The organism is Neptunicoccus cionae (assembly GCF_014643735.1).
GTDB classification, from domain to species: domain Bacteria; phylum Pseudomonadota; class Alphaproteobacteria; order Rhodobacterales; family Rhodobacteraceae; genus Amylibacter; species Amylibacter cionae.
On record NZ_BMKA01000008.1, the window covers coordinates 56,169 to 109,931 of the forward strand.

A 53,763-nucleotide genomic window follows, 5' to 3' on the forward strand; every position below is an offset into this window, starting at 1 on the left:
GTTCGCAAACACTGCGCAGCCGTTGGTCGGGCCACGGGATAAACGGGCGAACAGTCATGGTGTTTCCTTTTGATAATCAAGCACAAGCCGCCCTTCGAGATGATCGGCTTCATGCTGAATCACGACGGCGGCGTCGCCTTCAAACTCTTGTTGGTGCCACGCACCGCTCACGTCTTGCCACGCGAACCTGATCTGCGCAGGGCGCGTCACCTCTATCGGCGTATCAGGGATGGACAGACATTGCTCGGCCACTGTGCGGCTGTCTGTGCCAATTGGCGTTACAAGCGGGTTAACGCATACATATGGTTTCTCTGCTCCGGCCTTCCAATCTGCATCAAATACAAATATCCGCCGAAGATCACCCACCTGTGGCGCGGCCAGCCCACGCCCTTGTGCGCCGTACATGGTGTGCAGCATATCTTGTGCCAGCCGTGCCAGCGCATCGTCAAAAACCTCTACCGCAGAACACACCTGCCGCAACACGGGATCAGGATGCATTACGATCGGTAAAAGCTTCATCCGCGCGCCCGCTCTTTTTTCAGCTTCAGCATTTTCTTGGTGATCATCGAACGCTTCAGCCCGCTGAGGTAATCAATAAACAGCTTGCCGTTCAGATGGTCCAACTCGTGCTGCGCGCAGGTCGCCCAAAGCCCGTCGAACTCCCGCTCCTGCTGCTCGCCCTCTATGTTCAGGAACTGCAACACCGCACGGGCGGGGCGTTCCACATCTTCGTACATCTCGGGGATGGACAGGCAGCCCTCGTTATAGACGCTGGTTTCGTCACTGGTCCAGACCACCGCCGGATTGATCAGCACCATCGGCTCGGACTCTTCGTCCTTTCCGGTGCAATCCATCACGAACAGCCGGTGGAGCGACCCCACCTGCGGCGCGGCGAGTCCGACGCCAGGGGCATCATACATGGTTTCCAGCATATCGCGGGCCAGCGCCTGCACCTCTGGCGTGACCGCCTCGACAGCGGGGCAGACCTTCTTGAGGAGCGGATCGGGGTGTATCAGGATTTCTTTTACAGACATGCCCGCCATTTAGGATAATCCCCGCGTCCATGCAAGCGCCTGCAAAAACCGCTTGCACCCGCGCGCCCAAATCGTAGCATTCGTCAAACGCCAATACAGGATGACCGAATACATGAGCTTTGACGATATTATCGACCGCACCGGCACCAAATGCGCGAAATGGGATGCTGTGGAATCCATTTACGGGGTCTCCCCAAACGACGGCCTGCCCATGTGGGTGGCGGATATGGATTTCCGCTCGCCTGACTGCATCATAAAGGCTGCTCAGAAGCTGGTGGACCACGGGGTGTTCGGCTATCAGTCCGATTACTCCGACTATCACAACGCAATCATCTGGTGGATGAAGAATCGCCACGGCTGGGACGTAAAGGCGGAAGAAATCTTCACGACCTTCGGGCTCGTGAATGCTGTGGGCATGTGTCTGCTCGCCTACACCCAACCGGAAGACGAGATCGTTCTCTTCACCCCTGTCTATCACGCCTTTGCCAAGGTCATTAAAAACGCAGGCCGCAAGGTGAAGGAATGCCAGCTGGTAGAACAGAACGGTTCTTACGAAATGGACTTCGCCGCCTATGAAGCCCAGATGACCGGCGCGGAAACGATGCTGATCCTGTGCTCCCCCCACAACCCGAGCGGCCGTGTCTGGAGCAAGGAAGACCTGCAAAACATCGCAGATTTTGCCAAGCGTCACGATTTGCTGATCGTATCCGACGAGATCCACAATGACATCGTCTATCCGGGTCACACCCACCTGCCGATGCCCGTGGCCGTGCCAGACTGCATCGAGCGCCTGATCATGCTGACGGCCCCGTCCAAAACATTCAATGTTGCGGGCAACCATGCAGGCAACGTCATCATCCACGATCCCGAACTGCGGGCAAAATTCTCCGCAGCTATGATGGGGCTCGGCGTATCTCCCACCATCTTTGGCACCGCAATGACAACCGCCGCCTATTCCCCCGAAGGGGCTGCATGGGTGGACAAACTTGTCGCTTATCTCGAAGAAAACGCCCGTGTTTTTGACGAAGGCATCAACAGCATTCCGGGCCTGACTTCAATGCCGCTGCAAGGCACCTACCTCGCATGGGTCGATTTCGCCAATACCGGCATGGACATGGCCGAAGTGAAAGACCGCGTCCACAAGTCAGCCAAAATCGCCCCGAATGACGGCATTACCTTTGGCTCAGGTGGTGAAACCTTCCTGCGCTTCAATCTCGGCACCCCGCGCGCCAATGTAGAAGAAGCCATATCCCGCATGAAAGAGGCTTTCGCCGATTTGCAATAACACCGGCTCCGGCTCTTTTTGGTAGAAATATCCACTCCTGCGCTGCGGCTGGACGCTTTACTCACAAAGCGCATGCAAATGCCGCAGCGCAGCACTTGCGGGGCATCGCGCAATAATCTACCAATCAGCCAACCGGAATCGAAACATCATTACCCAAAGGATGCAACCTCATGAGCTTTAAAGTCCAACCAGCCCCACCAGCCCGCCCGAACCGCTGCCAGCTTTTCGCACCGGGCTCCCGTCCTGCGATCTTTGAAAAGGCGGCCGCTTCGGATGCGGATGTGATCAATCTGGATCTGGAAGACAGCGTTTCTCCAGCAGATAAGGCAGAGGCGCGCAAGAATGTGATCGAGGCGATCAACACGATTGACTGGGGCAACAAAACCCTCTCCATTCGCATTAACGGTTTGGATACTGAATTCTGGTACAAGGACGTTGTAGACATCCTTGAAAACGCTGGCGACCGGATTGACCAGATCATGATCCCCAAGGTCGGCAACGCGGGGGACATCTACGCCGTTGACGCATTGGTAACATCCGTTGAAATGGCTAAGGGCCGCAAGAAACCGATCCAGTTCGAAGTGATCATCGAAACTGCTGCCGGTCTTGCCCACGTAGAAGAAATCGCAGCTGCATCGCCCCGTATGGCCGCAATGTCATTGGGCGCTGCGGATTACGCGGCTTCTATGGGGATGCAAACCACAGGAATTGGTGGCACGCAGGAAAACTATTATATGGTGGAAAACGCCAACGGCGATGCGTCTCGCGCAACCCATCTCGGCGATCCATGGCATGCTGTCACCGTGGCCATCGTCTCCGCTTGCCGTACCCACGGCCTGCTGCCGGTAGACGGCCCCTTCGGTGACTTCTCCGACGAGGAAGGCTTCAACGCACAGGCCCGCCGGTCCGCAACGCTCGGCATGGTCGGTAAATGGGCAATCCACCCCAAGCAGGTTGCCCTCGCCAATGCAGTTTTCACCCCCTCCGAAGCCCAGATCACCGAGGCCCGCGAAATCCTCGTCGCGATGGAAGAAGCGGAAAAATCCGGCCAGGGCGCCGCCGTCTACAAAGGCCGGCTGGTCGACCTTGCCTCTATCCGTCAGGCACAAGTCATCGTAAAACAAGCTGAAATGATCGGCTAACTCACATGCAGGCGGGGCACTCCCCCGCCTGCTTCGAAAGGACAGACCATGACGGACGGCCCCAACGCAGACCAAGCGGACTTCTGGACGGACGGGGCCGGACTGGACTGGATCACCTATGAGGCGCAACTGGATGCGCTGTTTGCGGGGGCGAACCGGGCTCTGTTGCAGACAGCCACACCACAAGCCGGACAAGCCGTGCTTGACATCGGATGCGGCACCGGCGCCACCACGCGGGATTTCGCAACGGTGGTCGGCCCAAGCGGTCAGGTGCAGGGCCTTGATATCTCAACCACAATGCTCGCACAGGCTGAAAAATCCGCCACTGCGCAGGGGCTACAAAATGTAACCTTCACACGCGCGGACGCCCAGACAACCCCGCTGCCCGAAAACCGGTACGATCACGTCATCTCGCGGTTCGGGGTGATGTTTTTCGAAAATCCAGTGGCTGCCTTTGAAAATCTCCGCAAAAGCCTCAAAGATGGCGGCCAACTTACTATGGCCTGCTGGGGACCGTTCAAGGAAAACCCCTGGTTCACCCTGCCCCGCCGCGTCGCAACCGACTTGCTCTGCAACCCGCCCCCGATGGATCCACGCGATCCCGGCCCCTTCGCCTTTGCTGATACTGATTATGTTTTCAGCATCCTGACTGATGCCGGTTTCGCCTCTCAGACCGTTACGACACAAGATATCCCCCTCACCCTGCAAGGCTCCTCCGCCGACGCCGCAGAACTGTCCTCCTACATCGGCCCCGCCAACAGCGTCATCCGCGCACAAGGCGGCACAGCCCAAGACAAAGCCGAAATCGTAAGAGCCACCAGAATCAAATTAGAAGAATACGCAGACAACGGCACCATAACCGTTCCCGCAAAAATCCACATATACACAGCTCAGAAACACAACTGACGCTGGTTTCAATGTTCCCCAAATACTCCCGTCGGAGGTAAAACATCCTTCGTATCAGCGGACCAAAGTGGATTTGGCTGGGTTCGCCCCTGCGCCGATTGATACAACACTCTGTGTCAGATCGGTTCTTTCTTAAGATGCGCGACCAATTCATTCACAATCGCGGGCGGCGTCTGATCTATTTTTACGCGCGTTCCCGTCTCGTCGGATTCCAGTGGTTCGAGTGCCGCAAACTGACTGTCTAACAGCTTTGTCGGCATAAAATGGTCCCGCCGCCCCCCCAATCGATCCGCTATAACAGTTTGGGTTCCGTCAAGGTGCAAGAACGCGACCGGCCGAGTTGCCGTGTCACGGATGGTATCGCGGTAGCTGCGTTTCAGCGCGGAGCACGCGATCACCAAGGCTCCGTCAGTTTGGGCAAAGGCACGTCCGACGGTTTCGAGCCAGGGCGTGCGATCTGCGTCGGTCAACGCAATGCCCGCCGCCATTTTTGAAATGTTATCCTGAGGATGCAGATCATCGGCATCCACAAAACGCGCATCAATCTGCGCGGCAAGCGTTGTGCCGATAGACGACTTCCCACAGCCAGACACCCCCATGATCACAAAGCAATCTATCATCGCACTGCCACGGCGCGGCCAACTGCCTGTGGAGACCCGTTTATCAAGGCTCGCTTTCCAGTCAAATCGAATACTTTCAGGCGCATGACGTGGCTCCTTGGGTGATGAGATTGCAAACGATTGCTTGAGTTTTGTTATCGATAACAAGTGCTGTCAATGCAAGATACAGTCTGCAACTTTTCCCTGACGCCGATGGATTGCGGCTGTTCAGTTGTTCGCCCGCCCCTTGCCGGTTCGCCCCCCTTGCTGTGGCACCCGCAGCGAATGGACACGACACGCCCTTGGTGCAGACCAGAGCGGTAAAACACTGGAGAAATTACCGTTTCCGCCTGTCTAGAAGGGAAGCAGTCCGATTAATGACGCGCAGAGATCAGCGGCAGCACCCCATTGCAATTCTGCGCCAGCGCAGCCATATAATGCCAATCTAAAAACAACGCTGACGCGGGTGACAATGCAAAACTACCTTGAGTTTGAAAAGCCTCTGGCCGAGATTGAAGGCAAAGCCGAAGAACTGCGTGCTATGGCGCGCCAGAACCCTGAAATGGACGTGGAAAAAGAGGCTCAGGCGCTCGACAAAAAGGCGCAGGATTTGCTGGTGGATCTTTACCAAAAGCTTACTCCTTGGCGCAAATGTCAGGTGGCCCGCCATCCCGACCGACCCCAGTGCAGCGATTATATCGAGGCTATTTTCACGGAATACACGCCACTCGCCGGTGATCGCAACTTTGCTGATGACTATGCGGTGATGGGCGGCCTCGCCCGCCTCAACGACAAACCTGTGATGGTGATCGGCCATGAAAAAGGCAAAGACACCAAATCCCGCATCCACCACAATTTCGGCATGGCCCGGCCCGAAGGCTATCGCAAGGCGATCCGGCTGATGGATATGGCCAACCGCTTCGGCCTGCCGGTAATTACGCTGGTGGACACGCAGGGTGCCTATCCCGGTAAGGGTGCCGAAGAGCGAGGCCAGTCCGAAGCAATCGCGCGTTCGACGGAAAAGTGTCTCTCGCTAGGTGTGCCGCTGATTTCTGTAATCATCGGTGAAGGCGGCTCCGGCGGTGCGGTGGCATTTGCGACGGCTGACAAGCTCGCCATGCTGGAGCATTCGGTTTATTCTGTGATCTCCCCCGAGGGCTGTGCCTCTATCCTTTGGAAAGATGCCGGTAAAATGCGCGAAGCCGCAGAGGCGCTGCGTCTGACAGCGCAGGACCTTAAGGAACTGGGCATCGCAGATGAGGTAATTCCCGAACCCATCGGCGGTGCGCAACGCAATACCGAAGACACAATTAACAATGTGAAATCAGCTTTGGGCGAAATGCTCGGTCAGCTTGAAAAGAAAAAGCCGGATGCACTGCGCAAAGGTCGTCGCAAGAAATATCTGGACATGGGATCAAAGTCGCTGGTCTAAGCGGCGATTGACCGGATAACGGCGGGGTTCATCCCCGCCGGATCACACCTGTCACCGCCGCTGCGCCCAGCGCGGTAATCACCCAACCGGTGATTTTGGCGACCCAACGGATCCACCAGCCGTGCCACCCCCAAGGGCTGCGCGAAGTGGACGGCCCCCAAGCATCCTCCTGCCCGAGATTAACAATCGGCACCAGTAAATCGGCCGCATAGGCATAGGGCTGGAAGGTTTCGTAATCTTGACCCGCTCGTCCCCGTGCTGCCCAGAAGGCACCGGGATTGTCGGGATGGTCCTGTGTCGCAGAAACCCAGCCTGCAGAGATCAGGATAGGGGCGGCGGCGGGCGTCATATCCCCTGCCTCCCATGTTTTCTGGAAGTAGAACCCCAGCCCAAGGATCAACAGCACCGCCCACAGCACCACGCGTGACGGGCGGTAGCCATAGGCGATCAGGAACCACCCCAACCCGTCCCGCACTGTCATGGCAAGCCGCATACCACCGGTCGCCACTGACCTATTGGCTGCCCGTTGCAGGCGCTCCTTTTCGATCAGCACCTTTTCGGCATCTTCGCGGTGGCCGATCCGCTCCAGCACCCGCGCAAGGTGTTCGTAGGGTTGGGCGCGAAAGTCTATCCCCTCAGGGCGTCGCGCCAGCCATTCCAGACGGATTTCTACGGAAATGTCCGTGTGCTGGGCAAAGTCCTGATATTCAAACCCGTCGAGCCGGACCGCATGGCCCCCGCCAACGCCGCCCGGTTCGTCATTCAACCGGCGGGTTTGTGCGCCGGAGAAATTGATGATCCCGCCGGAAATCTGGTTCTGCTTGAAATAGAGCACGCCGCGAATTTCACAGCGGGTCAGGGATAAAGCGATCGAATTACTGCCCTCTGCGCCGTCCGCAATAGCTTTCCCGCCGTCATCCGCTGCTGAAATCGCTACGTTACGGCAATAAAAATCCTCTTCGATGTCGCCGTTGGACAGGATGATCGCACCATTGCTGTGCAGCTCGGTCTCATCCGTGTCGAAGGGATAATCGCCAAGATAAACCGAGCCCCCCACCCGAATAGAGTTGGCGAATAGGGCAGCCCGCCCGCCCCCGTCAATCTGCGCGTCGCAGATTTGCAGGTCTCCGGTGATTTTAGCCCCCGGCAAGGCAATCTCTCCGGTGCACACAAAACTGCTACGCAGATAAATCGAACCGTCAAACACTGCGTTGTCCGCTGCAATCCCCGGACACTGACAGCCGGAAAGAAACACACCACGCATCCGCGCGTTCACAAACACCAGCGTTTTGTCGATCACACAGCGCGACAGGCTTAGGTCATTGGCGCAATCCACGCCCTGAAAATCCAGCGTGCCGGTGATCCGCGCGCCGCGAATCCGGATGCCTTTGGCATGAGGCACCGCCGCAGGGTCCAGCTCCAGCAGGATCAGCCGGATCAGTCCGGCGCGGATTTCCACGTCTTCAGCCTCGGCCGCAGGACGCTCTCCGTCACCGATAATGACCCGCGCTCCAGTCTCGGCCTGTTCGACCAATCGTCGCTCTGCCACAAGGAGGGGTTCAAATTCGCGTAAACTCTGCATATGAAACAGCTAACACGCGCTTTACTCTTAAGGAAACCCTGCCCATGTCCGATCCAGTTCTTTATGCCATTGGTGACATTCACGGCGATCTGGACCAGATGCTGATGATCCACGACCGGATTGCCCAAGACATCACGGCTAACGCTGTCGGACCCCACGAGGTGATCCACATCGGGGATCTGGTGGACCGTCGTTTTAACAGCCGTCAGGTGATTGACCATCTGATCAACGGGCAGCAGGACGGCAAGCCTTGGGTGGTTCTGAAAGGCAACCACGACCGGATGATGACGCTGTTTCTGGATAACATGGAACAAGACCCGGTCCTGCGCAAAGATCTGACGTGGCTGCATCCCCGTCTGGGCGGGCTGACCACACTGGAAAGCTATGGCATCAGCGGGTTTGATCACACGCAAGAAAAGGAAATTCTGGCCGAGGCCCGCGCCAAAGTGCCCGCCGCCCACCGCGATTATCTCCGCGATCTGCCAGCCTCTCACGATACCCCCCGCGCATTTTTCGCCCATGCAGGGATTGAACCAAACACCCCCCTGCCCGACCAGATCGAAGATCACCTGATTTGGATTCGCGCGCCGTTTCACGATCACACCCGCCCTTACGAAAAGCTGGTGGTACACGGCCACACGCCAGTGGATATCGTCACCCATTACGGCAACCGCCTGAACATTGATACAGGGGCCGCCTATGGGCGCAAGCTGTCAGCTGTGGTGCTGGACGACAGTGGAGTGTGGGAGCTAACCGAACACGGCCGCGCCGAGGTTCACCGCGAAGGATGAAGCTGCACGGCACGCAGCGCTGTTCTTGAAATAAAACGCCCGCCGGATGTGTGATCCGGCGGGCGTTTATGGTTTAACCAGCTTGCTTGGCCAGTTCAAAGGCGCGGGTGAGGACGGCGCGGTCGCCGACCACATTGCTCAGCAGCAGCACCAGACGCGCGTTGAGCGCATAGCTCTCTGCCTCGCTCAGCCCTTCATGGGCCGCCAGCAGTTCGGCATAAAACCCGTCTGCATCGTCAATATTCGCCGTAAAGAGTTTTTCCACGGGCTTATCCCCCCATCGCAGTGTTCAAGGCCGCCGTAACATCGGCAGCAGTCGGATTAACCCAGCGGGCCGCGATCACCTGATCCGGCCGGATCAGATAAACCGCCTGTTCCGCTGCGCCCAGATAACGCTCGGTGATCAGATCGTCCGGTGCCACTATCACATCCACCAGATCAAGATTCAGTCCCTCGGGTTTGAAGTCCGTGTTCACCGTAAACAACTGGAAGCGACCGCCGATCCGGTCAATCAGCCAGCCCTGATCCGTCGGCGCATCCGCCAGCGTCGCCCCAACACGGGTCCGTTGCGGCAGGATTGCATCATCCGCACCATTCAGGGACGATCCGTCATAAACGCAAGGCAGCGACAAACGGCCCGAGTTCACCAGCGGGCGCATCGCATCGGTGTGTTCCACCAGATCCAGAACGCTTTCGCGGAACAGTTTGGCGATTTCCGTCTTCGGCGTCATGAAATCAGTTGTGCGGCTGGAGTTCAGGATATTCTCATCCGCCCCGTGCTTGCGCTCTTCCTGATAAGTGTCGAGCAACCGTTCTCCGGCCTCACCCTTAATCACAGCGGCGAGCTTCCAGCCCAGATTGTCCACGTCCTGAATGCCGCCGTTGCACCCGCGCGCCCCAAACGGCGAAACCTGATGGGCGCTGTCTCCGGCAAAGAAGACGCGGCCGTGACGGTATTCATCCATGCTCATGCATTGGAAGGTGTAGACGCTGACCCATTCAGGTTCAAACTCTACGCCCTCGCCCAGCATCGCCTGCACTTTGGGCATGTAATATTCCGGCTGCACGACAGCTTTGCGGTCGATGTCCCAGCCAAGCTGGAAGTCTATGCGCCAGATGTCGTCGGGCTGTTTGTGCAGCAGCACTGACTGCCCCCGATTGAACGGCGGATCGAACCAGAACCAGCGCTCGGTCGGGAAGTCCGCAGTCATTTTCACATCGCAAATCAGGAAGTTGTCTTCAAATACGCGGCCTGTGAAATCATGGCCAAGCATACTGCGAACCGCAGAACGCGCACCGTCGCAGGCCACCAGATAGTCCGCTTCAATCTTGTAGGGGCCTTCCGGCGTGTCAATTTCCAGTGCAACGTGGTCGTCATAGGACTCCGTTGAAAGCACACGGTTCTTGCCGCGAATTTCAATCGGCGCGCCTTCGGCCTGTGCAGCGCGGATGCGTTCGACCAGAAACTTCTCAAAATAGGGTTGTTGCAGGTTGATGAAGGCGGGGCGTTTATGACCCTCTTCCGGCAGCAGGTTGAAATCGTAGATCTGCCGTTCATCACGGAAGACGCGGCCCACGTTCCACACGACGCCCAGATCCACCATCGGATCGGCGGCCCCCATGCGGTCACAAATTTCCAGCGTGCGCTTGGCAAAGCAAATGGCGCGACTGCCCACGCCCACCCCGTCGTGGTCATCCAGAACCACGCAAGGCACGTCTTTCAGCCCCAGTTCCAGCGCCATTCCCATGCCAACCGGACCACCGCCCACAATCACCACAGGGTGGCGTGCAGGGCTGTCCGCATCCTGATCCGCAGACCGTGCATAAGGGTACAGCGTGAACGCTGTTTCATATCTTACATCAACCATGGGTCACTCCCAAAAGGGCGCGGCACTGGGCACGCGCCCGTCCTCCAGATAAAAATCGTCCAGTTGCGGCGGATCAATACCCGCCGCACTTAGCATGCAATGCACCTGCCCGCGGTGATGCACCTGATGCTGCACCAGATGCAGGACCAACCAGTCGAGCCGCTCCTCCCGCGGACCGTCAGGCCGTTCTGTCACCCGCGTTGCGTGCAGATCGTCCGCGTTCATCCCCTTGGCAAATGCGATAAATCGCGCATCCGCTTTGGCCTGCGCCTGTTCCAGCGGTGGCAGGGTCGCATAATCTTCACGCGCATAGACCGCGCGTCCCTTGCCACCCTGTTCCAAAGCATCAAGGTAAAACAAATCCACCTCGTAAATATGGTTAAGCGTACGCCCCACAGACCCAAAAAATCCCGGACGCGCCGCCCAGAGCGCAGGCTCGGACAGCGCAGAACAAGCGCTGTACAGCACATTGTTCGCCCAGGCGTTGTTCTGCGCCATTTTCACGAAATGCTCTGTCACCCGCGGGGCACCAGAATGAAGGGTTGGGCCAGTACCACCAGCATCAACAGGATTGTCACCCAGATCAGCTGGCGCCGCTCTGTCGCGACTGACGGATCACTGAAGAACCCGCCAAAGGCGCGAAAGATGTGGCCCATCCAGACAGAAAAACCACCACCCGTGCGATCATGGGCCCGCATGGACTGGCGCGTCAGGCGCCCCAGCATGCGGAACATCAAGAAGACCCAAACGGCAAAAACGATGCCCATTAAAGTCAGTATTGCAATGTTGAGTGGTGGCATATCGTCCTCCTGTGATTAACCTTGCAGCGCGTCCCACATGTCCAGATCGCGTTGTGCGGTCCAGATACGCGGATGCGCGATGCCACGGGCCTCGTCATAGGCACGGGCAACGTTGAAGGGCAGGCAATGCTCGTAGATGGCATAGTCCTTGAACTTCGGATCACAGACCTCGCGGCACGCATCCCAAGCGTCTTTCAACGTGCCATTGCGCGCCGCAACCTGTGCAACCGGCTTATAGGTGCTGTTGACGAAATCGCGGGTCAGCTCAATCGCCTCATCCACGGCTTCACGGCCCACAAGCGCGTCACCGCGACCCGGTGCAATGGATTGCGGGTCATAGGCTTTTACGTTGTCGAGCGTATTGCCCCAATCGCCAAAGTAGCCGTCACCGCAATAACAGGCAGAGTGTTTTTCAACGATGTCGCCTGTGAACATAACCTGCTCGTCCGGCACCCAGATCACACTGTCACCCGCTGTATGGGCGCGACCGATCTGTTTGATCTCAACTTTACGGTTGCCCAGATACACAGTCATGGAATCGCTGAAAGTGGTGGTCGGATAGGTCAGGCCCGGAATGCTCTCATGGCCTTCAAACAGGCGCGGGAAACGTTGAAATTCGGAATCCCAATCTTCCTGACCCCGTTCCATGACCATACCACGAGCCACGTCGGACATGATGATCTGATCCGCGTTAAACGCCGAAGCACCCAGCACACGCACCGCATGATAGTGTGTCAGAACAACGTGGGAGATCGGCTTGTCGGTAATCTCACGCACTTTTTCGATGACCATATTGGCCAGACGCGGTGTTGCCTGCGCCTCTACGATCATGACGGAATCATCACCAATAATCACACCGGAGTTCGGATCACCCTCAGCGGTGAACGCCCAAAGGTCCTTGCCCACTTCGGTGAAGCTGATCTTCTTTTCTGCCGTATCGCCTTGCGATGCGAATGCCTTAGCCATTGTCTTGTCCTTACGTGTTCTGTCCTGAAACCTTACGGCTTCAATGTTCCTAAAATACTCAAACCGGCGCCCGTTCAGGGCGCCGCACTGCCTTACGGGAATTTCACCGCTGGCAGGATTTTTCCGGCACACTCGCCAAAGCCGATAGTGAACCCGTCACCCTTGGCCGCGCCGCGCAGAGTGACCGTGTCACCATCTTCAAGGAAGGTGCGGGTTTCGCCGCCATCCAACGTGATCGGATTTGCACCCGCCCATGTGATCTCCAGCAAAGCGCCACGCTGATGTTTTTCCACACCCGAAATCGTACCAGAGCCGAGCAGATCACCCGCGCCCATTTCACAACCGCTGCTGGCGTGGTGGGCCAGTTGCTGTGCGGAGGAGTAATACATCTCGTTGTAGTTGGTCCGCGAAATGATGGTCTCGTCCTTGGCTTCAGGGGCCAGTGCCACTTCCAGATCAATGTTATAGAGCATCGGGCCGGGTTCTTGCAGATAAGGCAGCAACTCGAACTCGCGCTCTGGCGTGTTACAGCGGAACGGCTCCAGCGCCTCTTTGGTCACAACCCAAGGGCTGATCGTGGTGGCAAAAACCTTGGCCTGAAACGGGCCGAGCGGTTGGTATTCCCACGCCTGAATGTCCCGTGCGGACCAGTCGTTCAGCAGCACATAGCCAAAGATCATCTCGTCGGCTTCGGCCACGCTGACAGGTTGGCCCATCTTGTTACCGGACCCAACAACCGCGCCCATTTCCAGCTCAATATCCAGTCGCTTACACGGACCAAAGGACGGCACAGTATCGTTCGGGCCTTTCAACTGGCCGTTCGGACGGTGGAAATCTGTGCCCGACACAACCACGGTGCTGGCGCGGCCGTTATAGCCGATCGGGATGTGCAGCCAGTTCGGTGGCAGGGCATTTTCCTTACCACGGAACATCTCGCCCACGTTCTGGGCGTGGTTCCGGCCCGCATAAAAGTCGGTGTATTCGCCAACAACGAATGGCATCCCCATGTCCACGTCGCTTTGAGCGATCATGGCGGCGTTGCGCAGGTCTTCGTTGCCGGACAGCGCATCATCGCCGCCCTCAGCCAGCAGGTCCATCAAACGCGCCCGAACGGTTTTCCATGCGTCGGTGCCAAGATCCATGAATTCGTTCAGGAACGGTACGTCAAACACAGGGTCTTCGTCGCCTGCATTGATAACGCCTTCGCCTTCCAGCACGCCCAGATCAACGATCATATCGCCAATGGCCACACAGGGGCTGCCCACGCCGTCTTCATCCAGATACACGCCGTAAGGCAGGTTGTTCAGGGGAAACTGGCTCTCGGCGGAGTTCGCAGACTCCACCCAACTTTTCTTCAAACCCAAGGTTCTCTTCCTTCTTTTGCGCGACCCGAGAAGGGCCGCTTGTTCAGTCTTGCGAGGCGCCGTCCGTGTCAGAGCCGCCCTTCGCATCGTTTCTTGATCGCTGCTGCATCCAGCCGATGCACCAGACAACACCTGCCACAAGGCACAGCAGACCGGCGGCGCCGATCAGGCCTTGCAGGTGCAGGCTCAATCTTTCAAGCCGGGCGTGCCATCAAACTTCTTCTCCAGCCCGTCCCAGCAATCCACATAATCGTCCTGCAAAGGCGCTTCATCCGCGGCAAAGCGGGTCAGCTGCTGGGGGAAGCGGGTTTCAAACATGAACGACATGGTGTTCGTCAGTTTCACCGGATCCCAGCTTTCTTTGGTCGCATGCTCAAAGGCATTGTTATCCGGCCCGTGGGGCAACATGCAATTATGTAGACTGATCCCGCCGGGGATAAACCCTTTAGGTTTCGCGTCATAGACACCGTACACATTGCCCATTAGCTCGGACATGATGTTCTTGTGATACCACGGCGGGCGGAAGGTGTTCTCATTGGCCAGCCAGCGCTCGGGGAAGATCACAAAGTCGATATTCGCAGTTCCTTCTTCAGCAGTCGGCGCGGTCAAAACGGTAAAGATCGAAGGATCGGGGTGATCAAAGCTGATCGAGCCGATGGTCGCAAAGGTGCGCAGATCGTATTTGTAAGGCGCGTAATTGCCGTGCCATGCGACCACATCCAAAGGCGAATGGCCGATTTCGCAGGTGTGGAACTGGCCGCACCATTTCACCGTCACGCGGCAGGGTGTTTCCTTTTCCTCAAACGCGGCGACCGGCGTTTTGAAGTCGCGCGGATTGGCAAGGCAGTTCGCGCCGATTGGCCCGCGATTTGGCAGGGTAAACTTCGCGCCGTAGTTTTCACAAACAAAGCCCCGTGCCTGACCATCGGGCAGTGACACTTTGAACACCATGCCGCGTGGCAGCACGCAGATTTCCAGCGGCTCCAAGTCAATGATACCAAATTCGGTGAAAATTTTCAGTCGGCCATCTTGCGGGACAACCAGCAGTTCAGAGTCGGCGGAGTAGAAATAATCATCCTCCATATCCGTGTTCGCCAGATAGACATGGCTCGCCATGCCGACCTGCGTGCCAACATCGCCCGCCGTGGTCATGGACCGCATACCGGTCACAAAGGTCAGTTTTTCATCTGTAAATGGCACCGGATCCCAGCGGTACTGACCCAAAGAGATCACGTCGTCGATCACATGAGGCGCGGTTTTCCAGTAAGGCATATCCACCTTTTTGAACCGGCTGACGTGTTTCACGCTCGGGCGGATGCGGTACATCCACGACCGTTCCAGCGTGGCATGGGGCGCCGTAAAGGGCGAGCCGCTCAGCTGTTCGGCGTAAAGTCCGTATTCCACCCGCTGGGGGCTGTTGCGTCCAACAGGAATCGCACCGGGCAGCGCCTCGGTTTCAAAATCATTGCCAAAGCCGGGCATATACCCTTCGGTCACACCGATATTCGATGCGGCCTGAACAAAACCCTGCGGCTGTGTCTGCTTGTTCATATCAACTCTCCCATGGGCGGATTCGGTTAGGCGCATTCTATCGTTGCAAATGCAACGATGTCAATTCCCGAGTTGAACCTCGGCCTTCGCGGTTGCTGGAACCTCCAGAACAATCCAGTCCCATGTAACCCCCGCAGCTGTGTTCTGCGGCTGGATCGACGCTGTGTGTTTGTGACAAATCGTGGACAGCCCAATGCAATGAGCCTTCGACAACAGCAGATCCGCGCGCCCGCCATAGCTTGGCCGCGTAATGGGCGCCGGACCGTTGCGAACCGAGATCACCAACCGCGCGGCGGGCGCAGCCAAAGACCACAGCGATAAAAGTGCTGCTTCCCGCTCCGTCAGTTTAAGGTGGTGCCAAACGCCGTTCAGGATCAGCACATCAAATTGCACGCCTGACTGCCGCAGTTCTGCCAGTTCCGGCAGTTTGTCCCCGCTCCATGTTAGATCCAGACCGCCGTGCAGCACCTGCCCTGCCCGTCGGAACCCTGCCACCGGCTCGACCGCAGTCACGCGGTATCCCGCCTGCGCAAACCACGCGGCGTCCCGACCGGTCCCTGCCCCCACGTCGAGCACACGGCAAGGCGGCGCGGGTAGAAAATCCAGAACCGGCGCCAACACATGCGCCGGGTCCAGCGCTTCGAACCGGTCGATCAAACTTTCCGCATCCTGCACATAGCCTGCCAGAACCTCCGTCTGCGGATTATCAGCCAAAACGATCCCCCTCTTGATCCCGATGCTCGCCCGTCGCATACTCATATCACTTGCAACGATATCAGGCGACCGGATTTGTCCCAATTTTCACTCGATGATTTTCTGCCCTATCAACTCGCCGTGGTTTCTGCGCGGGTCAGCCGCGAGTTCTCGCAGATCTACGCGGAACACTTTGACATGAGCGTTCCAGAATGGCGGGTGCTGGTGCATCTGCACAATGCCGGACCTGTTTCCATCCGCGAAATTCAGGCCCGTGTGGATATGGATAAATCCAAAGTCTCCCGCGCGGCCTCCCGTTTGGAAAAGGCAGGGTTCCTCACCAAGGAGACCAACGCCGACGACCGCCGACTGTTAAAGCTGGGGCTGACCGAACAAGGCTATGCACGGATGGAACAGATCATCCCGCTAGCCAATGAATTCGAACAACGCCTGCTAAAACGGATGGGCGCGGACACTGACGGTTTTCGCGAGACACTTCTCAAACTTCTGAAAGACGACACATGACCACCACGACCCTTTATGATTACTGGCGGTCCTCTGCCGCATACCGCCTGCGCATTGCCTTTGGCATCGCCGGAATCGAATATGACGCAGTGCCAGTGGACTTGCTGACTGGCGCCCATCAAAGCGCGGAGAACCTCGCGCGCAACCCGCAGGGACTGGTGCCAACGGTTGAAATTGACGGCACGACGATGACCCAGTCCCTTGCGATTATCGAATATCTCGGGGATGCGGGCCATCACAGCTTCCTGCCCGAAGCGCCGCTCGACAAGGCCCATGTTCGTGCCCTGTCTTATGCGATTGCGATGGAGATCCATCCGGTCTGCAACCTCTCGGTCGCCAAATTTGCGGCCAGTCATTCGGGTGGCGAGATCACGATGGAAAGCTGGATGCGCCAGTTCATCCCCAAGGGTCTGAAAGGCTTTGAGGATATGCTACGCGGTGAGGGCACATACTGCTTTGGCGACAGCGTGACACTCGCCGATCTGTGTCTCGTCCCGCAAATCTATAACGCGACCCGTTGGGGCGTGGATTTAACCCCCTTCCCCAAAACCCGCGCAGCCTATGCCGCGCTGGAGAAACTGGACGCGGTGCAAGCGGCCCATCCAGACAATTGGCAACCGGAATAAACACACGCGCGGAATTTGGATATTTGAACCAAAAAGAGCTGTAAAGCGCAGGGCTCAGAGGCTCTTCTTGGGGAAAATATCCAAACCTTCACTTACGCCACGAATGGCGGTCAGACGTGTTGACCGCCGTTCACTTCTATCTCTGTGCCTGACACATAAGCGCTTGGGGCGGTGCATAGGAAATAGATCACATCGGCCACTTCCGAGGGCTGTCCAAGGCGGCGCATGGGCAGGCCTTCGACAATCTTTTCCGTCCCCGGCGACAGGATGCTGGTTTCCACCTCCCCCGGCGCAATCGCGTTTACCCGCACACCGAGCGGTCCGAAATCATGGGCCATCTCCCGCGTCAGCGCGGCCAGCGCAGCCTTTGATGTGGCATAGGCGGCTCCGGCAAACGGGTGGACCCGCGCACCGGCGATAGAGGTCACATTCACCACCGAGCCTTTGGCAGCGGCGAGTTCCTGTTGCAATCCACGGGCCAGAACGACTGGTGCGAAAAAATTCACGTGAAACACATGCCCCCAAGTGCGCAGGTCGGTGTCCATTGTGTTCAGCCGTTCGCCCTCGGGGCCTTTGGGGGAAATTCCTGCGTTGTTCACCAGCGCATCCAGCCGCCCCGAGGGGAGGCGTTTACGGACCCGCTCCACAGCTTCGATGGTGCTTTCGGGGTTGGAAAGGTCAACTTGGATATGGTTTTCCTCACCCCCCGGCCAAGGGCAGTGTTCCGAAAACGGTTGGCGCGAACAGGTCAGCACCCGCCACCCTTCGGCGCTGAATTTCTTAACCGTTGCATGGCCTATTCCACGGCTTGCTCCGGTCAACAGCAGGTTTTTGCGTTCCATTTCCACGTCCTTGTGATTTTACAGGGAAGGTATCCCCTTGGCGCGTGGGGCGCAAAGGGTTAAATCAGTTCAGACATTACTTAGAGGCCCCCATGGAGAAATCAAAAGCCGTGAAGCGAGACAGTATCACCACCGCAAAAATCCTGTCCGACGCCCTGCCCCATATGCAGCGGCACGATGGCTCTATTATCGTCATTAAACTCGGCGGCCATGCCATGTCCTCGCCCGAGGCGATGGCCTCGTTCGCGCGGGATGTGGTGCTGATGCGTCAGTGTAACGTCAATCCGGTGATCGTGCACGGCGGCGGGCCGATGATCAACGAGATGCTCAAGAAGCTCGATATCCCGTCCGAGTTCGTCAACGGCAAGCGGGTCAGCGATGCGGCCACTGTGGAAGTTGTCGAAATGGTGCTGTCGGGCAAGGTTAACAAATCCATCGTTCAGGCAATCAACGGCCAAGGCGGGCGGGCTGTCGGAATTTCCGGCAAGGATGCCAACCTGATGGTCTGCACACAGGCCGAAGGCGATCTGGGTTTGGTGGGTGATCCGCACACCGTGGATGCGACCGTTGTGCAATCCCTTATCAACGACGGCATGATCCCAGTGATTGCGCCGCTTGGTGCGGGTGCGAATGGTGAGACCTTCAATGTAAACGGCGACACCGCAGCCGGTGCGATTGCAGCCGGACTGCACGCTGATCGTCTGTTGCTGCTGACCGATGTGGAAGGCGTAAAAGACGCTGAGGGCGATGTGATCACCAGCCTGACTGCCGAACAAGTAGAACAACTGACCCGCGACGGGGTGATTGCCGGTGGTATGATCCCCAAAACCCAAACCGCACTGGATGCGGTGCGGGGTGGCGTGAAGGCGGTTGTTATCATGAACGGGCAACAGGAAAACGCCTGTCTGCTGGAGCTGTTCACCACTTATGGTGCCGGCTCTATGATCCGCGCTTAGATGGGCGGGGAAGCTGGCATACGCCTTACAGTCTTTATCGGGCTGTTTGCGATCCTTGCACTGGCAGAGCATTTTTTGCCGCGTCGCAAACTGCGCGCAGCAAAATCACGGCGGTGGGTGACGAATTGGGGCATCGTCCTGATTGACACCGTCACCCTGCGTCTGCTTGCCTTTGCTGTGCCTGCCCTTGCAGTGGGCGCGGCGATTGATGCGGGGCAGCGGGGGTATGGGCTGTTTAACCAGACGGACTGGCCTCTTTGGGTGGAGTTCATCGCCGGATTGCTGATCCTCGACTTCCTTATCTGGGCGCAGCATCTGATCACCCACAAAGTCCCGCTGCTGTGGCGGTTGCATCGTGTCCATCATGCCGACACGGATTTTGACGTAACTACGGCAATCCGTTTCCATCCGGTTGAAATTGCCCTGTCGATGCTGTTGAAGATCGGCGCAGTTTACCTGTTCGGCCCTGCAGCGGTGACGGTGATTGTTTTTGAAATCCTGCTGAACGGCTGTGCCATGTTCAACCATTCCAACCTGAACCTGCCTCGCCGTGTGGACGCGGTACTGCGGCTGTTTCTGGTTACGCCGGACATGCACCGTGTTCATCATTCCGACAAACGCAGCGAGCATGACAGCAACTATGGGTTTTCCATATCGCTGTGGGACCGGCTGTTTCGCACCTACATCGCCCAGCCTGAAGCAGGGCATGAGAAGATGACCATCGGCTTGCAGTGGCAGGACGACAAACCAACGCGGCTGGGCTGGTCGCTGAAACTGCCGTTCCGCCGCAGATGAGCTACGCCGCCGCTTGTACCGCTGCCAAAGCGCAAGGGCTGGATGTGCTTGGCGGGTTTCACGGCGGGGCAGAAGATGGCCTGCCAGAAGGCTGCGAGACGCTTCTGTTGCTGGGGCCCGCGCAGGATTTCTGGCCCCTGTTCCAGCAAAGCCCCGAGTTCCTTGATAGCGCGCCCGATCCCATGGACCGCTGGTCGACACGGGTGATCGGACAGCTATCGCAAGACCTACAGGCAACACCGTTTATGCCGTTCGGCGGCCCACCCTATGCCCCTTTCCTCAGCTGGGCGATAAAGACCCGCCGCGCGTGGAGCTCTCCTGTGGGGATGCTGGTACATGATACGGCAGGGCTTATGGTGTCCTTTCGCGGGGCGCTGGCGTTTCGCAGCCGACTAAGTCTTCCGGCGACAGGGAACCGCCCCTGTGATAACTGCACGGCAAAACCCTGCCTGTCCGCCTGTCCGGTGGATGCATTAAGTGCGGCGAAGGGCTATGATACGATGGCGTGTCATGGTTATCTTGACACAGCAGAGGGGCAGTCCTGTCTGTCCACAGGCTGCATCGCGCGCCGCGCCTGTCCGGTCAGTGACGGCGCCAACCGCGATCCGGCGCAATCCGCGCATCACATGAAGTATTTTCACAAACCCAGAGTATTTTAATGAAAACCTTAATTCTCACCCGCCATGCCAAGTCCAGTTGGGACGATTTGAACCTGCTGGATCATGAACGCAAACTGAATGCTCGCGGGCGAGAGGCTGCCGGAACCATCGGGCGCTGGCTGACGCAGCAAGGGCATGTGCCGGACCAGATCATCAGTTCGGACGCGGAACGCTGCAAGGAAACCTGGGCGCTGCTATCGGCAAACCTGCCTGACACGCCCGAACCGAGCTTCCACCGCAGACTGTATCTCGCCGCGCCTGTGACCCAATATGAGGCGCTAAAGCAGGCCAAGGGCGACTGCGTAATGATGCTGGGGCATAATCCGGGGATCGGACAGTTTGCCCATGATCTGCTGTCACCTGACGCCATACCGGACCACCCTAAATTCGGGCTTTACCCGACAGCGGCAACCTTGGTCGTAACCTTTGACATCCCCGATTGGTCCACGCCGTTCATGGCCACTGGGGAGGTGGTCAATTTTGTCGTCCCCCGAGAGCTGGACGCCTGAACACCATCGAAGAAGAAGGACGAGCAGCTATGAAAAATACGGATGACATTTGGGATCTGGCGGACCGGCACAGTGAGCGGTTCATCACCCTGTCCGACGCGGTTTTTGACACGCCTGAAACCCTTTACACCGAGTTCAAATCGGTTGCAGCCCACCGTGAAAGCCTTGTGGAACAAGGCTTTCGCATCACCGACAACGCTGGTGGCCTGCCCACTGCCGTGATCGGGGAAGCGGGTGAAGGCGGGCCGGTGATTGCCATCCTCGGAGAGTTCGACGCCCTGCCCGGCCTTTCGCAGCATTCCGGCGAAACCTCCCCCCGCGCGATAGAGGACGGTGGTCACGGCCACGGCTGCGGCCACAACTTGTTCGGTGCAGGGGCCTTACTGGCTGCAACTGCACTGAAGGATTGGATCGAAGCGAATAACATCAACGCGCGGGTGCGCTACTACGGATGTCCTGCGGAAGAAGGCGGCGCGGCCAAGACCTATATGGTGCGCGAAGGGCTGTTTGACGATGTGGATGCAGCAATCAGCTGGCACCCTGCGCCCTACCTCGCGGTCAATCAGGAACCCAGCCTCGCCAATGCACGGATCGACTACACTTTTTACGGCACCGCGTCCCATGCGGCGTTTGAGCCGGACATGGGGCGCTCTGCGCTGGATGCGGTGGAATTGATGAACGTGGGCGTGAACTATATGCGCGAACATATGCCCGACGCGGCGCGGGTGCACTATGCCTATATGGATGCCGGTGGTGTAGCAGCGAATGTGGTGCAGGCTCGCGCAAGGGTGCGTCAGTTGATCCGTCACCCCAACCTGCCCGGACTGAAAGACCTGATCGCCCGTGTCGACAAGATCGCAGAAGGTGCGGCGCTGATGACGGAAACGCGGATGGAAAAGAAAGTCTATTCCGGCGTATCGAACCTGCTGCCAAACCGTCCCTTGGAAGACGCCATGCAAACCGCAGTAGAACAGCTCGGCCCCGTGCCCTTTGATGACAAAGACCGCGCTTTCGCTGCGGAAATTCAGGCCACCCTGCCCAAAGGCGCGGTGCAAAGCACACTTGCCTCGATGGATTACACACCTGCCGCTGATCAGGATATTTCCCTGTGCGATTTCATCCTGCCGCTGGACCGGAACGGCGTGGTCCGCGCAGGCTCTACCGATGTCGGGGATGTCAGCTGGGCGGTGCCAACAGTGCAGCTTTGGGGGGCGACCTGGACACTTGGCACCCCGTTTCACACATGGCAGGTGGTGGCCCACGGCAAGACCGGTCTGGCCCATAAGGGAATGATCCATGCCGCCAAAGTCATGGCGGGCACGGCGCGGATGTTGATCGAAAATCCCGAGCTTCTAGCCGATGCGAAAGCGGCCCATACCGCCCATCTGGCCAACACGCCGTATGAATGCCCGATCCCCGAAGAAACTGAACCGCCGATCGTGCAACCGTCCTGAAACGAAAAAACCCCGGCCACTGGCCGGGGTTTCTTTTTGTCGTGCTGAGGTTCGGGTTAGTGACCCAAAATCTGGCTCAGGAACAGTTTGGTCCGTTCGGATTTGGGGTTGTTGAAGAACTCTTCCGGTTCGTTCTGTTCCACAATCTGGCCCGCATCCATAAAGATTACGCGGTTGGCGACCTGTTTGGCGAAACCCATTTCGTGGGTCACACACAACATGGTCATGCCTTCCTCGGCCAGTTCCACCATCGTATCGAGAACCTCTTTGATCATTTCGGGATCGAGCGCCGAAGTCGGTTCGTCGAACAGCATGATGCGTGGTTTCATGCACAAGGAACGCGCAATAGCCACCCGCTGCTGCTGACCACCCGAAAGCTGGCCGGGGTATTTGTCAGCCTGCTCGGGGATCTTCACCTTCTCAAGGAAGTGCATCGCGATTTCCTCGGCTTCCTTCTTGGGTGTTTTACGCACCCACATCGGTGCCAGCGTGCAGTTCTCAAGGATCGTCAGATGCGGGAACAGGTTGAAGTGCTGGAAGCACATGCCTACCTCGCGCCGGATTTTGTCGATGTTCTTGAGATCGGACGTAAGCTCGATCCCGTCCACGATAATATCGCCCTTCTGGTGTTCTTCCAGACGGTTGATACAGCGGATCAGGGTGGACTTGCCCGAACCGGAAGGACCGGCAATAACAATCCGCTCCCCCCGTTGCACAGTCATGTCGATGTCACGCAGAACGTGAAAGGCACCGTACCACTTGTTCATCTTGTTGATCTGGATCGCAATCTCGTCGGAGACCGCCATCTTGCTACGATCAATTTCACGATCAGTTGCTATTTGAGACATATTGGAGGCTCCTAACTAGTGGCCGGTCTTGAGCTTGCGCTCGAGATACATGGAGTAACGGGACATGCCGAAACAGAAGATAAAGAACATCAGCGCGATGAAGCCGTACAGCTCCCATACGATGCCGTTCCAGTTGGCGTCAGCGCGGATATTAGCGGTGAGTCCGATCGGGTCCAGCAGACCAATGATCGAAACCAGCGTGGTATCCTTGAACAGACCGATAAAGGTGGACACGATCCCCGGAATGGAAATCTTCAGCGCCTGCGGCATGGTAATCAGCCGCGTGGCCTTCCAATAGTCCAGACCCAGTGCATCCGCTGCTTCGTACTGACCGGTAGGCAAGGCTGCCAGACCGCCGCGCACCACCTCGGCCATATAGGCCGAAGCAAACAGCGTCACCATGATGATCACCCGCAAGATGATGTCAAACGTCGTGCCAGGCGGCAGGAAGTAGTTCAACAATGTCGAGGCCACGAACAGAAGCGTGATCAAAGGCACACCGCGAATGAACTCGATAAAGCCCACACAGATTGCCTTGACGATCATCAGATCCGATTGACGCCCCAGCGCCAGAAGGATGCCAATCGGCAGGGACAGTGCGATACCAGTCACTCCGATGATGATCGACAACATGAACCCACCAAACTTCGCAGATTCAACAGGCTCGATTGCCAGCGGGATCACTGAAGCCAGCCCGTTTGCCACAGGTGCCGCCAGCAGCAACCACCAGATGACCGGCACCAGAATTGCAGCGATCACTCCGACCAGCGAACCGGCCACACGGTAAAGCACTTCGAAGGCAACATAAGCCAGAACGAAGCCCGCAACCGCAACGATAGGTGTCCAAAGCGTGCCACCCCAAAGCAGCCAGAAGGCCAGAAATGGATAGAGCACCGAAAACCACAGCATCTTGCGTGGCAGGTTGGGATAAAGCACCGGTGCCAATGCAACGAGCATCAAGACGAAAGTCACGTTAGCACGCCAGTACAGCTCTGCCGGATAGAATCCGTATATCAGCTGCAAATAGCGTTCCGCGATCACGGACCAGCAGGCTGCGCCGTGGGCCAGACCCAAATCGGCAACAACCTCGCGGCACTCCTTAAGGGAAGACGCAGTCCACGAACCGTACCAGACCCAAGGCAGGACAAGGGACAGCACGACCCAGAGGAAGTAAACGGACAATAGCGTCAGAACCGTGTTCAGCACGCTGGAAAACAGATTATCCCGCATCCATCGGACTGGCCCTGCCGCAGTTGTGGGGGGCGCTTGTTCGGGCAGCATCGTGTCGCGCACGTAAGCTACCGTTTGTGCATGAGTATCGCTCATATCAACGCTCCCTCAACTTAACGGATTCATTGTACCAGTTCATTACCGAGGAGATGATAAGACTGATTGTCAGGTAGATCGCCATCAGGATCAGAAGACTTTCCATCTCTTTGCCGGTCTGGTTCAGCGTGATTCCACCCAGCGTCCCTGTAACGTCCATATACCCCACAGCAATCGCCAGAGAGGAGTTTTTGGTCAGGTTCAGATACTGAGAGATCAGCGGCGGAATGATAACCCGCAGCGCCTGTGGCAGGATGATCAGGTTCATGGTGCGTCCGGGGCTTAGGCCAAGGGCAGACGCCGCTTCGGACTGGCCTTTACTGACCGCCATAATCCCTGCGCGCACGTTCTCGGCCACGAAAGCCGCCGTATACAGCCCAAGCGCAAGGGTCAGTGCAATCAGGGAGTTGCGCATGTAGATGCCACCCTGAAAGTTAAAGCCTTTCAGCGCCGGCAGTTCCAAACCGATCGGACGGCCCATAAGGAAGTATACCAGCAGGGCCGGTACGAAAAAGATTGCCAGCTTGATCCAGAAGTTCGGCAGGATCTGACCCGTTGCCTCTTGCCGTTTGCGCGACCAAGACCCGAAGACGAAGATGCCGACGATGGACAGCAGGAAGACCACAACCACAGCCATGGAACCGGAATACATTTCCGGTTTGGGAATATAAAGCCCCCGGTTCGTCAGCGCGACGGAATCCCAAAAGCTCATGGACGCGGTGGCATTGTCGCCGCGAAACGCTCGTGGCGCGGGAAAGGATTCAATAAAGATCGCCATTGTCAGAACGATCCACAGCAGCACCGGAACATTGCGGAAGGATTCGATATACACTGTCATAAGCCGTGAAACGACCCAGTTGTTTGACAGACGCAGCACCCCGATAAACACGCCAAGCACGGTTGCCAGAATACACCCCAACACCGCAACCAGCAGCGTGTTCAGCACCCCGACCAGTGCCGCACGACCGTGGGACATCTGGTTGTTATATTCGATCAGTTTCTGGTTGATATCATACCCGGCGGCTTCCCCGAGAAAGCCAAAGCTCAACGGTTTTCCCAAAGCTGCGAGGTTCTGCGCAGCGTTGTTTAAAAGCCATCCAACCCCCAACAAAAACAACACCAGCGCTACGATCTGAATCGTCATAGAGCGATAGCGGGTGTCATAAATTAATTGGCTGAGTTGGAAGCCGTCCTTTGGAGGATCGGTGGTTGCAGACATGTGTCCACGCTCCCTTGTTCTGTCATTGAGGTAGCAACTTCCAATTCCACGAAATGCGTGGCGAACTGGTTGCACCTTGTTTTTGTATAGTTCGGAATGATTCCGGCTTTGGCCGGAAGAAAACGGGCGCAGCCTGTGCTGCGCCCGTTCTTAAACTTAGCGGAAAGGAGGCGAGTAGATCAGGCCGCCATCAGTCCACTGTGCGTTCAGGCCACGGGCCAGACCGATTGGAGTGGATTCACCGATGTTCTTAGCGAAGATCTCGCCGTAGTTACCACCAGCAGCAATCGCATTTTTAGCGAAGTCTGCGGACAGACCCAGCTGCTCGCCGAGGTTGCCTTCAGTGCCCAACAGACGGTTGATCTCTGGGTTGTTGCCAGCTTGCATCGCGGATTCTTTAACGTTCGCAGATGTCACACCCAGCTCTTCAGCTGCGATCAGTGCGTTCAAAGACCAGCGAACAATGTCAGCCCATTGGTCGTCGCCGTGACGTACAAGCGGGCCCAGTGGCTCTTTGGAGATGATTTCCGGCAGCAGTGCGTGATCTTCTGGGTTCTCAAAAGTGGCACGCGACGCGGCCAGACCGGATGCGTCAGTTGTGTATGTGTCACACGCACCTGCAAGGTACTGTTGCAGCGCTTCTGCGTTTGTCTCGATCGGAACAGGCTCGTAAGAGATGTTGTTTGTACGGAAGAAATCCGCGAGGTTCAGCTCTGTTGTTGTACCTGTCTGGATACAAACAGTTGCACCGTCCAGATCCTTGGCAGAAGAAACGCCCAGCTCTTTTGGAGCAATGAAGCCCTGACCATCGTAGTAGTTTACACCAACAAAAGTGAACTTCAGGTCAACATCGCGAGAGAATGTCCAGGTCGTGTTACGAGCCAGAATGTCGATCTCACCGGAAGCAAGTGCTGTGAAGCGTGTTTTGCCGGTTGTCGGAGTGAATTTAACGGCCTGTGGATCACCCAGAACCGCCGCTGCAACTGCGCGGCAAACGGCTACGTCGAAACCGTCCCAGTTGCCGTTTGCGTCTGCTGCAGAGAAACCTGTGAGACCTGTGGAAACACCACATTGCAAAAAGCCTTTGGCTTTTACGTCGTCGAGCGTTCCGGCAGAAGCGAAGCCAGCAGTCATGGTGGCCGCGGCAACAGCGCCGAAGAATGTTGTTATTTTCATTTTTACCTCTTCCTGATGAACCGCCTATGGTCAGACGGCTTGCTAGGAGTTTACCCAGCTTGTCTTACTTGTCCGGCATAGCCGGAAAAGTAGCCCCCATACTGTGAGTAGGAGCTTGTCAGGTCAAGGATTTTATATCCTTTAAAAAGCTGCGAAAGTTTACCCTCGGTAAGTTATTAGGTCAGCCTTTGTGACTATTTTAAGAGAGGGTATTTCCCTGCTTTTCCAGCATCATTGCAAAGCCGAGGGTACACTTTCAACTTCCGGCAAGGGCGTAAGTCAGCAAGCCTGACCTATACTTTGCCTAGTGCAAGGTTTTACGCACTGACAGCAGTAATTTTTCGGCAAGAAGGAAGGCCTGACGCTTGATTTCGCCAGCCTCAGCTGCTTCGTCATCTACGCCCCACTGCTCGGCCTGCCAGATTTCATCGACCCTTGCGACCTGCCAAGCCTGTTCTGCAACCATGTGTTGATGGGACACAGCAAGGGCGAGCACCAGAGACCCCGATATTTGAACCAAATCGTGAAAAGCGGCCAGTTCAAACGGGTCAAATGTCTCTACAGCTTGCCGCAGATTGGCCACCGATTGATTCGGTTGCTCCACTGGAATCACCCCTGATGTCACCAAAAGAGGCGCTTTGAACGTCAGGCTTGCCCAGTTCAAAGGGGCATCCCACTGGTCGGCCTGACGGGCAATCAATTCTTGCGGGTGGGTCGACCGGTAACACAGCAAATCGTTTTCGCCATAAGCGGCAAGCATATCGACAACAGCCGCCATTTGGCCGCCCATTTTATCCACGGATACATTCGCCCAGCGGGTTGCTGGCATGGCTGTGGGGCTCAGTTCTCCGCTGGCATCGTCCCATTCCCGCGCAACCAAATCTGCAGCTTTTCGTGTCGGCAACAACAAGTCGCGCTTTTCGGGTGTCTTAACCGTGCGCCCGTCAAGCTGGATCACGAAGCCTGTGTCCGCTTCGGTCACATCAACTGTGCTCCAGAACCGTTTCTTTTTTGCCAGTGTCATCGCAGGTTACTCTTGTTCTTCGAAAGGATCTGACGGGGCTTCTGCCGGATCAAAGCCGAAAAAGTCCCAAGTTTGCGCCATATGGTCGGGCAGTGGTGCGGTAAACGTCATCTTGGCCCCGCTCACCGGATGGGGAATCGCCAACGAGCGTGCATGCAGGTGCAGCTTGCGGCTTACAGAGCCACCCAGTTGCGCCCCCCACCCATCGCCTTCGTTCACTTGACTGTTCGTGCCATATTTTCCGTCACCGATGATCGGGTGTCCGATTTCAGCCATATGCGCGCGCAACTGGTGCGTCCGGCCAGTGATCGGCACCAGACCTACCCAAGCTGCCCGCTGGCCGACGGCCTCGATTACTGCGTAATCCGTTGTCGCCCGTTTTGCGCCTTCGGTTTGTTCAACCTCGTCGGGGTGAATACAGTGCATCCGCTCCCCAGCGCCATGCGGCCCGTGACCGGCGGCTTTCACCAACCCATAGCGCACAGTCCCCATCTTCGGGAAAGGACTGCCCGCAACCATGGCCCAGTAAATCTTGCGCGTAGTGCGCAGGTGAAAGCTTTTGGCAAGCCCTGCAGCCGCGCGACCGGTGCGCGCCATCACAAAAACGCCGCTGGTGTCCTTGTCCAGCCGGTGCACCAGCTTGGGCTTGGTATCCATCCCAAAGCGCAAAGCGTCTGCCAACCCGTCAATATGGCGCGTCTGACCTGAGCCCCCCTGAACGGCAAGGCCGGCAGGCTTGTTCAAGACGATAATATCATCGTCGCGGTAGATCACGCTGTCCTGCATCAGCTTGGCATCCGCATCCGAGATCACCGCCTCGGGTTTGGCCGCCACAGTTCCGGGATCGGGCAACGGCGGTATGCGCACCACTTGCCCCGGTTGCAGACGGGTGTTCGCCTTGACCCGGCCTTTATCCACACGCAGATCGCCCTTGCGGCACATCTTCTCCACACGGCCCTGACTGACATGGGGAAACATCCGGCGCAGCCAGCGATCCAGTCTCTGTTCCGCAGCATCTTCCGCTACAGCAATATGTTGCACACCACTCATGACAGCACCGCCCGCATAATTCCCATTCCGGCAAACAGGGCAGCGATCCCGCCCAACACCGATCCTATAACATATAGGGCAGCCAAGCCGCCCCGCCCTTGTTCCCATAACAGGATCGCATCCAGAGAGAACGCAGAAAACGTCGTAAAGCCGCCCAACACGCCCGTCATCACGAAAGGCGCAAAGCGTGCATCTCCGGCGCGGTGCAGAAACCAAACGGCAAAAACACCCATCAGGAACGATCCGGCCAGATTGACCGCGAACACACCAACGGGCGCACCAGCACCCACCAGACGCACAGCGCCCTGTACGGTGCCATAACGCATGACAGCCCCAAGGCCACCACCGATGGCTATTTGAAGTAAACTATTCATTCAGACCCCTGCGCTTTTGCACCTGTATCTTACAGATCCATTCCGCTCGCGGCCATCGGGACGTTCAGGCGCCCTTACCGCTTCTCTGGTCCGCCTCTACAGCAATCTCGACAATCTGTGCAAGGCCTTCAAATCTGTCGCGCTCACTGTCCGGCAGATCATTGAGGCAAAAAACATCCCCGATCCACTTGGTCCACTCTCGGGTTTCCAGCGCAGCCTCGCGCACAACAAAGACCGAGGCCACTTTGTGTTTGCGGATCAGGTGGTCCACCTGCCCTACAACCACTGGTTCGGGCCCTTCGAACAGTCCTACAAGGTGCTGGCCGGAAAGCAGGAAAAACCCACCGATCCTACGATCGGCACAACGGGCCCATATGTCTTTTTGAAGCGGCTCTACTTGTTCAGACGAGAGCCGCCCGTGCAAACGACACGTAAAAAGAATCTGCAAAGTCAATTCATTATCGGGCAATACAAAATCGAATCGAGCCCCCTCGGAATACACGCTACCTTTCACCATTCAACCATAGGGTCACAGTATCTGCAAACCGGAACGCACTTTTTACCCAAGGTTGTATCACGACGAAACGGCAACTAAACCCTACCGAGAGTCACCCTAACCGTCCCTGTTCCGGCTTGTTCGCAATTTGGCAAAGTACTCGGTTCGTTTCTTTAATTCCCGTTCAAATCCGCGATCTACAGGCACGTAATAGACCCCGTGTTTCATCCCGTCCGGAAAGTAATTCTGCCCTGAAAATCCGTCCTCGGCATCGTGATCATAGGCATAACCAACCCCGTAGCCTTCGTCCTTCATCAACTTGGTCGGTGCGTTTCGAATATGTTTTGGCGGCGGTTCCGATCCAGTTTTTTGCGCCGCCCTGCGCGCCTCTTTATAAGCCTTGTAAGCCCCGTTCGATTTCGGGGCGAGCGCTAGGTAAATCACCGCCTGCGCCAGTGCCAGCTCCCCTTCGGGACTGCCGAGCCGCTCATATGTCTGCCAAGATTGCAAACAGACCGCCTGCGCCTGCGGATCGGCAAGGCCAATGTCTTCAACCGCCATACGGGTGATCCGGCGAGCCAGAAAACGGGGATCTTCACCGCCATCCAACATGCGACACAACCAGTATACTGCCGCATCCGGATCAGAGCCTCGCACCGATTTGTGCAGCGCAGAGATCAGATTGTAATGTTCCTCGCCGGATTTGTCATATTTCGGCGCACGGCGCGAAAGGCGTTTGGACAGACCATCCCGTCCCACCTTCTCCTTCGCATCCCAAGCAAAGCACTGTTCCAGAATATTAATCAGCGCACGACCATCCCCGTCCGCCATCTCCAGAACCGCCTCCCGAGCATCGGCAGTAAGCGGCAATGCGCGCTGCACTAGTTGCTCTGCCCGCTGCGCCATCAGCTCCAGATCCGCCAGCGTCAGGCGTTCCAGCACCATCACCTGACTGCGGCTCATCACAGCGGCGTTCAGCTCAAAGGAAGGATTTTCCGTGGTCGCCCCAACCAGCACGATCGTACCGTCCTCCATATGGGGCAAAAACCCGTCTTGCTGCGCCTTGTTGAAACGGTGAATCTCGTCCACGAACAGCACTGTACCTCGGCCCGTCTGCCGCCGTAATTTTGCGGCTTCAAACACTTTCTTCAGATCAGCAACACCAGAGAAAATCGCGCTGATCTGGACGAATTCCATCTCGGTCTCATCCGCCAGCAACTTGGCAAGCGTCGTCTTCCCCACACCCGGCGGCCCCCAAAAAATGATCGAGGACAACCGCCCGCTTTCCAGCATAACCCGCAGCGCGCCATCCTCGCCCAAAAGGTGCTGCTGGCCGATCACATCCGCAAAGTGCCGGGGGCGCAGGCGATCCGCCAGAGGCGCGTTTTTCGCAGGCGCATCTGCCTGTCCAGCCATGCCATCATCCAGTGCATCAAAAAGATCCGCCATTGCGTTACCCGCCTCAATTCAATCTATGCCCAGTTTGGCCTGCAAACCCTGTCGGCGCAATGTAGCGCTGCTTCAATGTTCGCCAAATACTCAAAGAAAAACCCCGCCAGACCAAAACGGCCTGACGGGGTTCCTACTGTCCCGAATTTTATCGGTTTTTATTCGTCTGCTGCTTCCATTTGAGCAGCAACGCGGGCTTTGTCAGCCGCGCCTTTGGCATCTACGTCACGATCAACAAATTCGATGATCGCCATAGGTGCCATGTCGCCGTAACGGAAGCCGGCTTTCATGATGCGCACATAACCGCCTTGACGGTCTTTGTAACGTGGGCCCAGAATGTCGAACAGTTTGGAAACGTACTGGTCTTCTTTCAGCTTGGAAGCGGCCTGACGACGGGCGTGCAGATCGCCACGTTTCGCCAATGTGATCAGTTTTTCCATGATCGGGCGCAGTTCTTTTGCTTTTGGCAAAGTTGTTTTGATTTGCTCATGCTCGATGAGCGAGCCTGTCATGTTCGAGAACAGCGCTTTACGGTGTTCATGAGTCCGGTTCAGGCGACGGTAACCACGTGCGTGACGCATTTTAGTTTTCCTTCTCTATGCTTTGTCCGGCGAGCCTGCGTGGGTCTCGCACTCCTTGGGGCAGAATTACCCGATATGTTCCCCGCCATCTGCGGGCATTTTGCGACCGGCGGACCAAAGCCCGCCAATCGCGTATTCCGTAGGTCGGGCTTCAGCCCGACACACCTTAAAACTGGTCTTCGTACTTTTTAGCCAGATCTTCGATGTTGTCCGGTGGCCAATCCACGATATCCATACCGAGGTGCAGACCCATGCCGGTCAGAACTTCTTTGATCTCGTTCAAAGATTTCCGGCCGAAGTTTGGTGTACGCAGCATTTCTGCTTCGGTTTTCTGGATCAGATCGCCGATGTAAACGATGTTGTCGTTCTTCAGGCAGTTTGCAGAACGCACGGACAGTTCCAACTCGTCTACTTTCTTCAGCAGCAGCGGGTTGAATTCCAGATCGTCTTCTTCTTCCTGACGGGAAGCGGACTCTGGCTCGTCGAAGTTCACAAACACGGACAGTTGGTCTTGCAGAATACGTGCAGCATAGGCCACAGCGTCTTCTGGTGTGATCGAACCGTCAGTTTCCAGTTTCAGTGTCAGTTTGTCATAGTCCAGAACCTGACCTTCACGGGTCGGTTGAACATCGTAAGACACTTTCACAACAGGCGAGAACAACGCGTCGATCGGGATCAGGCCAATCGGCGCATCTTCCGGACGGTTCTTGTCAGCTGCAACATAGCCTTTGCCCGTTTCAACGGTCATTTCCATGAACAGGGACGCGCCGTCATCAAGGTGACAGATCACGTGATCCTTGTTCAGGATCTGGATGTCAGCGGTTTCAGAGATGTCACCAGCGGTAACAACGCCCGGACCTTTGGCTGCAATGGACACGCGTTTGGTGCCTTCTGCTTCCATGCCAACGGCCACACCTTTGAGGTTCAGCACGATGTCGGTTACGTCTTCACGTACACCGGCGACGCTGGAGAACTCGTGCAGTACGTTATCGATCTGCACGGATGTGATCGCAGCACCTTGCAGGGACGACAGCAGGACACGCCGCAGCGCGTTGCCCAATGTCAAACCAAAGCCACGCTCCAGCGGTTCAGCAACACAAGTTGCCTGACGCAGCGGGTCGCCACCTGGTTTGATGTCCAACTGATTAGGGCGGATAAGCTCTTGCCAATTCTTGTGGATCATAAGTCCTCCATTCCTGTTCGCCGATCGGATCCGATTGATCGGGAACGCCCGAGGGTATTAACAATAACGCGGGCCGATCCAGTGAACCGGCCCGATAAATCTTGACGCTAGGCTTAGACCCGGCGGCGCTTAGGAGGGCGACAGCCGTTGTGGGCGATCGGTGTCACATCGCGGATGGATGTGATGTTGAACCCAACAGCAGCCAGCGCGCGCAATGCGCTTTCACGACCGGAACCCGGACCCTGAACTTCAACTTCCAGCGTTTTCACACCGTGCTCTTGCGCTTTTTTGCCAGCATCTTCAGCAGCCATCTGTGCCGCATAAGGTGTGGATTTACGCGAGCCTTTGAAGCCCATTGTACCAGCGGAAGACCATGCGATTGCGTTGCCTTGGGCGTCTGCAATCAGGATCTTTGTGTTGTTGAAAGAGGAGTTAACGTGAGCAACACCAGTGGTGATGTTCTTACGGACCTTCTTCTTTGCGCGAAGTTTTTCACGTGCCATAGTTCAAGCCCTCCTTATTTCTTTTTGCCGGCAATCGCGCGGGCTGGGCCCTTGCGAGTACGTGCGTTTGTGTGTGTACGCTGACCACGAACAGGCAGGCCACGACGGTGACGCAGGCCGCGGTAGCAACCCAGGTCCATCAGACGTTTGATGTTCATGGAAACTTCACGACGCAGATCACCTTCAACGTCGAGGTTAGCGTCGATGTATTCGCGAATTTTCAGAACTTCCGCATCGGACAGTTCATTGATCCGGCGGGTTACATCCAGACCGGTTTCTTCGCAAATTTTAGCAGCGGTGGTGTTACCGATGCCGTGAATATATGTGAGGGCGATTGGGACCCGTTTGTGGGTCGGCAAGTTAACGCCGGCGATACGTGCCAAGGGCTCTTCCTTATGGTTGCGATTCCGTAGGTCCGGAACCTTTTTTCACAACAAAAGCCCAACACCACCACGGCATCGGGCCAGTCCTATTCAAGGATTAGACGAATCACTGTTATAAGCAGGAAATGTCCGATTCCTTAAGGAAGCTGTGCGATACACGCCGTGCCGGATAAGGTCAACCCCTCTGACACAGCCATCCCCTTGCCAGAGCGCGTTTTGGCGCTATCCAGCCCCGCAAGACATCCATTCGGGACGCCCCATCGTAAGATGCTAAAAAGCCGCCTGCAACGGCAAGCGGCTTGATACTATCAGCAGTTCAGTCGATCAGGCGTTCGACAGCGCCCCGTCGATGGAGCCTTTGACTTCGTCAATTGCCGCGAGGCCGTCGATGGTCTGCAACTGGCCCTTGGCGTAGTAGTAGCCGATCAGAGGCGAGGTGTCTTTATAATAGGCCATCAAGCGGGTCTTGAGGCTGTCCTCGTTGTCATCCGCGCGGCGCTTGAACTCGGTACTGCCGCATTTGTCGCAGACGCCCTCTTTCGCCGGTTTCTTGGCTGTGTCGTGATAGCCTGCCCCACATTTGGCGCAGGTGTAGCGACCGGTGATGCGGGACACGAGCGCCTCGTCGTCCACACGCATCTCGATCACTGTGTCCAGCGACTGGCCAACGCTTTCAAGAAGCTCGCCCAAGGCGTCCGCCTGTGCCAGCGTGCGCGGGAACCCGTCAAAGATAAAGCCGCCGTCCGCTTCTGCTGTTTCCAACTGTTCGCGGATCAGGCCGATCACGATCTCATCAGTAACCAGTTCGCCGCGGTCCATGACACCGGCAACCATATTGCCCATCTCTGTGCCGGAAGACCGTGCCGCACGCAGCATGTCGCCCGTGCTCAGCTGCACCATATTCCGCTCTTCCACCAGCATCGCGGCCTGTGTTCCTTTACCGGCGCCCGGTGGGCCAAGCAAAATAATATTCATGTAGATTCCCTTCATATCGCAGCACGGGCACAGCTATAGCCCCATTTGCCGCCGGGCGAAAACAAGAAACGTATACTTGCGCATACACGTCGCAGGCAACGGATGCCGAAGAAAACCCAGCGCCTGCAAAGAAAAAGGCCGCACAGGGTTCTGCGCGGCCTTTCAAACTGTCAACGAAACGTTACGTTCCGAGGGTTTAGCGCCCCCGACGACCGCCCCGTGCTTTGGTGCGGTTCTTGCCACGCAGCTTGGATTTTTCAATCAGGCTTTCGTACTGATGCGCCAGCAAATGGGACTGCACTTGCGTGATTGTATCCATTGTCACCGACACAACGATCAACAAGGACGTCCCGCCAAAGTAGAAGGGAATCGCCAGTTGCGAGCGCAGGATTTCGGGAAACAGACAGATCGCCGCCAGATAGGCAGAGCCAAGCACAAGGATACGCGCGACCACGTAATCAAGATACTCTTCGGTCTTTTTACCCGGACGGATGCCCGGAACGAAGCCGTTCTGTTTCTTCAGGTTGTCTGCAACGTCATCGGTCTTGAAGGACACGTTGGCGGTGTAGAAGTAGCTGAAGAACACGATCATACCGACAAAGAACAGCAGGTAGAGTGGCTGTCCCGGCCCGAAATAGGCCAGCAGCGTGTTCATGAACGGGCTGGTTTGCGTGCCGGAGAACGTAGAAATCGTTGTCGGCAGCAGCAGCAGCGCAGAGGCAAAGATCGGCGGAATAACACCGGCTGGGTTAATCTTGATCGGCAGGTGGGACGACTCACCGCCGTAAACCTTCATGCCAACCTGACGCTTGGGGTACTGGATGTGGATCTTGCGCAGCGCGCGCTCCATGAACACGATAAACGCGATCACAGCCACAACCATCACCATAACACCAACGATAACCGCAGGGGACAGCGCACCGGAGCGACCGGAAGCAAAGAACTGCGCCAGCGCGGCAGGCAATTCAGCGATAATACCAACGAAGATGATAAGGGAGATACCGTTACCAATGCCCCGTGCCGTGATCTGCTCACCCAGCCACATCAGGAACATGGTGCCCCCGACCAGCGTGATGATTGCAGGCAGCTGGAAGCTCAGGAAACCGGGGTTGGTCGCCAGATCACCAGCCTCAAGCCCGCGGGACATGCCGTAAGCCTGAAAGAACGCCAGCGCCACAGTGCCGTAACGGGTGTATTGGTTGATCTTCTTGCGTCCGGCCTCGCCCTCTTTCTTCAGCTGTTCCAGTGACGGAACCATCGCTGTCAGAAGCTGGACGATAATGGAGGCAGAAATATAGGGCATAATCCCCAGCGCAAAGATAGCCATCCGGCCAATCGCACCGCCCGAGAACATGTTGAGGATACCGCCAACACCCGTTTGCGCACCCTCCACAAATTCCCGCAGCGCACCAGCGTCGATGCCCGGCACGGGGATAAACGTCCCGATCCGGTACACAATCAACAAACCCAATGCAAAGAGGATACGAGATTGCAGTTCTTTCGCTTTACCGAAGGCACCCCAGCTTAGGTTGGAGGCCATTTGTTCAGCAGCAGAAGCCATGAACGTCCCTTTCATATAGTCGCACACGCGGCGTCCCGGGTGATGCGTCAAAAACAAAACGCCGCGAGACCAATCAACTGGGTCGCGCGGCGCCGAAAAACTTGATCGTGAGTTATGTAAGCGGCAGGTCCACCGCTCACAAGCCCAATTCAAGGGTTTTGACTTTTATTTGAAACGCCGGACCGTGCCAGCGTTCCAAATTACAGCCAGAACACTTTAGGCGTCAGCGTCGGCTTTCGCAGCCTGCGCAACGGTCAGCTTGCCGCCAGCCGCTTCAACAGCCGCTACAGCAGTGCGCGACGCGCCAGTGACTGTCAGGTCGATCTTGGAAGTGATTTCGCCCTTGTTCAGGATACGAACGCCGTCTTTGACGCGACGCACCAGACCGGATTCAACCAGAACTTCTTCTGTGATCGGCTTGCCAGCGTCGATTTTCTTCTCGTCGATGAACTTTTGCAGCAGGCCAAGGTTCACAACAGCATGTGTTTTTGCATTGATGTTGTTGAAGCCACGCTTAGGCAGACGTTGGTACAAAGGCATCTGACCGCCCTCGTAACCGCCGATGGATACACCCGAACGGGATTTTTGACCCTTGATACCACGGCCACCCATTTTACCTGTGCCGGAACCCGGACCACGGCCAATGCGCTTGCGCTTTTTAGTTGCACCTGGATTGTCTGAAAGCTGATTCAGTTTCATTGTCGCTATCTCCTTTTGCCGGAACTACCCCCGATGAGCGACAAAGGGGCAAACACGGCGTTACGATGTGATTCTGGAAAGGTTCCCAGATTGGTGGCGTATAGAGGTGTGGCACGCACAAAGCAAGGGCCATATAAAACCCGTAGGTCGGGCTTTAGCCCGACACCCCCAAACCTCCCCAGAATCCCCCTCAAACCTTACGCGCCACAATATACCGGCTGATCCCCTTCCTCGGATACGTCCCGCTTTCCACCAACTCAAACCCTGCATCGCGGATCATTGTTTCCAGCTCCTCGACCCCAAGATAATTCAGAAACGGTGCTTTTCCGAAAACCTGCATTACCTTTATCAACGGTCCAAACAGCCAGCGTTTGGGTTTCAGGCATCCGGTTTTGCTTATGAACACCCCACCTTTATCAAGTGACGCTGCCAGATTTCCAATCATCGCCACCGGATCCTCCGCCAGATGGAGCAGGTTCAGGGCAAGGATCACATCCGGTGCCTCGGGCAGTGTTAGGGGTAGGCTTACGTCCACCGTGCGAAACTGCGCGTTTGTCACACCATCCACCTCGGCCTTCTCCTGCGCAATCGCTACCATCTCGGATGATATGTCCGTGCCAAGGATCGCTCGCACATTCGGCGCCAGCAACAAGGCGGTGGAACCAGTACCGCATCCGACCTCCACAACATAGTCGGTCGGTTTCAAATAGGACTTCGTCCGGTCCAGCGTCTTGTGGTAGTTTTCCATGTCCGAAATTGGCCGCTTTGCGTATTTGCGGGCGATACGGTTCCAGAACTGTTCTGCGTTTATCATAGTGCGCTCCTGCTTTGCGCCTCTTTACCTATACATCAAACGTCAGGAAATTGCCAAAATTCGCAGGGGTGATATACATATTCGTATGAATGGATTGCCCCCAAGCTTTGACTGGAACCACGCGCGCGCTTTTCTGGCCACCGCGCAGAGCGGATCGCTCTCGGCGGCGGCAAGACTACTTGGTCTGACGCAACCCACGCTCAGCCGACAGGTGGCCGCGCTAGAGACCGAACTCGGTCTGACCTTGTTCGAACGGGTTGGACGCGGGTTGGAAATCACAGAAGCCGGACGCGAGATGTTGGTCCATTTTGCAGCGATGGGCGAAGCGTCGGAAAAAGCCACGCTCGCGGCATCTGGGCAGTCGCAATCCGTTGAGGGCCGTGTCAGCTTGTCTGTGTCGGATATAATCGCCGCTTACATCATGCCAGAGGCTCTTGTCCGTTTGCGCCAACACGCGCCGGGCATAGAAATTGAACTTCTGGCGGTAAACGGAATTTCGAATCTGCAAAAACGCGAAGCGGACATCGCCTTGCGTCATATCCGTCCGCGTGAACCCGAACTGATCGCCCGAAGCCTTGGCGATGCCAGCGGTAGGCTCTATGGTGCCACGCCCTATCTGGCGCACCTAGGAGCGCTGCGCAGTCTGAAGGACCTGAACGCCGCACGTTTTATATCTACAGGCGACCCCGAAGAATTTCTGACCTACCTGAACGCGCGGGGTTACTGCCTGACAAGGGCCAATGTGGCCTATTCCAGCCCCAGCGGGATTGCCGGATGGGAGATGGTGAAACAGGGGTTGGGGCTTGGTGTGATGATGTCTGATCTAGGGGATCATGCAGAGGGGGTTGTTCCGGTCCTACCCGACTTTACAACCGTGTACTTTCCCAACTGGCTGACGACCCACCGTGAATTACACACCAGCAAGCGTATCCGCATCGTGTTCGATTTCCTTGCAGATTACTTCAAAGAAACCTTCACCCTAAAATGAAAAACGCCCCCGCAAATGCGGAGGCGTTTCAGTAGGTCGCGTAGGTCGGGCTTAAGCCCGACTTAACACTTAACCTTTTTCTTCGATGATCTCGACCATGTGAGGGATCTTGGCGATCATGCCACGAACCGCTGGAGTGTCTTCCAACTCGCGTGTTTTGTGCATTTTGTTCAGGCCCAGACCGATCAGCGTTTGACGCTGTTTTTCCGGACGACGGATCGGAGAACCGATCTGTTTTACAACAATGGTTTTAGCCATGATCTTATACCTTCAACTCTTCAGCCACATCGCCAGCAGGTGCTTCAGCGGGGGCGTCTGTTTTTGGCAGAATGTCGGAAACTTTCTTGCCACGACGTTGTGCAACATTGCGCGGGCTGGTTTCTTTGCTCAGACCGTTCATGGTTGCGCGGATCATGTTATACGGGTTGGCCGAACCGATGGATTTGGACACAACGTCCTGAACACCCAACATTTCGAACACAGCACGCATTGGACCACCGGCGATGATACCAGTACCTTGTGGTGCAGTCCGCATCACAACTTTACCAGCGCCGTGACGGCCTTCCATGTCGTGGTGCAGGGTACGACCTTCACGCAGTGGAACGCGGATCATTTTGCGTTTTGCAGCTTCGGTTGCCTTACGGATCGCTTCTGGAACCTCTTTGGCTTTACCTTTGCCGAAACCGACGCGGCCTTTTTGGTCGCCAACAACGACCAGTGCAGCAAAACCAAAGCGCTTACCGCCTTTTACTGTTTTGGACACGCGGTTGATCGCAACAAGGCGATCTTGGAATTCGGGGTTCTCGTCGCGATCGCGACCCCGACGGTTGTCATCTCTAGCCATCATTGGCCTCCTGGGTAGTGTGGGGTTTCCCCCGAATGTTCCAATCCTGGTGGGACGTCACCGTCCCCCGGATCATCGAGGTGGGCCAGAGCGGCCCACCTACTGATTTTAGAATTTCAGACCGCCTTCACGGGCTGCATCTGCGAGCGCTTTTACCTTGCCGTGGAACAGGAAACCGCCACGGTCGAAATAGCAGGTTTCAACACCGGCTTTTTTCGCACGTTCTGCGATTGCTGTGCCAACTTTGGCAGAAGCTTCGACGTTGTTTTTGCCCACAACACCCAGATCTTTTTCCATAGAGGAAGCGGATGCCAGTGTTACGCCATTTACATCGTCGATCAGCTGTACGCTGATGTTCTTGGAAGAGCGGTGTACGCTCAGACGGGGGCGGCCAGCAGCCACCTTCCGCATTTTGCTCCGGTTGCGCATACGGCGCTTAAGGAACAGAGTTCTCTTGCTAATAGCCATGTTATGCGTTCCTTACTTCTTCTTACCTTCTTTGCGGAAGATATACTCGTCTTTGTACTTAATGCCTTTGCCTTTATAGGGCTCTGGCTTGCGGTACTGACGAATGTTTGCAGCAACCTGACCAACAACTTGCTGGTCGATACCTTCAACAATGATTTCAGTCGGCTTGGGCGCTGTTACAGTGATGCCTTCCGGCACTTTGTACTCAACGTCGTGGGACAGACCGAGCGCCAGCTTCAGGGTGTTGCCCTGCATCTGCGCACGATAACCAACACCGTTGATTTCCAGCTCTTTTTTGAAGCCTTCGGTCACGCCTGTTACCAGGTTCGCGATCTGTGTCCGGCTCATACCCCATTGCTGGCGTGCCCGTTTGGACTTGCCACGAGGTGTAACCAGCACACCGTTGTCTTCAACGGAAAGCGTTACATCGTCAGTTGCCTTGAAGGTGCGCGCACCTTTCGGGCCTTTTACTTCTACGGTCTGGCCAGACACAGAGGCTGTTACGCCGCTGGGCAGCTCGACCGGTTTTTTACCAATACGAGACATCTGTCACCCCTTAGAAGATTGTGCACAACACTTCGCCGCCAACATTGGCTGCGCGTGCTTGTGCGTCTGACATAACACCCTGAGATGTCGATACGATGGAAACGCCGAGACCTTGACGAACCGCAGGGATGTCCTTGACGTTCGCATAAACGCGACGGCCAGGGGTGGATACCCGCTTGAGTTCTTTGATCACTGGTACACCGTCGAAGTATTTCAGAGAAATCTCCAGCTCGGGGTGACCGTTGACGCCTGTACCGGCTTCGTAACCGCGGATGTAACCTTCGCTCTGGAGCACGTCCAGAACCCAGCCACGCAGTTTGGAAGCAGGTGTTTTCACTGTGGATTTGCCGCGCAGTTGTGCGTTGCGAATACGTGTGAGCATATCACCGATAGGATCGTTCATATGTACTTCTCCTTACCAGCTCGATTTGACCATGCCAGGAATCTGGCCGTCAGACGCCAATTGGCGCAACGCGATCCGGGACATTTTCAGTTTACGATAATACGCCTTTGGACGACCGGAAACTTGGCACCGGTTGTGAAGACGAGTGGCGGAGGAATTGCGGGGAAGTTCCGCAAGTTTCAGGCGCGCCTTGAAACGCTCCTCCATAGGGAGATCCATGTTTGTCGCGATTTCTTTCAGCGCGGCACGTTTGGCAGCATATTTCTCTACCAGACGTTGACGCTTCAGTTCGCGTTGGATCATTGCAGCTTTAGCCATGATGTTTTCTCCTGTCCGCGATCAGTTTGTGAAAGGCACGTTAAAGTGCTTCAACAGACTTTTCGCTTCCGCATCTGTGTTCGCATTCGTGTTGAAAGCGATGTCCATGCCCCACATTACGTCAACTTTATCGTAGTCGATTTCTGGGAACACGATGTGCTCTTTCAGACCCATGGCATAGTTGCCACGGCCGTCGAAGCTTTTGCCGGATACGCCGCGGAAGTCGCGGATACGAGGCATTGCAACTGTGACCAGACGATCAAGGAATTCATACATCTGATCGCCACGCAGCGTGACTTTCACGCCCAAAGGCATGTCTTCACGAACGCGGAAACCAGCGATGGATTTCTTCGCCTTGGTAATCACAGGCTGCTGACCGGCAATTGCGGCCATATCAGCTACTGCAGAGCGGATTTTCTTAGAGTCGTTTACAGCTTCACCGACACCCATGTTCAGCACGATTTTCTCGAGCTTTGGGATCATCATGTCGTTCTTGTAACCGAACTCTTCTTTCATGGCAGCGCGGATGGAATCCTTATACGCAGCCTTCAGGCGTGGAGTATAATCAGCCATTGATCACTTCTCCCGATTTTTTGGCAAAACGAACTTTCTTGTCGCCGTCCATTTTGAAACCAACCCGTGTCGGGCCGCCATCTTTAGGATCGATCAAAGCAAGATTGCTCAGCTGGATCGGCATCTCGGTTGGTACGCGACCACCCTGAGAGTTCTGTGTCTGGGCTTGGTGACGGATCGCCACGTTAACGCCAGAAACGATTGCCTTGCCAGTGGACGGGTTCAAAGACGAAATCTCGCCCTCTTTGCCTTTGTCCTTGCCAGCCAGCACGATGACCTTGTCACCTTTACGCAGTTTAGCAGCCATTACAGCACCTCCGGCGCAAGAGAAATGATCTTCATGAAGTTCTTGGAACGCAGTTCACGGACCACTGGGCCGAAAATACGTGTGCCAACAGGCTCACCAGCGTTGTTCAAGAGAACGGCAGCGTTACCGTCGAAACGGATTGCTGTGCCGTCTTCACGACGGACTTCTTTGGCGGTGCGCACAACAACTGCCTTGCGAACTTCACCTTTTTTCACGCGACCGCGTGGAATGGCTTCTTTCACAGAGACAACAATAATGTCGCCCACGGAAGCGTACTTCCGCTTGGAACCGCCCAGAACCTTAATGCACTGAACACGGCGAGCGCCGCTGTTGTCAGCTACTTCAAGATTGGTCTGCATCTGGATCATGGTAGATACTCCGACCTTTGGGGACCTAAATGCAGTCTAGGCCCCAGGGTTTCGATTAACTGTTGGTTACAGCAGAGCCTCAGGAGGCGTCTGACAGAACTTCCCAGCGTTTGGTCTTCGAAACTGGCGCACATTCCTGAATGCGGACTTTGTCACCAATTTTGAATTGCTCATTCGCATCGTGAGCCCGGTATTTCTTGGACTTACGGATGGTCTTTTTCAGAACCGGATGCGTGAAACGACGTTCAACAGAAACTGTTACAGTTTGTGCATTCTGGTCGCTGGTCACAGTGCCGGTGAGGATACGCTTAGGCATTGATCACACTTCCTTATTCAGCTGCTGCTTCAGCAGCTTTTTGGTTCAAGATTGTATTCACGCGCGCAACCGAGCGGCGAACAACGCGTACACGTGCAGTGTTTTCCAGCTGGCTTGTGGCCGCTTGAAAACGCAGGTTGAACGCTTCTTTCTTAAGATTGACAAGCTCCGTACGAAGCTCATCCGGGGTTTTGCCCCGAAGTTCGTTGGCATCCATAGCCATTTCCTTTTTTCAACATCATTGGCAGGCCGCATAGACGCATACTTTCGCATGCACATACGTCACCCTGATTCCAATGGAGTGGATGATGAACGCGCTCTATAGGTTGGATAAGGCGGGCTGGCAAGCCTTTTATCTTGGGGCCGGTGCCACGCCCCTTCTTAACGGGACTTTCACCGCTGTGCAATCCTGCGGAAGCGGCAGTCAGATGCGAGCCGCTTGCTGAAAACAATCTATTTCCTTACCGGATTTCTGCCCTTCGAAATACTCGGCAAGGTAGAGTGATCCAACGTTTCCGCCGCTTGAATTACTTTTAGAAAATTAAGGTTACGTTATGATTTACGGCTTATTGAATTTACTGGGCGCTGGTCTCTGTGATTGACAGTTCGAGTGATTCCGGAACAACGGAAACCGAAGACACAGGCGATACGCCGGTGATGGAAGACGGCACGCTGACAGGCACAGACGGTGTGGTTATGCAGGACCTCGCCGGATTTGAAGGTGTGAAACAGGTTATTGCTGAAGGCGGCGATGATGTTGTGACACCGCCTGCGGATGACACGCTGCTTGCGGAAACCGAAATCTACGGCGGCGGCGGGGATGACCTGTTTGATGTGACGATCAGCTATGGCAATCTGCATATTCCGACTGGATCAAGTGATGGCGCACAAGAAGTGGCGAGCATCGGTGACTTTAACGGAGAACAGGATTCGCTGGTGATTAACCTTCAGCGGGACAGCGAATATTCCGATGGTCCCGTGAATGAGGATACGACCTATACCGGCCTAAGCGTTGAAGAAGGCGGAACAGTGGATGATCCGACCGCGGCGGTCATCCTCAACTTCGTTAATGCCGGAGGCGATCCCTTCGATGTTATCATCGCGCTGGAAGGCGGTCCCTTCCCTGCGGCCTCTGACATTACCGTCAACTTATGATCTTGCGGCAAGGGGCGCGGTTTGCCCCGCCCTGCCCTAACCAGCGGCCCGTTCCGCCGCGCGACGTGCCAGTACATCTTCCTGACGCAGCCATTTGTATTTCTTGTCGCCAGCAACGGTCCCCCAATACAACGGTCCGCCAAAGCGCCAAGGGTCAAGGATGATCGATTCTTCCATCGTGCTGCCGATACGCCCGATCAGAACTGTGGAATGATCAATCCGGAAGGCCACATCAGAGTTGGCAATGGCACGGTGCAGTTCCAGCGTCTGGAAATTCTCAGCCGCCAGTCTGTTTTCCGTATCTTCGGCCCAATGCCAGCACAGCCCGCGCGGGCGAGTCCCTGCATTCACTTTGGTGTTGTGGATCAACGGCGGGTCGGTGATCCCGTATTCCACCGCCAACTTGCGGGGATAGTGAAACGCGATATAGGCGGCGCGGGCGGCCTCCTCTGGGTCAATATTCGGTCCCAACGCAAGGATGCTCGCCTCCAGCGCGGCGACTTCGGATTGCTGCACGGCAGGCAGACGATCCGGCGGCGGTGTGCCACAGGCCGCAAGGAACAGGGTGAACACCAGCGCGAAAGCGGAAAAGAAACGGCTAAAAATGGAACTGCCCCCAAGTCTTGGTCTTTATAATCTCGATAGATTTCGGCGCAGGCTAGCAATCCCCTGCCAACCTGTCGAGAGTTGCCGCCATCACAAAACCGCCAATTCGGCAGGCTCAGTCCGCGTCAACCAGCGCATAGTTAAAGCTGACGGAAATACGTTCCTCATCGGACATATTCATTGGCACCTCATGGCGCAGCCAACTTTCCCACAACAGAACGTCCCCCACCTTGGGCGCCACATAATGGAACGGCTTCATGCCCGTTGCCGCGTCCTTCTTGCGGGTCGGTGCGGCCATCATCATCGCCAGACGCGGGTCTTCAAATTTGATCGCACTGGCATCTGATGGCATCGCCACATAGGTTGTGCCACTGATCGCGGAATGGGGGTGGATGTGGGACGTATGGATCCCCCCTGTCGGCAGAATATTGATCCAAAGACTGTCGAGCCGCAGGGCGCGCCCTTCCAGATCAAAGGCCAGATCTTCAGAAAATGCAGCCACATGGGCATCCAATGCAGCGACCAGATCTTTGAAGATTGGAAAGCGCCACGGCAGATCGTCTAGGCTCGCGTAGCTGGTGTAACCGGGGAAATCATTCTCCTCGCACCAGTCCTGTCCTGCCTCGTCATCCTCGGCGATGGACAGGCAGGTGGCCTCCAGCTCATCAGGGTTAATGGCAGCGCCAAGCTCGGTCAGCTGGGCGCGGTAGAGGCGGGTCACGAAGAGGGAATCAATCTGGCTCATCCTGTGTGCATAGCGCAGCGATTGGCGCGGGCCAACGCGCTTTATCGGGCGGACTGTGCGGTTTTGCGCGACGATCCCGTCAGAACCGCTGCAAAGCCGACCAGCAGGACCATCACACAAATCTGCAAAAGCTGCTCGTATTTGTGGCCCTCGATCAACAGCATGGCCACCAGTTCGTTGCCCCGCAGGAAATATGCCGCAGCGCCAAGCATCGCGGCCGCGAAAGCTGCCAGATAGGCCCAAGCCGCAATCTGCCGCCCGCCGATCAATCCAACCAGCAGCACAGGCGTCAGGAACATGGAGGCCGTGCCAGATACCGCCACCGCGTCAAACAGGCTTTGATTGCCCCAAAGCGTCAGCGCCGCGCCAAGCATGGCAAACACCAACATCGCAATCCGCCCGCTGGCAATGGTGCGACGGGCGAGCCCGAGCTCCTCCACCACCAGCCGCGCGGCGGAAGACAGCGCGGAATCAAGCGTGGACAGGGCCGAAACCAGAAGCGACACCATCAGGGCGCTGAACACCCAAGACGGCAACATCTGTGCCCAAGTCCCAAGAAGCTGGTTTTCATAGGCCGCCCCTTCCAGCGCCGCCTGAATACCAAAGAGCCCGAAAGCGACGATACACAGGGCAGAAATCCAGAAAGCGTGCAAAAAGCTGCGCCGCGTGGTTTGGGGATCACTGACAAAGCCGCGATCCATCATCACCGGATCATGAACCGGATAGGAAAACACCTGCAAGAAGGCCACCAACAGAAGAACCCAACCGTTGTAGCCACCAGACACGCCAGTAGCGGTTAGCGTTTCCATCGGATCAAAAAACGCGCTGGTCACAAGGCATATAAATGCCGCCCCGAACACCACCAGAAACACTAGCATCTGAACCACATCACTGCGCAGGGCAGCGCTTAGCCCGCCCCAAGCGGAATAGGCGAGCGCCAACAATCCCACCGCGATGACTGCGTAATCCTGATAGCCGGACATTTCCGGCAGCACTGCCGTGAAAATCAGTCCCACCACAAGCAGATTGGCAAATACCTCGGACAACAGCCGCAAGGCGATCACCAGATTATAACAGGCAGTGCCCTGATTGCCGAACCGGTCTGTTAACCAGTCCTGCACCGACCGTGCGCCGCTTGCCCGCAGGCGCGCCACAATGAATCCGCCGGTCAGAAAAGACCCGTAATAGGCCGTGTAGGCCAGCACACCGGCGATACCGTAATAATACCCGAGGATTGCCGCGTTCATCAGCGATCTGGCAAAAATCCACGTCGTCACCTGACTGAGCACCAGCGTCCAAAGCGCAGGTTGCGCCCCCGTTCCGGTCTGCCCGCCATAGAAGCTCGCGACGGTAACCCGTCTAGGGGCTGCCAGAAGGCTTGCGATGACAATAAGGGCGAAAATTCCCAAGATAGTATAGGCCTGCATGGCGTTCTCCGGCGGTTGCCTTATTCGCCTAGCAGGGTCTGTCATAACGCTCCAGTAACGTCACGGTGAACGGATTGAAGTCTTTTTCGTCCCTAGGTTTTGCTGGCTCTCGTGGAAGACACCTCTGGTCATCTGTGTAAATCGGGGGCAGTGTTAACCTATGCCTATTAAAGAAACCTTTCCAATTGACCAGATCCGCGTTCCGGTAAAACGTAAGAAGACGCTTGAACCGGCGAAGGTGGACGCGCTGGCAGAGGATATTCTGGAAAACGGCCAGATCACCCCGATCCGCGTGCGTGAAGGCAAAACCGGCGGCTACGTCCTGATAGAAGGCTATCACCGGCTGGAAGCACTACGTGCGCTCGGCGAGGAAACTGTAGAGGGCTAAGAGGTGCATGCTCGTCTGCATTAACCAAACCGCCCCCCAATAGACACGAATTAATTTAAAATACCGAAGACTATTATGACGAATACCCCCCAAACGCTCGGCGAAGCATTGAACCGCCTTACCATCACCCCCCCAGCCCCGTGGCACATCGCACTGCGACGGTTGGCCATTCTGCTCGTCAGTCTGATTGCAGCGATTTTTGCTTATAAGGTCTTTCAGCACAAAGCCGCACCGCTGATCGCTCTGGCCGTTACGCCCCTGCTGTCAATGCTCTTCCCGCTCCGGCACAGCCAGCGGCGGCACTGGTTGTTAAAACTTGACAGGCACGGCTTGCTCCAACACTTGCAGTTGGACGCCAAGACCGCAGTGTTCGATGGAAGCAACATTTATCATCTCGGCTTAAAGCAGAACGTCGGCCCGCTTCCGCTGCGTGCATTGGCAGACCGGTTGCGCGAAGAAGGCTACCGGATCGTCTGCTTTTTTGATGCGAACATCTATTTTACCCTGCGCGACAACGGGAATATTCCCCCTCGCAGCGGCAGGTTCCATCCCAACATGCTGTGCGATGCTTTCGGGCTGTCAGCGCTTGAAATTTACGTTGTTCCCAAAGGTGTCCAGGCCGATAAATTCATCGTCGAAACCCTGTCTCATCTGCCCATATCCTTTGCCGTCACAAATGACAGGTTCCGTGACTACGAAGCACAATACAGCCTGCTGCGGGAGAGCAATGACTGGCGCAAGGGTGTCACCTTGAAGGGCGGCACCATCCAGCTTTACCAGCATCGGTTCAACCCCCCGCTGGAGCTGTCGGCCCAAAAGCGAAAAACCCCCCGACCGGCAGGTCGGAGGGTTTAAAATCCTATCGTAGGTCGGGCTTCAGCCCGACACCACTTACCAGTCTTCGCGTTGAACGACGCGGGTTTTAACCGGCAGCTTCATTGCAGCAAGGCGCAGGGCCTCACGTGCAACAGCGTCGGAAACACCATCGATTTCAAACATGATCCGGCCCGGCTTAACTTTGGCTGCCCAAAATTCAACGGAACCTTTACCTTTACCCATCCGAACTTCGGTAGGTTTTTTGGTTACTGGCAGATCAGGGAAAATCCGGATCCAAACACGGCCCTGACGTTTCATGTGACGTGTCATCGCGCGGCGAGCCGCTTCGATCTGACGTGCAGTGATCCGCTCGGGTTCGATAGTTTTCAGGCCATAAGACCCAAAGTTCAGATCGGAACCGCCTTTGGCCAGACCGTGGATACGGCCCTTAAACGCCTTGCGGAATTTGGTACGCTTTGGTGAAAGCATCTCTCTGTCTCCTTAGCGACGAGGTGGACGCGATGGTCCGCCTTCTTGCATTTCAGCCTGACGACGTTCACGGGCGGATGGATCGTGCTCCATGATCTCGCCTTTGAAAATCATTACTTTGATGCCGATGATACCATAAGCTGTCAGACCTTCGGCCCGTGCATAATCGATGTCCGCACGCAGTGTGTGCAGCGGAACGCGACCTTCACGATACCATTCAGTCCGCGCGATTTCAGCACCACCCAGACGGCCGGCACAGTTGATACGGATACCAAGGGCACCCATACGCATCGCGTTTTGAACAGCGCGTTTCATGGCACGACGGAAAGACACACGACGTTCCAGTTGCTGTGCAACACTTTCGGCAACCAGCTGCGCATCCAGCTCTGGCTTGCGAACTTCAACAATGTTGAGGTGCAATTCAGAGTCTGTCAGGTTGGACAGCTTCTTGCGCAGTGTTTCGATGTCAGCACCTTTTTTGCCGATGATCACACCCGGACGAGCCGAATGGATTGTCACGCGGCATTTCTTGTGCGGACGCTCGATGATCACACGTGCGATACCTGCTTGCGCGCATTCTTTCTTGATGAATTCGCGAATTTTCAGGTCTTCGTGCAACAGATCGCCGTATTCTGCCTTATTGGCATACCAGCGGCTGTCCCATGTGCGGTTGACTTGCAGACGGAAGCCAATTGGATTGATCTTCTGACCCATTATGCTTGCTCCTCTGCTGGCTGACGCACCAGAATAGTGACTTGTGCGAAAGGCTTCAGGATGCGGCCATAACGACCACGTGCCCGAGGACGTCCACGCTTCATGACAAGGTTCTTGCCGACGTAGGCTTCTGCAACGATCAGTTCGTCAACATCCAGACCGTGGTTGTTCTCTGCGTTGGCAATCGCGGATTGCAGCGTCTTGCGAACGTCTGCGGCGATGCGTTTCTTGGAGAACGTCAAATCGGCCAGAGCTTTTTCAACTGGTTTGTTGCGGATCAATTGCGCCACAAGATTCAGCTTTTGAGGGCTGGTTTTCAGCATACGAGAAACGGCAAACGCTTCGTTCTCTGCTACGCGACGGGGGTTCTTAGACTTTCCCATGGCTTACTTCCGTTTCGCTTTTTTGTCCGCAGCGTGCCCGTAATAGGTGCGCGATGGGGAGTATTCACCGAACTTCTGGCCGATCATGTCTTCTGACACGTTGACGGGAATGTGCTTTTTGCCGTTGTAAACGCCAAAAGTCAGACCCACGAACTGTGGCAGGATCGTCGAACGACGAGACCAGATTTTGATTACTTCTTTGCGGCCGGATTCCCGAGTCTTTTCTGCTTTCTTAAGCACATAAGCATCGACAAAAGGGCCCTTCCATACTGAACGAGGCATCTGTTAACGACCCTTCTTCTTGGCGTGACGGGACCGGACAATGTATTTGTCCGTGGTCTTGTTGCTGCGGGTGCGTGCACCCTTTGTAGGCTTACCCCAAGGCGATACAGGGTGACGACCACCGGATGTACGACCTTCACCACCACCATGCGGGTGATCAACAGGGTTCATAACCACACCGCGCACGGAAGGACGGATGCCTTTGTGACGGTTGCGGCCAGCTTTACCGAAGTTCTGGTTGGAGTTGTCGGGGTTGGAAACCGCGCCAACTGTGGCCAGACATTCCTGACGAACGAGACGCAGCTCGCCCGAGGACAGGCGGATCTGTGCGTAGGAACCGTCACGACCAACGAACTGAGCGTAAGTACCAGCAGCACGGGCGATTTGACCGCCTTTGCCTGGCTTCAGCTCGATGTTGTGGATGATTGTACCAATTGGCAGACCTGTGAACGGCATAGTGTTGCCCGGCTTCACGTCAGCCTTTGCCGAAGAGATCACCTGATCACCAATAGCCAGACGCTGTGGTGCGATGATATAGGCCTGCTGGCCGTCTTCGTATTTGATAAGTGCGATGAACGCGGTCCGGTTCGGGTCATATTCGATCCGAATTACCGTGGCCGGTACATCCATTTTGTTGCGTTTGAAATCAACGATACGGTACAGGCGTTTCGCCCCACCGCCCTTGCGACGCATCGTGATCCGCCCGGTGTTGTTACGTCCGCCGTTCTTGGTCAAACCCTGTGTGAGGGCTTTGACCGGACGGCCTTTGTACAATTCCGAACGGTCGATCAGTACCAGTCCACGCTGGCCCGGCGTCGTTGGTTTATACGACTTAAGTGCCATTCTTACTGTCTTCCGTATATAGCGCAGGCAAACGAGCCTGCTATGGTTAAGGACCCCGAAGGTTCCAGAGTATAGGCCCCCGAAGGTGCCCGAAGTGCGGTTGGCAAAAAACTGTTCGCCAAAAACAACAACGCCCCAGACGAATCTAGGACGGTGCAGATGGTGGCTTTTAGGAAAGAGGCGGCTTTGGGTCAAGGGTTAAAGGGGAAGAGCCAGCTAGAAACAAGCCGTGCCAGCGCCGACCCGCGGGGTGGCGCTCCGCACGTCAATGACGACCCCTTTATCCCGCCAAATTCCAACATCCTATCAGAGCCGCACCGAACCCATCCATAGCGCCGCCCCAAAGGGGCGGGTCGGCGCTGGCACGGTGGCCTGCGGCCTTGATTCCGCGCTTGAAATAAATCTTCTTTTAACAGCGTAGCTCTCTTTTACAGCTTGAACTTCTTAAGTTCCTCGTAGTTCGCATCTGAAGCGATAAATGTTACTAAGAATTCAACCCATCTATCAGAATAGGTATAGTCACCATGTGCCTCGTGGTAGATACAATAGTCTTTGTTTGTATTTTCAGGCTGAGCCACACTTGGCCTTGGTCGAATATCAAACTTCCTCCAAGCTTGTGTATGATTGTGCATTGTAAATGCCCTACCAGATTGTTGCCGCACCAAATCTGCGGCAACACCTGCTTTGTTTGGATAAAGTTTGTCAGAAATCTCGTTCTTTATTAGAACTTTACGAACTTCTTCCGCATCCTCGTCAGTTGGATGGACAAACTTGATGTGAGACTTTGACTTAGTTGAATTCTCAAATGTGTAGACTACACGGAAACGGTACTCGATGTCTGACAACCGATCTTCACCTAGGCCGTCGTCGATTTCTTTTTCCAATGCGCTGATATGTGCTGGAACTTCATATTTTTGAACTTGAGTGAGTTGATCAAAGTCCATTTTGGCAAATTGTAGGGAAAATGATAAGTCGTTACTCAGCGCTTTGTCAGCTCCAAATAGTTCGCAGATTGTTTTATCAAAGTTCAGGCAACACGCTTGAAAAATGGATAGAAATCGAATGTCTGACCGTCTGAAAAGAGTGTGTTCAACAGTATCTCTTATCCTTTTAAGGCTTTCTAGATTATCCTTTATGCCTTGGGAAATAGGGCAATCACTTCTAGTTGTCATTTGGCTCAGCAGTAACGATCGCCCATCGCTTTGAATAATAGGAACGCCTTTTCGCTCATAATATTCGTGTAGTAAATATGTCCAAGCTATGTTGGCCTGTACCGCAAAAACCTCGGCTTTAAATCTTAAAGTTGGGCTATTGAATACTTGAACCGCCAAAAGCATCGCTTCGCGAGCTCGGATTAGTCTTTCATCTTCATAAAGATTCAAGCCGGTCTGAGGATCAAAAGCCTTTTTTTTCAGCTTGTAAAATTCAAGCGCCTCATCACTGGCAGCTACAATTGTATTATCCCGCTTGACTTCTGTAATCCGCGCCGAATTTATCGTTGCTTTGCGCCCAATATTGACGAGGGCTTGAATATCTTGATTGCGCTCACTCTTTGCCAAAAAACCTTTTACAACCTTTTTTTCTTCAGCAGTTAACGCACCTTCTGCTCGCCTAATCATTATTTGCCCCAAAAAATATTTTCAATATTCCAACAAACATGCTTTAGCAGAGAATAATATTCAACTTTCAAGAGAGTAATTTTTAGCCCCCCAACAAAAAAGCCCCGGCTTCACAGCAGGGGCTCTCTCAATTTCAAACCGTAGGTCGGGCTTCAGCCCGACACACGCAAGATCGGCTTAAAGACCGGTAGACACGTCGATAGTGTTACCTTCTTCCAGCGTCACATAAGCCTTTTTAACGTCTTTGCGTTGGCCCAGTTTGCCGCGGAACCGCTTTACCTTGCCTTTGGTGATGGTTGTGTTCACAGCCTTCACCTTGACATTAAACAGGCCTTCAACAGCCTCTTTGATTTGCGGTTTGTTCGCGTCGATTGCCACTTCAAAAACAACAGCGTTATGCTCGGAAGCCATTGTTGCTTTTTCGGTGATGATCGGCTTGCGGATCACGTCGTAGAGTTCAGCTTTATCGCTCATTTCAAACGAGCCTCCAATGCTTCAACGCCAGCTTTGGTCAGGACCAGAGTGTCGCTTTTCAGGATGTCATACACGTTGGCACCTTGGCTTGGCAGAACGTTCACACCGTCGATGTTGCGGGCGGCCAATGCAAAGTTTGCATTCACTTCCGAACCGTCAACGATCAGCGCGCGCTTCCAGCCGAGGTTTTTAACAGCCTTCGCCAGATCACCGGTTTTGGCAGTTGCCATATCGGCGTTGTCCAGAATGACCAGTTCACCAGCAGTCATCTTTGCAGACAGTGCGTGACGCAGTCCCAGCTTGCGGAACTTTTTGGTCAGGTCGTGTGCGTGGCTACGAGGTGTCGGGCCTTTGTAAACGCCACCACCGCGGAAGATCGGAGCCGAGCGAGCACCGTGGCGTGCGCCACCTGTACCTTTTTGGCGATAGATCTTCTTGGTGGAATAGCTGACTTCGGACCGTGTCTTAACTTTGTGTGTCCCTTGCTGGCGTTTGGCCAGTTGGTAACGCACAACACGGTGCAGAATGTCTTTACGTGGCTCCAGGCCAAAGATCGCCTCGTCGAGGTCGACCGAGCCCGCTTTACCAGCGTCCAGTTTGATCACGTCGAGTTTCATTCTCCGCCTTCCTTCTTCTCAGCGTCAGCAGCAA

Annotated in this window: 71 protein-coding genes (2 of these 71 running past the window's edge); 16 read left to right on the forward strand and 55 right to left on the reverse strand. The window is 55.8% G+C overall.

What is annotated here, in order from left to right; translation table 11 throughout:
- The 3 genes in view from def (IEX10_RS17830) to def (IEX10_RS17840) are tightly spaced (each overlapping or abutting the next) and all read right to left on the reverse strand, a layout consistent with a single transcriptional unit that may run on beyond the window.
- Nucleotides 1-58 carry the 5' end (the start) of a peptide deformylase gene (gene def, locus IEX10_RS17830; protein WP_188678450.1) on the reverse strand. It extends 455 nt beyond the left edge of the window, so only the first 58 of its 513 coding nucleotides appear in the window; its start codon is at nt 56-58; its stop codon lies beyond the left edge, outside the window.
- Entirely contained in the window at nt 55-519 is a 465-nt protein-coding gene (def, locus tag IEX10_RS17835) for a peptide deformylase (RefSeq protein ID WP_188678452.1), read from the reverse strand. The genes def (IEX10_RS17830) and def (IEX10_RS17835) overlap by 4 nt, the downstream gene beginning before the upstream one ends.
- Nucleotides 516-1,034 carry a peptide deformylase gene (gene def, locus IEX10_RS17840; protein WP_188678572.1) on the reverse strand — a complete coding sequence of 173 codons (519 nt, stop codon included), beginning with the start codon at nt 1,032-1,034 and terminating at the stop codon, nt 516-518. Before def (IEX10_RS17840) ends, def (IEX10_RS17835) begins: the two co-directional genes overlap by 4 nt.
- A gap of 112 nt (nt 1,035-1,146) precedes the next feature.
- Between def (IEX10_RS17840) and IEX10_RS17845 the strand changes: the two genes are divergently transcribed.
- The 3 genes from IEX10_RS17845 to IEX10_RS17855 all read left to right on the forward strand — a co-directional run bounded on the left by IEX10_RS17845 (nt 1,147) and on the right by IEX10_RS17855 (nt 4,367).
- On the forward strand, nt 1,147-2,319 hold the full coding sequence (locus tag IEX10_RS17845) for a MalY/PatB family protein (protein ID WP_188678455.1): 1,173 nt from the start codon (nt 1,147-1,149) through the stop codon (nt 2,317-2,319).
- Nucleotides 2,320-2,489: 170 nt separating this feature from the next.
- Nucleotides 2,490-3,461, forward strand: coding sequence for an HpcH/HpaI aldolase/citrate lyase family protein (locus IEX10_RS17850; RefSeq protein WP_069299091.1), 972 nt, complete (start codon nt 2,490-2,492; stop codon nt 3,459-3,461).
- A gap of 48 nt (nt 3,462-3,509) precedes the next feature.
- A complete protein-coding gene (locus tag IEX10_RS17855) occupies nt 3,510-4,367 on the forward strand; it encodes a class I SAM-dependent methyltransferase (protein ID WP_188678457.1) in 858 nt (285 codons plus the stop codon).
- Nucleotides 4,368-4,483: 116 nt separating this feature from the next.
- Here IEX10_RS17855 and IEX10_RS17860 read toward each other — a convergent pair whose 3' ends face one another.
- Nucleotides 4,484-4,987: a gluconokinase gene (locus IEX10_RS17860; protein ID WP_229678625.1), complete on the reverse strand. Its 504-nt coding sequence runs from the start codon at nt 4,985-4,987 to the stop codon at nt 4,484-4,486.
- 451 nt (nt 4,988-5,438) lie between these two features.
- On the opposite strand from IEX10_RS17860, the gene IEX10_RS17865 reads away from it, so the two are divergent.
- Nucleotides 5,439-6,398: an acetyl-CoA carboxylase carboxyltransferase subunit alpha gene (locus IEX10_RS17865; RefSeq protein WP_188678459.1), complete on the forward strand. Its 960-nt coding sequence runs from the start codon at nt 5,439-5,441 to the stop codon at nt 6,396-6,398.
- A 28-nt stretch (nt 6,399-6,426) separates the two neighbouring features.
- Here the strand turns inward: IEX10_RS17865 and IEX10_RS17870 are convergent, their stop codons facing one another.
- Nucleotides 6,427-7,980, reverse strand: a complete 1,554-nt coding sequence (locus IEX10_RS17870) for a hypothetical protein (RefSeq protein ID WP_188678461.1) — start codon at nt 7,978-7,980, stop codon at nt 6,427-6,429.
- A 44-nt stretch (nt 7,981-8,024) separates the two neighbouring features.
- Between IEX10_RS17870 and IEX10_RS17875 the strand changes: the two genes are divergently transcribed.
- A complete protein-coding gene (locus tag IEX10_RS17875) occupies nt 8,025-8,771 on the forward strand; it encodes a metallophosphoesterase (protein ID WP_188678463.1) in 747 nt (248 codons plus the stop codon).
- A gap of 73 nt (nt 8,772-8,844) precedes the next feature.
- On the opposite strand, the gene IEX10_RS17880 is transcribed toward IEX10_RS17875, so the two are convergent.
- From IEX10_RS17880 to IEX10_RS17920, 9 genes are all read right to left on the reverse strand, one after another.
- Nucleotides 8,845-9,036 (reverse strand): DUF2783 domain-containing protein, encoded by a 192-nt coding sequence (locus IEX10_RS17880; RefSeq protein ID WP_188678465.1) that lies wholly within the window; start codon nt 9,034-9,036, stop codon nt 8,845-8,847.
- Nucleotides 9,037-9,040: 4 nt separating this feature from the next.
- Entirely contained in the window at nt 9,041-10,639 is a 1,599-nt protein-coding gene (locus IEX10_RS17885; RefSeq protein ID WP_188678467.1) for an FAD-dependent oxidoreductase, read from the reverse strand.
- 3 nt (nt 10,640-10,642) lie between these two features.
- Entirely contained in the window at nt 10,643-11,158 is a 516-nt protein-coding gene (locus tag IEX10_RS17890; RefSeq protein ID WP_229678626.1) for a DinB family protein, read from the reverse strand.
- Nucleotides 11,155-11,439, reverse strand: a complete 285-nt coding sequence (locus IEX10_RS17895; RefSeq protein WP_188678469.1) for a hypothetical protein — start codon at nt 11,437-11,439, stop codon at nt 11,155-11,157. The genes IEX10_RS17890 and IEX10_RS17895 overlap by 4 nt, the downstream gene beginning before the upstream one ends.
- A 15-nt stretch (nt 11,440-11,454) precedes the next feature.
- Nucleotides 11,455-12,405, reverse strand: a complete 951-nt coding sequence (locus IEX10_RS17900; RefSeq protein ID WP_188678471.1) for an MBL fold metallo-hydrolase — start codon at nt 12,403-12,405, stop codon at nt 11,455-11,457.
- A 92-nt stretch (nt 12,406-12,497) separates the two neighbouring features.
- Nucleotides 12,498-13,769: a fumarylacetoacetase gene (gene fahA, locus IEX10_RS17905; RefSeq protein WP_188678473.1), complete on the reverse strand. Its 1,272-nt coding sequence runs from the start codon at nt 13,767-13,769 to the stop codon at nt 12,498-12,500.
- A gap of 43 nt (nt 13,770-13,812) precedes the next feature.
- Nucleotides 13,813-13,959, reverse strand: coding sequence for a hypothetical protein (locus IEX10_RS17910; protein WP_188678475.1), 147 nt, complete (start codon nt 13,957-13,959; stop codon nt 13,813-13,815).
- Nucleotides 13,956-15,320: a homogentisate 1,2-dioxygenase gene (hmgA, locus tag IEX10_RS17915; protein WP_188678477.1), complete on the reverse strand. Its 1,365-nt coding sequence runs from the start codon at nt 15,318-15,320 to the stop codon at nt 13,956-13,958. Before hmgA ends, IEX10_RS17910 begins: the two co-directional genes overlap by 4 nt.
- Nucleotides 15,321-15,380: 60 nt before the next feature.
- Nucleotides 15,381-16,034, reverse strand: a complete 654-nt coding sequence (locus IEX10_RS17920; RefSeq protein WP_229678627.1) for a class I SAM-dependent methyltransferase — start codon at nt 16,032-16,034, stop codon at nt 15,381-15,383.
- 75 nt (nt 16,035-16,109) lie between these two features.
- Here IEX10_RS17920 and IEX10_RS17925 point away from each other — a divergent pair, with 75 nt between their 5' ends.
- Together IEX10_RS17925 and maiA are read left to right on the forward strand one after the other, a co-directional pair.
- Entirely contained in the window at nt 16,110-16,538 is a 429-nt protein-coding gene (locus IEX10_RS17925) for a MarR family winged helix-turn-helix transcriptional regulator (protein ID WP_229678628.1), read from the forward strand.
- Complete coding sequence (maiA, locus tag IEX10_RS17930; RefSeq protein ID WP_188678482.1) at nt 16,535-17,164, forward strand: maleylacetoacetate isomerase; 630 nt, start codon at nt 16,535-16,537, stop codon at nt 17,162-17,164. Before IEX10_RS17925 ends, maiA begins: the two co-directional genes overlap by 4 nt.
- Nucleotides 17,165-17,274: 110 nt before the next feature.
- Here the strand turns inward: maiA and IEX10_RS17935 are convergent, their stop codons facing one another.
- The gene (locus IEX10_RS17935) at nt 17,275-18,006 is read right to left on the reverse strand and encodes an SDR family NAD(P)-dependent oxidoreductase (protein ID WP_188678484.1); all 732 of its coding nucleotides are present in this window, start codon (nt 18,004-18,006) and stop codon (nt 17,275-17,277) included.
- 92 nt (nt 18,007-18,098) lie between these two features.
- Here IEX10_RS17935 and argB point away from each other — a divergent pair, with 92 nt between their 5' ends.
- From argB to IEX10_RS17960, 5 genes are read left to right on the forward strand one after another with little or no spacing between them, the layout of a single operon-like run.
- Nucleotides 18,099-18,962 carry an acetylglutamate kinase gene (gene argB / locus IEX10_RS17940; protein ID WP_188678486.1) on the forward strand — a complete coding sequence of 288 codons (864 nt, stop codon included), beginning with the start codon at nt 18,099-18,101 and terminating at the stop codon, nt 18,960-18,962.
- Complete coding sequence (locus IEX10_RS17945; RefSeq protein WP_188678488.1) at nt 18,963-19,757, forward strand: sterol desaturase family protein; 795 nt, start codon at nt 18,963-18,965, stop codon at nt 19,755-19,757. It begins immediately after the preceding gene.
- Complete coding sequence (locus IEX10_RS17950) at nt 19,754-20,416, forward strand: ferredoxin (protein WP_188678489.1); 663 nt, start codon at nt 19,754-19,756, stop codon at nt 20,414-20,416. The genes IEX10_RS17945 and IEX10_RS17950 overlap by 4 nt, the downstream gene beginning before the upstream one ends.
- A complete protein-coding gene (locus tag IEX10_RS17955) occupies nt 20,416-20,925 on the forward strand; it encodes a SixA phosphatase family protein (RefSeq protein WP_188678491.1) in 510 nt (169 codons plus the stop codon). The genes IEX10_RS17950 and IEX10_RS17955 overlap by 1 nt, the downstream gene beginning before the upstream one ends.
- Nucleotides 20,926-20,954: 29 nt before the next feature.
- Nucleotides 20,955-22,379, forward strand: a complete 1,425-nt coding sequence (locus IEX10_RS17960) for an amidohydrolase (RefSeq protein ID WP_188678493.1) — start codon at nt 20,955-20,957, stop codon at nt 22,377-22,379.
- 56 nt (nt 22,380-22,435) lie between these two features.
- On the opposite strand, the gene IEX10_RS17965 is transcribed toward IEX10_RS17960, so the two are convergent.
- The 17 genes from IEX10_RS17965 to IEX10_RS18045 form a co-directional block, all read right to left on the reverse strand.
- A complete protein-coding gene (locus tag IEX10_RS17965) occupies nt 22,436-23,227 on the reverse strand; it encodes an amino acid ABC transporter ATP-binding protein (RefSeq protein WP_188678495.1) in 792 nt (263 codons plus the stop codon).
- Nucleotides 23,228-23,242: 15 nt separating this feature from the next.
- Nucleotides 23,243-24,553, reverse strand: coding sequence for an amino acid ABC transporter permease (locus IEX10_RS17970; RefSeq protein ID WP_188678497.1), 1,311 nt, complete (start codon nt 24,551-24,553; stop codon nt 23,243-23,245).
- Nucleotide 24,554: 1 nt separating this feature from the next.
- Complete coding sequence (locus IEX10_RS17975; protein ID WP_188678499.1) at nt 24,555-25,772, reverse strand: amino acid ABC transporter permease; 1,218 nt, start codon at nt 25,770-25,772, stop codon at nt 24,555-24,557.
- A gap of 156 nt (nt 25,773-25,928) precedes the next feature.
- On the reverse strand, nt 25,929-26,948 hold the full coding sequence (locus IEX10_RS17980) for an amino acid ABC transporter substrate-binding protein (RefSeq protein WP_188678501.1): 1,020 nt from the start codon (nt 26,946-26,948) through the stop codon (nt 25,929-25,931).
- 304 nt (nt 26,949-27,252) lie between these two features.
- Nucleotides 27,253-27,972, reverse strand: coding sequence for an ATP12 family chaperone protein (locus tag IEX10_RS17985; RefSeq protein WP_188678503.1), 720 nt, complete (start codon nt 27,970-27,972; stop codon nt 27,253-27,255).
- A 6-nt stretch (nt 27,973-27,978) separates the two neighbouring features.
- Entirely contained in the window at nt 27,979-29,022 is a 1,044-nt protein-coding gene (locus IEX10_RS17990) for an RluA family pseudouridine synthase (RefSeq protein WP_188678506.1), read from the reverse strand.
- Nucleotides 29,019-29,396, reverse strand: a complete 378-nt coding sequence (crcB, locus tag IEX10_RS17995; RefSeq protein ID WP_188678508.1) for a fluoride efflux transporter CrcB — start codon at nt 29,394-29,396, stop codon at nt 29,019-29,021. Before crcB ends, IEX10_RS17990 begins: the two co-directional genes overlap by 4 nt.
- Before the next feature lie 64 nt (nt 29,397-29,460).
- The gene (locus IEX10_RS18000; protein ID WP_188678510.1) at nt 29,461-29,844 is read right to left on the reverse strand and encodes a BLUF domain-containing protein; all 384 of its coding nucleotides are present in this window, start codon (nt 29,842-29,844) and stop codon (nt 29,461-29,463) included.
- A gap of 165 nt (nt 29,845-30,009) precedes the next feature.
- Nucleotides 30,010-31,341 carry a replication-associated recombination protein A gene (locus tag IEX10_RS18005; RefSeq protein WP_188678512.1) on the reverse strand — a complete coding sequence of 444 codons (1,332 nt, stop codon included), beginning with the start codon at nt 31,339-31,341 and terminating at the stop codon, nt 30,010-30,012.
- A 158-nt stretch (nt 31,342-31,499) separates the two neighbouring features.
- A complete protein-coding gene (gene rplQ / locus IEX10_RS18010) occupies nt 31,500-31,922 on the reverse strand; it encodes a 50S ribosomal protein L17 (RefSeq protein ID WP_188678514.1) in 423 nt (140 codons plus the stop codon).
- Nucleotides 31,923-32,088: 166 nt separating this feature from the next.
- On the reverse strand, nt 32,089-33,105 hold the full coding sequence (locus IEX10_RS18015) for a DNA-directed RNA polymerase subunit alpha (RefSeq protein ID WP_188678516.1): 1,017 nt from the start codon (nt 33,103-33,105) through the stop codon (nt 32,089-32,091).
- 113 nt (nt 33,106-33,218) lie between these two features.
- Nucleotides 33,219-33,608, reverse strand: coding sequence for a 30S ribosomal protein S11 (rpsK, locus tag IEX10_RS18020; protein WP_069301459.1), 390 nt, complete (start codon nt 33,606-33,608; stop codon nt 33,219-33,221).
- 14 nt (nt 33,609-33,622) lie between these two features.
- On the reverse strand, nt 33,623-33,991 hold the full coding sequence (gene rpsM / locus IEX10_RS18025) for a 30S ribosomal protein S13 (RefSeq protein WP_101657452.1): 369 nt from the start codon (nt 33,989-33,991) through the stop codon (nt 33,623-33,625).
- 324 nt (nt 33,992-34,315) lie between these two features.
- The gene (locus tag IEX10_RS18030) at nt 34,316-34,966 is read right to left on the reverse strand and encodes an adenylate kinase (protein ID WP_188678518.1); all 651 of its coding nucleotides are present in this window, start codon (nt 34,964-34,966) and stop codon (nt 34,316-34,318) included.
- A 196-nt stretch (nt 34,967-35,162) separates the two neighbouring features.
- Nucleotides 35,163-36,527 (reverse strand): preprotein translocase subunit SecY, encoded by a 1,365-nt coding sequence (secY, locus tag IEX10_RS18035; RefSeq protein WP_188678520.1) that lies wholly within the window; start codon nt 36,525-36,527, stop codon nt 35,163-35,165.
- Between the two features lie 216 nt (nt 36,528-36,743).
- Nucleotides 36,744-37,226, reverse strand: a complete 483-nt coding sequence (gene rplO, locus IEX10_RS18040) for a 50S ribosomal protein L15 (RefSeq protein ID WP_069301455.1) — start codon at nt 37,224-37,226, stop codon at nt 36,744-36,746.
- A gap of 190 nt (nt 37,227-37,416) precedes the next feature.
- Complete coding sequence (locus IEX10_RS18045; RefSeq protein ID WP_188678521.1) at nt 37,417-38,040, reverse strand: class I SAM-dependent methyltransferase; 624 nt, start codon at nt 38,038-38,040, stop codon at nt 37,417-37,419.
- Nucleotides 38,041-38,125: 85 nt separating this feature from the next.
- On the opposite strand from IEX10_RS18045, the gene IEX10_RS18050 reads away from it, so the two are divergent.
- Nucleotides 38,126-39,028, forward strand: coding sequence for a LysR family transcriptional regulator (locus IEX10_RS18050; protein ID WP_188678523.1), 903 nt, complete (start codon nt 38,126-38,128; stop codon nt 39,026-39,028).
- A 69-nt stretch (nt 39,029-39,097) separates the two neighbouring features.
- On the opposite strand, the gene rpmD is transcribed toward IEX10_RS18050, so the two are convergent.
- The 11 genes from rpmD to rpmC form a co-directional block, all read right to left on the reverse strand.
- Complete coding sequence (gene rpmD, locus IEX10_RS18055; RefSeq protein ID WP_069301454.1) at nt 39,098-39,286, reverse strand: 50S ribosomal protein L30; 189 nt, start codon at nt 39,284-39,286, stop codon at nt 39,098-39,100.
- A 4-nt stretch (nt 39,287-39,290) separates the two neighbouring features.
- Entirely contained in the window at nt 39,291-39,872 is a 582-nt protein-coding gene (rpsE, locus tag IEX10_RS18060; protein WP_101657460.1) for a 30S ribosomal protein S5, read from the reverse strand.
- Between the two features lie 108 nt (nt 39,873-39,980).
- Entirely contained in the window at nt 39,981-40,340 is a 360-nt protein-coding gene (gene rplR / locus IEX10_RS18065; RefSeq protein ID WP_188678525.1) for a 50S ribosomal protein L18, read from the reverse strand.
- A 12-nt stretch (nt 40,341-40,352) separates the two neighbouring features.
- Complete coding sequence (gene rplF / locus IEX10_RS18070) at nt 40,353-40,886, reverse strand: 50S ribosomal protein L6 (RefSeq protein WP_188678527.1); 534 nt, start codon at nt 40,884-40,886, stop codon at nt 40,353-40,355.
- Between the two features lie 10 nt (nt 40,887-40,896).
- Nucleotides 40,897-41,289 carry a 30S ribosomal protein S8 gene (gene rpsH / locus IEX10_RS18075; protein WP_188678529.1) on the reverse strand — a complete coding sequence of 131 codons (393 nt, stop codon included), beginning with the start codon at nt 41,287-41,289 and terminating at the stop codon, nt 40,897-40,899.
- Between the two features lie 12 nt (nt 41,290-41,301).
- Nucleotides 41,302-41,607 (reverse strand): 30S ribosomal protein S14, encoded by a 306-nt coding sequence (gene rpsN, locus IEX10_RS18080; RefSeq protein ID WP_069301450.1) that lies wholly within the window; start codon nt 41,605-41,607, stop codon nt 41,302-41,304.
- A gap of 21 nt (nt 41,608-41,628) precedes the next feature.
- On the reverse strand, nt 41,629-42,180 hold the full coding sequence (rplE, locus tag IEX10_RS18085; RefSeq protein ID WP_188678531.1) for a 50S ribosomal protein L5: 552 nt from the start codon (nt 42,178-42,180) through the stop codon (nt 41,629-41,631).
- Nucleotides 42,173-42,487 (reverse strand): 50S ribosomal protein L24, encoded by a 315-nt coding sequence (rplX, locus tag IEX10_RS18090; RefSeq protein WP_188678533.1) that lies wholly within the window; start codon nt 42,485-42,487, stop codon nt 42,173-42,175. Before rplX ends, rplE begins: the two co-directional genes overlap by 8 nt.
- The gene (gene rplN, locus IEX10_RS18095; RefSeq protein WP_101657466.1) at nt 42,487-42,855 is read right to left on the reverse strand and encodes a 50S ribosomal protein L14; all 369 of its coding nucleotides are present in this window, start codon (nt 42,853-42,855) and stop codon (nt 42,487-42,489) included. Before rplN ends, rplX begins: the two co-directional genes overlap by 1 nt.
- 79 nt (nt 42,856-42,934) lie before the next feature.
- Nucleotides 42,935-43,171, reverse strand: a complete 237-nt coding sequence (gene rpsQ, locus IEX10_RS18100; RefSeq protein ID WP_188678535.1) for a 30S ribosomal protein S17 — start codon at nt 43,169-43,171, stop codon at nt 42,935-42,937.
- A 13-nt stretch (nt 43,172-43,184) separates the two neighbouring features.
- Complete coding sequence (rpmC, locus tag IEX10_RS18105; protein WP_188678537.1) at nt 43,185-43,388, reverse strand: 50S ribosomal protein L29; 204 nt, start codon at nt 43,386-43,388, stop codon at nt 43,185-43,187.
- Nucleotides 43,389-43,765: 377 nt separating this feature from the next.
- Between rpmC and IEX10_RS18110 the strand changes: the two genes are divergently transcribed.
- A complete protein-coding gene (locus tag IEX10_RS18110; protein WP_188678539.1) occupies nt 43,766-44,326 on the forward strand; it encodes a hypothetical protein in 561 nt (186 codons plus the stop codon).
- A gap of 36 nt (nt 44,327-44,362) precedes the next feature.
- Here the strand turns inward: IEX10_RS18110 and IEX10_RS18115 are convergent, their stop codons facing one another.
- The 3 genes from IEX10_RS18115 to IEX10_RS18125 all read right to left on the reverse strand — a co-directional run bounded on the left by IEX10_RS18115 (nt 44,363) and on the right by IEX10_RS18125 (nt 47,104).
- Complete coding sequence (locus IEX10_RS18115) at nt 44,363-44,899, reverse strand: hypothetical protein (RefSeq protein WP_308420718.1); 537 nt, start codon at nt 44,897-44,899, stop codon at nt 44,363-44,365.
- 148 nt (nt 44,900-45,047) lie between these two features.
- Nucleotides 45,048-45,677: a 2OG-Fe(II) oxygenase family protein gene (locus IEX10_RS18120; RefSeq protein WP_188678541.1), complete on the reverse strand. Its 630-nt coding sequence runs from the start codon at nt 45,675-45,677 to the stop codon at nt 45,048-45,050.
- A gap of 41 nt (nt 45,678-45,718) precedes the next feature.
- A complete protein-coding gene (locus IEX10_RS18125; RefSeq protein WP_188678542.1) occupies nt 45,719-47,104 on the reverse strand; it encodes an SLC5/6 family protein in 1,386 nt (461 codons plus the stop codon).
- 160 nt (nt 47,105-47,264) lie between these two features.
- On the opposite strand from IEX10_RS18125, the gene IEX10_RS18130 reads away from it, so the two are divergent.
- Together IEX10_RS18130 and IEX10_RS18135 are read left to right on the forward strand one after the other, a co-directional pair.
- Nucleotides 47,265-47,492, forward strand: a complete 228-nt coding sequence (locus IEX10_RS18130; RefSeq protein WP_188678545.1) for a ParB N-terminal domain-containing protein — start codon at nt 47,265-47,267, stop codon at nt 47,490-47,492.
- Between the two features lie 75 nt (nt 47,493-47,567).
- Nucleotides 47,568-48,347, forward strand: coding sequence for a hypothetical protein (locus tag IEX10_RS18135; protein ID WP_188678547.1), 780 nt, complete (start codon nt 47,568-47,570; stop codon nt 48,345-48,347).
- A gap of 36 nt (nt 48,348-48,383) precedes the next feature.
- On the opposite strand, the gene rplP is transcribed toward IEX10_RS18135, so the two are convergent.
- The 9 genes from rplP to rplC form a co-directional block, all read right to left on the reverse strand.
- Complete coding sequence (rplP, locus tag IEX10_RS18140) at nt 48,384-48,797, reverse strand: 50S ribosomal protein L16 (protein WP_188678549.1); 414 nt, start codon at nt 48,795-48,797, stop codon at nt 48,384-48,386.
- 12 nt (nt 48,798-48,809) lie between these two features.
- Complete coding sequence (gene rpsC / locus IEX10_RS18145; protein ID WP_069301441.1) at nt 48,810-49,511, reverse strand: 30S ribosomal protein S3; 702 nt, start codon at nt 49,509-49,511, stop codon at nt 48,810-48,812.
- The gene (rplV, locus tag IEX10_RS18150) at nt 49,511-49,894 is read right to left on the reverse strand and encodes a 50S ribosomal protein L22 (RefSeq protein ID WP_069301440.1); all 384 of its coding nucleotides are present in this window, start codon (nt 49,892-49,894) and stop codon (nt 49,511-49,513) included. The genes rpsC and rplV overlap by 1 nt, the downstream gene beginning before the upstream one ends.
- A 3-nt stretch (nt 49,895-49,897) precedes the next feature.
- Entirely contained in the window at nt 49,898-50,176 is a 279-nt protein-coding gene (gene rpsS / locus IEX10_RS18155) for a 30S ribosomal protein S19 (protein ID WP_188678551.1), read from the reverse strand.
- 3 nt (nt 50,177-50,179) lie between these two features.
- Nucleotides 50,180-51,019, reverse strand: coding sequence for a 50S ribosomal protein L2 (gene rplB, locus IEX10_RS18160; protein ID WP_069301438.1), 840 nt, complete (start codon nt 51,017-51,019; stop codon nt 50,180-50,182).
- A 428-nt stretch (nt 51,020-51,447) separates the two neighbouring features.
- Nucleotides 51,448-52,638: a DUF3644 domain-containing protein gene (locus IEX10_RS18165; protein WP_188678553.1), complete on the reverse strand. Its 1,191-nt coding sequence runs from the start codon at nt 52,636-52,638 to the stop codon at nt 51,448-51,450.
- Between the two features lie 177 nt (nt 52,639-52,815).
- Nucleotides 52,816-53,112 (reverse strand): 50S ribosomal protein L23, encoded by a 297-nt coding sequence (locus IEX10_RS18170; RefSeq protein WP_188678555.1) that lies wholly within the window; start codon nt 53,110-53,112, stop codon nt 52,816-52,818.
- Nucleotides 53,109-53,729, reverse strand: a complete 621-nt coding sequence (gene rplD, locus IEX10_RS18175; RefSeq protein ID WP_069301435.1) for a 50S ribosomal protein L4 — start codon at nt 53,727-53,729, stop codon at nt 53,109-53,111. The genes IEX10_RS18170 and rplD overlap by 4 nt, the downstream gene beginning before the upstream one ends.
- Nucleotides 53,726-53,763, reverse strand: the 3' portion of a protein-coding gene (rplC, locus tag IEX10_RS18180; RefSeq protein ID WP_188678580.1) for a 50S ribosomal protein L3. It continues 811 nt past the right edge of the window; 38 of the gene's 849 nt are visible here — the last part of the coding sequence; its start codon lies off the right edge, out of view — the gene reads right to left on this strand; the stop codon is at nt 53,726-53,728. Before rplC ends, rplD begins: the two co-directional genes overlap by 4 nt.

Bases quoted from the DNA above. Each gene is read 5' to 3' on its own strand.
- def (WP_188678452.1), bottom strand. From the start codon at position 519: ATGAAGCTTTTACCGATCGTAATGCATCCTGATCCCGTGTTGCGGCAG.
- IEX10_RS17870 (WP_188678461.1), bottom strand. From the start codon at position 7,980: ATGCAGAGTTTACGCGAATTTGAACCCCTCCTTGTGGCAGAGCGACGA.
- rpsH (WP_188678529.1), bottom strand. From the start codon at position 41,289: ATGAACGATCCTATCGGTGATATGCTCACACGTATTCGCAACGCACAA.
- IEX10_RS18050 (WP_188678523.1), top strand. From the start codon at position 38,126: ATGAATGGATTGCCCCCAAGCTTTGACTGGAACCACGCGCGCGCTTTT.
- IEX10_RS17900 (WP_188678471.1), bottom strand. From the start codon at position 12,405: ATGGCTAAGGCATTCGCATCGCAAGGCGATACGGCAGAAAAGAAGATC.
- IEX10_RS17945 (WP_188678488.1), top strand. From the start codon at position 18,963: ATGGGCGGGGAAGCTGGCATACGCCTTACAGTCTTTATCGGGCTGTTT.
- IEX10_RS17850 (WP_069299091.1), top strand. From the start codon at position 2,490: ATGAGCTTTAAAGTCCAACCAGCCCCACCAGCCCGCCCGAACCGCTGC.
- IEX10_RS17980 (WP_188678501.1), bottom strand. From the start codon at position 26,948: ATGAAAATAACAACATTCTTCGGCGCTGTTGCCGCGGCCACCATGACT.
- rplR (WP_188678525.1), bottom strand. From the start codon at position 40,340: ATGGCTATTAGCAAGAGAACTCTGTTCCTTAAGCGCCGTATGCGCAAC.
- IEX10_RS17845 (WP_188678455.1), top strand. From the start codon at position 1,147: ATGAGCTTTGACGATATTATCGACCGCACCGGCACCAAATGCGCGAAA.
- rplX (WP_188678533.1), bottom strand. From the start codon at position 42,487: ATGGCTGCTAAACTGCGTAAAGGTGACAAGGTCATCGTGCTGGCTGGC.
- rplN (WP_101657466.1), bottom strand. From the start codon at position 42,855: ATGATCCAGATGCAGACCAATCTTGAAGTAGCTGACAACAGCGGCGCT.
- IEX10_RS17855 (WP_188678457.1), top strand. From the start codon at position 3,510: ATGACGGACGGCCCCAACGCAGACCAAGCGGACTTCTGGACGGACGGG.
- hmgA (WP_188678477.1), bottom strand. From the start codon at position 15,320: ATGAACAAGCAGACACAGCCGCAGGGTTTTGTTCAGGCCGCATCGAAT.
- IEX10_RS18130 (WP_188678545.1), top strand. From the start codon at position 47,265: ATGCCTATTAAAGAAACCTTTCCAATTGACCAGATCCGCGTTCCGGTA.
- rplB (WP_069301438.1), bottom strand. From the start codon at position 51,019: ATGGCACTTAAGTCGTATAAACCAACGACGCCGGGCCAGCGTGGACTG.
- IEX10_RS18005 (WP_188678512.1), bottom strand. From the start codon at position 31,341: ATGGCGGATCTTTTTGATGCACTGGATGATGGCATGGCTGGACAGGCA.
- rpsE (WP_101657460.1), bottom strand. From the start codon at position 39,872: ATGGCTAGAGATGACAACCGTCGGGGTCGCGATCGCGACGAGAACCCC.
- IEX10_RS17865 (WP_188678459.1), top strand. From the start codon at position 5,439: ATGCAAAACTACCTTGAGTTTGAAAAGCCTCTGGCCGAGATTGAAGGC.
- rpmC (WP_188678537.1), bottom strand. From the start codon at position 43,388: ATGGATGCCAACGAACTTCGGGGCAAAACCCCGGATGAGCTTCGTACG.
- IEX10_RS17960 (WP_188678493.1), top strand. From the start codon at position 20,955: ATGAAAAATACGGATGACATTTGGGATCTGGCGGACCGGCACAGTGAG.
- IEX10_RS18030 (WP_188678518.1), bottom strand. From the start codon at position 34,966: ATGAATATTATTTTGCTTGGCCCACCGGGCGCCGGTAAAGGAACACAG.
- IEX10_RS17935 (WP_188678484.1), bottom strand. From the start codon at position 18,006: ATGGAACGCAAAAACCTGCTGTTGACCGGAGCAAGCCGTGGAATAGGC.
- IEX10_RS17990 (WP_188678506.1), bottom strand. From the start codon at position 29,022: ATGAGTGGTGTGCAACATATTGCTGTAGCGGAAGATGCTGCGGAACAG.
- IEX10_RS18045 (WP_188678521.1), bottom strand. From the start codon at position 38,040: ATGATAAACGCAGAACAGTTCTGGAACCGTATCGCCCGCAAATACGCA.
- maiA (WP_188678482.1), top strand. From the start codon at position 16,535: ATGACCACCACGACCCTTTATGATTACTGGCGGTCCTCTGCCGCATAC.
- rpsQ (WP_188678535.1), bottom strand. From the start codon at position 43,171: ATGCCTAAGCGTATCCTCACCGGCACTGTGACCAGCGACCAGAATGCA.
- secY (WP_188678520.1), bottom strand. From the start codon at position 36,527: ATGGCTTCTGCTGCTGAACAAATGGCCTCCAACCTAAGCTGGGGTGCC.
- IEX10_RS18170 (WP_188678555.1), bottom strand. From the start codon at position 53,112: ATGAGCGATAAAGCTGAACTCTACGACGTGATCCGCAAGCCGATCATC.
- IEX10_RS18135 (WP_188678547.1), top strand. From the start codon at position 47,568: ATGACGAATACCCCCCAAACGCTCGGCGAAGCATTGAACCGCCTTACC.
- IEX10_RS18120 (WP_188678541.1), bottom strand. From the start codon at position 45,677: ATGAGCCAGATTGATTCCCTCTTCGTGACCCGCCTCTACCGCGCCCAG.
- rpsN (WP_069301450.1), bottom strand. From the start codon at position 41,607: ATGGCTAAAGCTGCAATGATCCAACGCGAACTGAAGCGTCAACGTCTG.
- IEX10_RS17875 (WP_188678463.1), top strand. From the start codon at position 8,025: ATGTCCGATCCAGTTCTTTATGCCATTGGTGACATTCACGGCGATCTG.
- rpmD (WP_069301454.1), bottom strand. From the start codon at position 39,286: ATGGCTAAAACCATTGTTGTAAAACAGATCGGTTCTCCGATCCGTCGT.
- rpsK (WP_069301459.1), bottom strand. From the start codon at position 33,608: ATGGCACGTGAAAAACTTCGCGCAAAGAAGAAGGTCCGTAAGAACATC.
- rplF (WP_188678527.1), bottom strand. From the start codon at position 40,886: ATGTCTCGTATTGGTAAAAAACCGGTCGAGCTGCCCAGCGGCGTAACA.
- IEX10_RS17860 (WP_229678625.1), bottom strand. From the start codon at position 4,987: ATGATAGATTGCTTTGTGATCATGGGGGTGTCTGGCTGTGGGAAGTCG.
- IEX10_RS17970 (WP_188678497.1), bottom strand. From the start codon at position 24,553: ATGAGCGATACTCATGCACAAACGGTAGCTTACGTGCGCGACACGATG.
- rplP (WP_188678549.1), bottom strand. From the start codon at position 48,797: ATGCTTTCACCAAAGCGTACCAAATTCCGCAAGGCGTTTAAGGGCCGT.
- rplD (WP_069301435.1), bottom strand. From the start codon at position 53,729: ATGAAACTCGACGTGATCAAACTGGACGCTGGTAAAGCGGGCTCGGTC.
- IEX10_RS18015 (WP_188678516.1), bottom strand. From the start codon at position 33,105: ATGATCCACAAGAATTGGCAAGAGCTTATCCGCCCTAATCAGTTGGAC.
- IEX10_RS17975 (WP_188678499.1), bottom strand. From the start codon at position 25,772: ATGTCTGCAACCACCGATCCTCCAAAGGACGGCTTCCAACTCAGCCAA.
- IEX10_RS17955 (WP_188678491.1), top strand. From the start codon at position 20,416: ATGAAAACCTTAATTCTCACCCGCCATGCCAAGTCCAGTTGGGACGAT.
- rplE (WP_188678531.1), bottom strand. From the start codon at position 42,180: ATGGCTGATTATACTCCACGCCTGAAGGCTGCGTATAAGGATTCCATC.
- rpsS (WP_188678551.1), bottom strand. From the start codon at position 50,176: ATGCCTCGTTCAGTATGGAAGGGCCCTTTTGTCGATGCTTATGTGCTT.
- argB (WP_188678486.1), top strand. From the start codon at position 18,099: ATGGAGAAATCAAAAGCCGTGAAGCGAGACAGTATCACCACCGCAAAA.
- IEX10_RS17885 (WP_188678467.1), bottom strand. From the start codon at position 10,639: ATGGTTGATGTAAGATATGAAACAGCGTTCACGCTGTACCCTTATGCA.
- IEX10_RS17950 (WP_188678489.1), top strand. From the start codon at position 19,754: ATGAGCTACGCCGCCGCTTGTACCGCTGCCAAAGCGCAAGGGCTGGAT.
- IEX10_RS17965 (WP_188678495.1), bottom strand. From the start codon at position 23,227: ATGTCTCAAATAGCAACTGATCGTGAAATTGATCGTAGCAAGATGGCG.
- def (WP_188678572.1), bottom strand. From the start codon at position 1,034: ATGTCTGTAAAAGAAATCCTGATACACCCCGATCCGCTCCTCAAGAAG.
- rpsC (WP_069301441.1), bottom strand. From the start codon at position 49,511: ATGGGTCAGAAGATCAATCCAATTGGCTTCCGTCTGCAAGTCAACCGC.
- crcB (WP_188678508.1), bottom strand. From the start codon at position 29,396: ATGAATAGTTTACTTCAAATAGCCATCGGTGGTGGCCTTGGGGCTGTC.
- rplV (WP_069301440.1), bottom strand. From the start codon at position 49,894: ATGGGAAAGTCTAAGAACCCCCGTCGCGTAGCAGAGAACGAAGCGTTT.
- IEX10_RS18165 (WP_188678553.1), bottom strand. From the start codon at position 52,638: ATGATTAGGCGAGCAGAAGGTGCGTTAACTGCTGAAGAAAAAAAGGTT.
- rplO (WP_069301455.1), bottom strand. From the start codon at position 37,226: ATGAAACTGAATCAGCTTTCAGACAATCCAGGTGCAACTAAAAAGCGC.
- IEX10_RS17895 (WP_188678469.1), bottom strand. From the start codon at position 11,439: ATGCCACCACTCAACATTGCAATACTGACTTTAATGGGCATCGTTTTT.
- IEX10_RS18125 (WP_188678542.1), bottom strand. From the start codon at position 47,104: ATGCAGGCCTATACTATCTTGGGAATTTTCGCCCTTATTGTCATCGCA.
- rplQ (WP_188678514.1), bottom strand. From the start codon at position 31,922: ATGCGTCACGCACGTGGTTACCGTCGCCTGAACCGGACTCATGAACAC.
- IEX10_RS17985 (WP_188678503.1), bottom strand. From the start codon at position 27,972: ATGACACTGGCAAAAAAGAAACGGTTCTGGAGCACAGTTGATGTGACC.